Raw genomic sequence first — 54,879 nt, 5'->3', positions numbered from 1 at the left:
CGGTTACGCCGCACAGCCCGCTGTTGTAGAGCTTGAAGCCGTTGTCCGGGGTTACGCCGTGGGCGCTGAGGTCGCGACCGAGCTTCAGGTAGTCATCGCGCTCGAAGACGTCTTTCCAGTCGTATTCGAAACGATCCATCACTGATTGCCCAGGGGTGATGTCCTGGAACAGGCGGTTCGGGTCACTGGTGAACAGGGTGTCGGTGTCGACGAACAAGGTCTTTTCGGCCAGTTGCAGGCCGGCGGCAATCGCACAGGCCTTGCGCCGGTGGTGATAGCCGTTGTCGCCTTGCCAGCGGGCCAGGGTCGGCTCGTCGAGCAGCACGGTGTCGACCGGCCAGCCTTCGTAGTCCTGCGGCCGGTCAGTGAGAATCCTGATCGCCGGACGTTTGCCGGTCTTGGCCTGAGACAGGGCGGTCAGGATGCTGAACTTGGCTTCGCGCCGGTAAACATCCTGGTTACCGTAAATCAGGTAGAGCAGTTGATGACGGGTCTTCTTGACGGGTGTTGCCAGGGAATCAATACAACTCATCCGGAACAAAATCCTTTAAAACAGGCGGCTGCCGGTCTGGCAGTGCTTAAAACGGAGCCGGGCATTCGAAGCGCAAGCGCTCGCCGGACTGTGGGTGGGTAAAGCTGAGCATGCTCGCGTGCAGGCACAGGCGCGGCCAGGCGGCGAGGGCTTGCTCATGAGCATAGAGCCCGTCACCGAGCAGCGGGTGACCGATGGACAGCATGTGCACGCGCAACTGGTGCGAGCGGCCGGTGATCGGCGTCAGTTCGACGCGGCACCAGTCGCCGCAACGTTCCAGCACGCGCCAGAAGGTCAGGGCGTGTTTACCGAATTCGTGGTCGACCACGTGGCGTGGCTTGGTTGGTGGATCGTAGCGCAGGGGCAGGTCGATGCTGCCGCTGTCCAGTTCCGGCTGACCCCAGCACAGGGCGGTGTAGGCCTTTTCGGTTTCGCGGTCGTGAAATTGGCGCGACAGTTCGCGGTGGGTGTCCGCGTCGCGAGCCAGCAGAATGATGCCGGAGGTTTCCCAGTCCAGACGATGGACGATACGCGCTTCCGGGTAGCCGTTTTCCTGCAGGCGAGTGATCAGGCAGTCCTTGTTGTCGTCGGCCCGGCCGGGCACCGAGAGCAACAGGGTCGGTTTGTTCACCACCAGTACGGCGGCGTCCTGATGGATGATGTGGATGTTGGACAGCGGCATTAAAACAGCCTCGTAACAAATGCCAACGGCGGCTCAGGGCCCCTCCGGTGTCGGAAGGGCCCTGAGCCGCCGTCGTTCCTGCCGGATCGACTCAGCGATCTGGCAGGGTGATGTTGAGTTCCAGAATCGAGCAACTGCCCTGGCTCTCCAGTGCAACATGTACGTCGTCGTTGCCGATATTGACGTACTTGCGGATCACGTCCACCAGTTCCTTCTGCAAGGCTGGCAGGTAATCCGGCGTGCTGCGCTGGCCGCGCTCATGCGCCACGATGATCTGTAGACGCTCTTTCGCTACCGAGGCAGTGCTTGGCTTTTTGTTGGCACGAAAGAAGTCAAAAAGGTTCATTACCTACCTCCAAACAGGCGCTCGAAGAATCCCTTCTTCTCGACATCGAGGAACCGGTGTGCTTTGTCTTTGCCCAGCAGGCGGTCGACGGTGTCGCTGTAGGCCTGGCCGGCATCGCTCTGGTCGTCGAGGATGACCGGGACGCCCTGGTTGGAAGCCTTGAGCACCGCCTGGGATTCCGGGATCACGCCCAGCAGGGTCACCGAGAGGATTTCCTTGACGTCTTCGACGCCGAGCATTTCGCCCTTTTCAACGCGCTCCGGGTGGTAGCGGGTGATCAGCAGGTGTTCCTTGATCGGGTCTTCGCCACGTTCGGCGCGACGGGACTTGCTGGCCAGCAGGCCGAGCATGCGGTCCGAGTCACGTACCGAGGAGACTTCCGGGTTGGTCACGACGATCGCTTCGTCAGCGAAGTACATGGCCAGGTGGGCGCCTTTCTCGATGCCCGCCGGGGAGTCGCAGACCACGAACTCGAATTGTTCCTTGAGCTCCATCAGGACTTTTTCCACGCCTTCGACGGTCAGCGCGTCTTTGTCGCGGGTCTGGCTGGCGGCCAGTACATAGAGGTTTTCCAGGCGCTTGTCTTTGATCAGGGCCTGTTGCAGGTTGGCTTCGCCGTTCACGACGTTGACGAAGTCATACACCACGCGGCGCTCGCAACCCATGATCAGGTCAAGGTTACGCAAGCCCACGTCGAAGTCGACGATCACTGTTTTGTGGCCGCGCAGAGCGAGGCCGGTACCGATAGCGGCGCTGGTGGTGGTCTTACCCACACCACCCTTGCCGGATGTAACCACGAGAATCTTGGCCAAGGTGTTTCACCCCTAAGGAAGAAGGACTGTTCAGCCCCTGAAAAACATCTCTTGAAAACTACTGCAGTCGGACAGCCTTGGCTGGAATTTGGCTTTTGGCCTTTTTCCTACTTCGTTTGAGCCGTTTTCGCTACGTTTTAGAGATGCTTGGAAAATGCGGCAGTATCCGTTAAAGCCGAATGATGTTCAACACGTCGCCCGATAGGCTGACCTGTACACCCGAACCCCACATCGGATCGCGACGCAGGTCTTCGGAAACCTTGTAATGGCCTGCGATGGAGATCAGTTCAGCGCTCAATTGCTGACAGAAAATCCGCGCCTTGGTGTCGCCCTTGACCCCGGCCAGCGCACGACCGCGCATCGGGCCGTATACATGGATGTTGCCATCGGCGAGAAGTTCCGCCCCCGGGCTGACCGAGGAAACCACCACCAGATCGCCACCCTGGGCATAGATCTGTTGGCCACCACGTACTGGCGTGGTGATGACGCGGGTCTGTTTGACGGTCGGCTCCGGCGGTTTTTCCGGCTTCTTCGGGGCGACAGGCTCGGCGGTTTCCAGCGGCCGCTCACGGGCGCCGGACGGCGGCAGCACCGGGATGTCGATGGCGATGGCGGCGGCGATGTCTTCGATGCGGCTGGCGCGGATCGCCAGGGTGCGCAGACCGTGCTGGCGGCACACGCGCATCAGGCCCGGCAGATCAACGGCGCCTTCGCTCGGCGGCAACTTGTCCAGCGCCAGAACCAGCGGCGCGTTGCTGAAGAAATTCGGTGCCTGGGCGACTTTGGCGGCCAATTGCCGATCGAGGCTGTCCAGGTCGTTGCGGGACAGTTCCAGCACCGTAATGGCGAGCATGCTGCCCTTCAGCTGGAACACGGGATCTTGGTCTGGCGATTCGGTTTGGCTCATGTCGGCATACAACGGCTTGTCACTAAAAGTGCCGAGACTTATAACGAGAACGCCCGCCAGCCGCAAGCCGGGTCGAACGATGTAGAATGCGCGGCCACTGTATTTACGGAAGCTTTAATGGATCGCCCGCGTTTTCGAAAAGCATTTCTTGCTCCCCGCTTCTGGCCGCTCTGGTGCGGCCTGGGGCTGTTGTGGCTGATCGTGCAGCTGCCGTATCCGGCATTGCTGGCCATCGGTCGCTTTCTCGGTGCCTTGATGTATCGCTTTGCCGGCGACCGGCGGCGCATCGCCAAGCGCAATCTGGAACTGTGTTTCCCGGAAAAATCCGCCGCCGAACGCAAACGGCTGCTCAAAGAGAACTTTGCCTCCACCGGCATCGCCTTCTTTGAAATGGCGATGAGCTGGTGGTGGTCGCGTCAGCGTCTGGCGAAACTGGCCCACGTCGAAGGCCTGGAGCATCTGCAACAGGCCCAGCGCGAAGGCAAGGGCGTGATTCTGATGGCGGTGCATTTCACCACCCTGGAAATCGGCGCAGCGCTGCTCGGCCAGCAGCACACCATCGACGGCATGTACCGCGAGCACAAGAACCCGTTGTTCGACTTCATCCAGCGTCAGGGCCGCGAGCGGCACAACCTCGATTCGCTGGCAGTGGAGCGTGACGACGTGCGCGGGATGCTCAAGTTACTGCGTTCCGGGCGCGCGATCTGGTACGCACCGGATCAGGACTACGGCGCCAAGCAAAGCATCTTCGTGCCGTTGTTCGGCATTCAGGCCGCGACCGTGACGGCCACCAGCAAGTTCGCGCGGCTGGGCAAGGCGCTGGTGGTGCCGTTCACCCAGGAACGTCTGGCTGACGGCAGTGGCTATCGTCTGGTGATCCATCCGCCGCTGGAAGGTTTCCCGGGCGAGACCGAAGAAGCCGACTGCATCCGCATCAACCAGTGGGTAGAAGGCGTGTTGCGCGATTGCCCCGAGCAATACTTGTGGGCGCACCGTCGCTTCAAGAGCCGTCCACCGGGTGAGCCGAAGCTGTACGCCAAACGCGGTTGAACAATCCCTTCCTATAAGCACCACGGAGCGTTGCGATGAGCCCAGCTGAACCGGTCACAGGTTTGATTCTTTCCGGCGGCGGGGCTCGGGCGGCGTATCAGGTGGGGGTGCTGGCGGCGATTGCCGAACTGCTGCCGCTGGGCGCGGACAATCCGTTCCCGGTGATCGTCGGTACGTCGGCCGGGGCGATCAACGCGGTCAGTCTGGCCAGCGGCGCCACGGACTTTCGTGCCGCCATCGAACGCCTGACCTTGTTCTGGCAAGGCTTTCGCAGCCATCGCGTGCTGCGCAGCGACTGGCCGGGGGTGATCCGCCAGGCCAGCCGTTTCGTCAGCCATAGTCTGCTGGGCATGGGCCGGCAATTGCCGGTGGCGCTGCTCAACAGCTCGCCGTTGCGCCATCTGCTCAATGAAAAACTGCACATGCCCGGCATTGCCGAGTCCATCGCCCGCAAGCAGTTGCATGCGGTGGCGGTGACTGCATTCGGCTACGAATCCGGGCAAGCGGTGACCTTCTATCAGGGCGGCGGCACCATCGACTCATGGTTGCGTCATCGGCGCATCGGCGTGCCGACGCAATTGACCGTGGAGCACTTGCTCGCCAGTTCAGCGATTCCGCTGTTGTTCGCGCCGGTGAAAATCGGCGAGGAGTATTTCGGCGATGGCGCTGTGCGGCAGTCGGCGCCGATCAGTCCGGCCTTGCATCTGGGGGCGAGCCGGGTGCTGGTGGTGGGCGTCAGCGGCAACCCGCGCGGGTTCGACCCGGCACAACCGCTGGAGCGCACTTACACCGGTCAACAGCCGACACTGGCGCAGATCGGCGGCCACATGCTCAACAGTACGTTCATTGACAGCCTGGAAAGCGATATCGAGCTGCTTCAGCGTCTGAACCAGTTCAGCCATCTGATGCCCGACGGAACGCCAACGCGTGCCTTGGGTGTGGCGCCAGTGGAAGTGCTGGTGATCTCGCCGAGTCAGCCAATCGATGAAATCGCGGCGCGGCATCGTCAGGAATTGCCGGCGGCGTTGCGGCTGTTCTTGCGCGGGCCGGGGGCGACCAAGACGAGCGGGGCAGGGGTGTTGAGCTACTTGCTGTTCGAGGCGGGGTATTGCAGTGAACTGATCGACCTGGGGCGGCGCGATGCACTGGCCAAGCGCGATGAGCTGTGCCGGTTTCTCGGAATCGGCGAGGCGGTGGTTCCGGCCTGAAACAGATGGCGCCCTGGCGGGCGCCATCCGCAGCACTATCAGAAGTGGAACTTCACCAGGAAGCTGGTCACGTTCTGATTGGTGGTGAAGGCACGGGTGTCATCGATCCCGTACTTGTCTTTCCAGTAGTCGTATTCAACACCGACGTACAACTGCTTCTCGCCGAAATTCAGCGCCTTGCCCAAGTCGTATTTGACCTGTGGGTTGAAGTGCAGGTTGGCGTGGTATTCGCCTTTGTTGTTGACGTCGTTGTCGACCACCCAGTCCATGTAGCCGTCGATCAGCACGTTCGAGTCGCCGACCGGAATGGTGTAGGACCAGACCGGCGTGATCTGCCAGACGTTGTCACCCGGACGCGAGCCTTCGGTGTGACGCTGGTAGAAGTTCAGCTGGAAGTAGTCGAAGCCCGGAATCGCCAGGTCGAAGCCTGGACCGATCAGGTAAGACTCGACGTCACCTTCACCGAACTCGTAGGTCATCGCCAGCAGCACGTCTTTGATCGGGCCGAATTCAATCTTCTGGTCGAGCACCTTGCCCAGCGAGATGCGTGGCTGGAACTCACCGTAATAGGTGTTGTTGCCGACGCCGCCGTCTGGCTTGCCGTTGTAGAAGATCTTGTCGATGAACAGGAAGTTGTCCCCATACTTCCACGCATCGGCGTGCTCGAAGGTGACCGTCTGCTGGATGGCCGGGTTGACCTTGAAGTCCTTGCCGTAAAGGTAGGTCAGGCTGTTGTTCTGCCATTGCAGCAGGCCGTCGGCCATTGCCTGGCCCCCGGCCAGCATGGTTCCCGCAAGCATCAGGCTGGTGCTCATACGTTTCATTCGGTTGCTCCCAAAGTAGGTGTTCCACGTTTATTTTTTTGAGTCGGCGCTCTGGTGTGGCGCCTTTTTTCGTTGCTGCAAAAGTCATCCATCCGGTCAGCTTTAGTGCTGTTAGCAAGAGCTGAGCCAAGGCTTTTCGAAAAGCAAAAAAACGCCCGTCGGCTGCAGAAAAACAGTCGACTGAGCGTGTTTTCGGGATGCCTCGGTACTGACCGGGGCCGGGATAAGTTGGCCCGTTGGTCAGGAATTAAATCCGGGCTTTTTTTTAGACCGAATTCAGGAGGCCGCGGAGAATACTGACTCAACGGCCAGGCCTCAAGTGCCCCGCAACAGAGCACCGACGACAGGTAGGGGGCACGGTTGCGGGTCATCTTAGAAGTGCACCTTCACCAGCAGGCTGGCGGTGTTCTGATTGGTGTCGAGGTTGTGGCTGCTTTCGACCCCGTATTTGTTCTTCCAGTAGCTGTATTCGGTGCCGACATACAGCTGCTTCTGGCTCCAGCCGAGGGCTTTGCCCAGGTCATATTTGATCTGCGGATTGATGTGCAGGTTGGCGTGATAGGTGCCGCGCGAGTTTTCGTCGTTGTCGACGACCCAGTCGAGGTAGCCATCGATCAGCACATCGGAATTGCCCACGGGAATGCTGTAGGACCAGCCCGGGGTGATCTGCCAGACACCATCGCCGGGGCGCGGGCCTTCGGTCTGGCGGCGGAAGATGTTCAGGGTGACGTAGTTGAAGCCCGGCACTTTCAGGTCGAAACCGGGGCCGATCAGATAGGCCTCGCTTTCGCCTTCGCCGTACTCGTAGGACATCGCCAGCAGCACGTCCTTGATCGGGCCGAATTCGAGCTTGCGATCGAAGATCTTGCCGAACGAGAAGCGCGGGGTGAATTCGCCGTAGAAGGTATGCGGGCCTTTGTTGCGGTCTTCCTGGCCGTTGTAGAAGATCTTGTCGACGAACAGGAAGTTGTCGCCGTACTTCCACTTGTCGGCGTGCTCGAACGTCACCGTCTGCTGGATCGACGGGTTGATCGCGAAATTCTTGCCGTACAGGTAGCTCAGGCTGTTGGTCTGCCACAGCAATAAATCGCCGGCCATGGCTTGTGATGCGGCCAGCAGGCCGCCGCTCAACAACACGTTGGTTTGAGTCCGGATCATCTGTTGCTCCCTCTTGTTTTTATTGTTTGAGGCAAAGCTGTCGCGAGGGGGCTGGCGTTGGCGAGCCCCTCTTTTACTCTTCGGATCAGTGCGGGTGTGCGTGACAGTCGTTGATGGCCGCGCGTTCGGCGCCCCCGAGGATGTTGAACAACAGGTTCAGTGTCAGCGCGCTGAGGGTGGCCATGGCGATGCCGCTGTGGGTGATCGGGCTCATCCACAATGGCAGGTGGGCGAAGAACTCCGGACGCACCACCGGGATCAGGCCCATGCCGATACTTACCGCTACAAGCAACTGATTGCGCCGGTCGCCGATGTCGGCCTCTTGCAGGATCTTGATCCCGGTCGCCGCCACCATGCCGAACATCGCAATCGCTGCGCCGCCGAGTACCGCCGGTGGAATCGATGCCACCAGGAACGCGGCTTTCGGCAACAGGCTCAGGACGATCAGCAAACCGCCGGCAACGATGGTCACCGAGCGGCAGCGTACGCCGGTCATCTGCACCAGGCCGATGTTCTGCGCGAAGGAGGAGTGGGTGAAGGTGTTGAAGAAACCGGCAACGAACGATGCGCCGGCATCACACAGCAAGCCGCGACGCAGCATGCGTGGGCAGACGTCCTGGCCGGTGATCTTGCCCAGTGCGAGGAACATCCCGGTGGACTCGACGAAGATGATCACCACCACCAGACACATCGACAGGATCGGCGCCAGTTCGAACTTCGGCATGCCGAAATGCAGCGGGGTGACGAATTGAACCCATGGCGCATTGGCCATGCCGCTCAGATCGACCATGCCGATGGCGCCGCAGAGCACGTAGCCCAGGCACATGCCGATCAGCACCGAAATGTTGACCCAGAAACCGCGCATGAAGCGGTGGATCAACAGAATGGTGGCCAGCACCAAAGCGGCAATGGCCAGATAAATCGGTGAACCGAATTGTGCGGCGCCAGCGCCGCCACCGGCCCAGTTCACGGCCACGGGGAACAACGATAAACCGATCGAGGTGATGACCGTGCCGGTCACGAGAGGAGGGAAGAAGCGCACGACCTTGGACATGAATGGCGCGATGATCATGCCGAAGAACCCGGCGGCGATGGTGGCGCCGAAGATCCCCTGCAGACCGATGCCTGGCATGCCGGCCATGGCGACCATGCTGCCGACGGCGGCGAAACTGGCGCCCATCATCACCGGCATGCGAATGCCCATCGGGCCGATGCCCAGGGATTGCACGATGGTGGCGATGCCGGCGACCAGCAGGTCGGCGTTGATCAGGAAGGCGATTTCTTCACGACTCAGGCCAGCGGCCTGTCCGATGATCAGCGGTACCGCGATGGCGCCGCCGTACATCAGCAGAACATGTTGCAAACCGACCAGGATCAGTTGCAAAAGGGGCAAACGCTGAATGGCGGGTGCGTCGGGGATGCGCGCTTTGGACAGCTCGGACATGCAACACCTCGGATCTTTTTTATTCTTGTGATTGAACAGCTGCCGGGTTGCTCACAGCTGTCCTTTTGCATCAGGTAAACCGCGTTGCGGCTAATCGCAGGCAAGCCAGCTCCCACAGGATTGTGTGAATTCCTGTGTGAGCGGGCTTGCCCGCGATGCTTTTATTGCTTAGTTGGTCTGGGCTCCCTGCGCGATCCATGCACCGATCAGGTCACGTTCCTGCTGGGTCATCTGTGTGATGTTGCCCAGTGGCATGATCTGCGTGGTGATGGCTTGCGCCTGGATCCGCGCCGCGTTCTGGCGGATCTGCTCGGGGGTGTCGAACATCACACCGGCCGGTGCCGCGCTGAACAGCGGGCTGGTCGGTTTGGCCGAATGGCAGACCGCGCAGCGTTCCTGGATCACGTTGTGTACCTTGTCGAACGCAGGGCCGGCGTTGGACGCCTGAGCCGGAGCGGCGGCCGGTGCAGCAGGTGCGGCCGGTTGTGCCGCTTCAGCCGGTTTCGCGCCACCACCCAGCGCCGTTTCCGGCAGCGGCTGGTACTCGATTTTCGCTGGAGCCTTGGCCACTTCCGGTGCAGTCGGCATCGGCGCAGGGCCGGTGACGTAAGCCAGGGTGATCATGCCCACCGCTGCCACCGGCAGAGTCCAGGCAAACTTGTGGCTGTCGTGACGGGTGTTGAAGTAGTGACGCACCAACACCGCCAACACTGCGATCCCGGCCAGGATCAACCAGTTGTACTGGCTGCCGTAAGTGCTCGGGAAGTGGTTGCTGATCATGATGAACAGCACCGGCAGGGTGAAGTAGTTGTTGTGACGGGAACGCAGCAGGCCTTTGGCTGGCAGCGCCGGATCCGGCGTGCGGTTCTCGGCGATCGCTGCAACCAGTGCACGTTGCGCCGGCATGATGATACGGAACACGTTGCCGACCATGATGGTGCCGATGATCGCGCCGACGTGCAGGTACGCACCACGACCGCTGAACACCTTGCTGAAGCCATACGCCGCGCCGATGATCAGCACGAACAGGATGAAGCCGAGCAGGGCAGGTTTCTTGCCGAGTGGCGAATCGCAGAGGAAGTCGTAGATGAACCAGCCGGCGATCAGCGAACCGATGCCGATGGCTACGCCTTCAGGGCCGGTCAGGCCGCTGCCGGGTGCCACGAGGTAGAGCACGGGGTTGGAGTAGAACACCACGCACAGCAGCGCGATCCCCGACATCCAGGTGAAGTAGGCTTCCCATTTGAACCAGTGCAGGTTCTCCGGCATCGACGGAGGGGCCAGTTTGTATTTTTCCAGGTGATAGATACCGCCGCCGTGGATCGCCCACAGATCACCGGCAAGACCGGTTTTCGGGTTGACGCGGTTGAGGTTGTTCTCCAGCCAGACGAAGTAGAACGACGCGCCGATCCAGGCCACGCCAGTGATCATGTGAACCCAGCGCACGCTCAGGTTCAGCCATTCCAACAGATGTGCTTCCACAGTCTTTACCTCTCGCCCGTCACTCTTGTTGTCGAGTGATCGGACCTTCTCTTATTGGTGGGGGGCGAGGATCAAACGCTCATCCTCTTTGAAAAAATGCTCATCGCAGTTATTGCCTGTGCCACTGCGATCAACCACCAGGAAGTCATCCCGCTTTTCGATCGTCAGCACCGGGTGGTGCCAGACGCCGCGATGGTAATTGATGCCCTGCCTGCCGTTGGTGACGAAGGCGCGGACCAAGCCTGATACAGGTTCATCGCCAAGTGGCGCGACCACGATCAGAAAGGGGTTGCCGAGCAGCGGAATGAAAGCCTGGCTGCCCAGCGGATGGCGTTCCAGCATGCTGACGGTCAGCGGCATGTCCTGCGCGTCGGCGCGGAAGATGCTGATGATCGCGTTGTCCTCAGGCGTAGCGGTTTCGACCGTCGCCAGTTTGTGGAAGCGCATGGTCGAACCGTTGTTGATCATGAAGTGATCGCTGCCGTCGGTTTCGATCACGTCACCGAAAGGGGCGAAGGCTTCTTTGGTCAGCGGTTCAATCGTCAGTGTGCGCATGCTGTTCTTCTTTTCGTTGAGTGATCGTTCCCACGCTCCGCGTGGGAATGCAGCCCGTGACGCTCCGCGTCACATCCAGAGTGGACGCAGAGCGTCCAGTGATGCGTTCCCACGCAGACGGTTCGACGCCTCGACGTGGGAACGATCATTACGGTGTTACTTCGCGACCTTGCCCAGTACGCGCAGGCGGCTCACACCACCATCCGGGAACACGTTCAGACGGATGTGGGTGATCGGGCCCAGCGCCTTGATCTGCTCGACGAAGGTATGTTCGGCGTGCATTTCCAGCTTCTGGCTCGGCAGCAGTTCGCGCCAGAACAGCGACTGGGTTTCGATCTGGCTGTCGGTGCCGCCCTTGACGAACGCGCCCTGGATCGAGCAGGTGTCCGGGTAGTTGCCTTTGAAGTGCAGGGTGTCGACGATGATTTTCTCGATCTCGCCCGGGTGGCCCAGTGCGACGATCACCCAGTCATTGCCTGGCGTGCGACGACGTGCGGTTTCCCAACCGTCGCCCATGTTGATGCCACGGCCCGGGTTGAGGATGTTGCTCATGCGGCCGAAGTGTTCGTCGGAGCAGGCGAGGGCGCGGCCACCGTTCAGGGCTGCTGCCAGGTCCACTTGCTCGTTGTCGCCGACAGCCGACCAGTCGCGATGCGGAACACCGTACACGCGCAGACGGGCCACGCCGCCATCCGGGTAGATGTTGAAGCGCAGGTGGCTGAACGCCTTGTCGTTGCTGATTTCGTGGTAGTGGTGGCTGTTGCCCTGCAGCTCGACGGCCGACAGCACTTCGGTCCACTGGGTGTTTTCGTCCGGCTCGCCCGACGCCAGGAAGCACGCTTCCAGAGAGGCCGATGGCGGGAAGTTGCCGGTGAAGAATGAAGTGTCGATGTCCACGCCTTTGATCGAACCCGGTACGCCCAGGCGGATCACCGCGCTGTCGTAGCCTTCGAAGCGCTTGCGGCGCGATTCCCAGCCGTCCATCCACTTGCCGTTGTCGTCGAACACGCCCTCCTTCCACACGGCCGGGGTCGGCTGAAACAGACGATTGGCGTCTGCGAACCAGTCATCGGTGACCGAGATGATTTTGGTGCCCAGACGGGCATCGGCCAGGTTGACGAACTTCTCGAAAGGTACGGCGTAAGCTTTCATTCTTCTTGTCTGCCTTTAAATAAGTGGCTTGGGATGCTTGCGAGGCCCTGGGCGTTCTCCGCGTCTGACACGCTCGGGCCATGCTCGCTAAAGAGTCAGTAAACGGAACAGGGCGATCTTGTTGATCTCCGCCAGCGCGCATTTGAACTCGGTGTCGACCGGGTTGTGAATGCGCGTTCCGAACGCCGCGAGGATCTGATGCCGGTTGCTGCCTTTTACCGCCATGATGAAGGGAAACTTGAACTTGGCCTTGTAGGCGTCGTTCAGCTCGGTGAAGCGAGAAAACTCTTCGGCCGTGCATTGGTGAATACCGGCGCCAGCCTGTTCATTAGTGCTGGCTTCGGTCAACTGGCCCTGGACGGCAGCTTTGCCGGCCAGGTCCGGGTGGGCGTTGATCAGTGCCAGTTGACTGGCGTGATCGGCGCTCAACAGGATGTCGCTCATGCGCTGGTGCAGGGTTTCGATCTGATCGATCGATGGGTCCTGGCCCAGGTCGAAGGCCTTTTCGGCCACCCATGGCGAATGTTCGTAGATGTCGGCGAAGGCTTTGACGAAGGCGTCGCGGCTCAGGGTCGACGGTTTCAGGCTTTGAAAGGTGCTCATTTGGCAGCCCCTTGGTACGGGTGGGTTTCGTGCCAGTGACGCGCGATGTCGACGCGACGGCTGAACCACACCTGTTCATGACTTTTGGCGTATTCGATAAAGCGCTTGAGCGACGCCAGACGCGCCGGACGGCCCACCAGACGGCAGTGCAAGCCGATAGACAGCATTTTCGGTGCTTCAGCGCCTTCGGCGTAGAGCACGTCGAAGGCGTCTTTGAGGTATTCGAAGAAGTCGTCGCCCTTGTTGAAACCCTGGACCTGGGTGAAGCGCATGTCGTTGGTGTCCAGGGTGTACGGGATCACCAGGTGCGGCTTGCCGGTCGGGTTGTTCGGTTCCCAGTAGGGCAGGTCGTCGTCGTAGGTGTCGCAGTCGTAGAGGAAACCGCCTTCTTCCATCACCAGACGACGGGTGTTCGGGCCGGTGCGACCGGTGTACCAGCCCAGTGGGCGCTCGCCGGTGAGTTCGGTGAGGATGCGGATCGCTTCGAGCATGTGCTCACGTTCCTGCGCCTCGTCCATGTACTGGTAGTCGATCCAGCGGTAGCCGTGGCTGCAGATCTCGTGGCCGGCCTCGACCATCGCGCGGATCACGTCCGGGTGGCGCTGGGCGGCCATGGCCACGGCGAAGATGGTCAGCGGAATGTCGAATTCCTTGAACAGTTTCAGGATCCGCCAGACGCCGGCACGGCTGCCATACTCGTAAAGCGATTCCATGCTCATGTTGCGCGCGCCTTGCAGAGGCTGGGCCGCGACCATTTCCGAGAGGAAGGCTTCCGATTCTTTGTCGCCGTGCAGAATGTTGCGCTCGCCGCCTTCTTCGTAATTGAGTACGAACGACAGTGCGATGCGGGCATTGCCCGGCCAGTGTGGGTGAGGAGGGTTACTGCCGTAACCGATCAGGTCGCGTGGGTAGTCAGCGCTCACTGCAGTCTTCCTTCTTATTCGTTGACAGGTTGTGTAACGGCCTGCACAGGCTGGCGTCACAGCGATGGGCTGATTGTATACAACTTTATTCTCAATTTGTAAGCCTGAATTTTCGCATTTTTCACCGGCTGTCATCTTTTACTGCTAATGGCGTGAGCCTGCAAGAAACCTGCCTGACCAGTCAGCTAATGGACTGGGGGTTCAATGAATGCATGGTGCAAGGGCAGATCACCGGGAAATCGGGGGATGGCAGGGGTGAGAGGAAAAATGTCGTTTTTATTGTGTACAATTTTTTTGAAAAGTGTCTTAATCAATCGCTCGCCGCAGCTTTTCGTGCTCCGAAACGGTGCGGTCTCCTTTTCAACTGACTTCGGGAGGCGCGAAGTCTGACTGCTCCACGCAGGCAGGCGCGCAGAATCAATGGGACGTTTGACAACACACGTTTTGGACGCTGCACACGGTTGCCCGGGCAGCTCGATCAAGGTTGAGCTGTACCGCGTTGAAGGTTCGCACCTGGAATTGGTCGCCAGTGCGCTTACCAACAGCGATGGCCGGGTCGATGCGCCGCTGCTGCAAGGCGATGACTACCGTACCGGTGTCTATCAGGTTCAGTTCCACGCCGGCGATTACTACCGCGCCCGTGGCGTCCAGTTGCCGGAACCGGCATTCCTGGACGTGGTGGTGCTGCGGTTCGGCATCTCTGCCGAACAGGATCACTACCACGTACCGTTGCTGATCTCGCCTTACAGCTATTCCACGTACCGGGGCAGCTGACCCCCAAGCAGCTGCCCCCACCGGGAAGCGACTGCGCATATAGCTTCTTTGGTCTTTCGCCCGCTCACACTGCGGGCTTTTTTTCGTCCCTCGTTCAGTCGGTTGCAATCACAGCCTTGCGTGTCCGTCGCGCACGATAAACACCGTATCGTCAGCGTTTGTCAGCGTCTGCGGCCCACCCCTGAGCCAGACGACCTTGTTGGTGGCGTTTGCTGCAATGACCGCCGCTGCCGCAGGTGCACCCACCTGAATGTGCAGGCGCAGGCTGGCGCTGTTCTGATCGACATTCAGGGTCTGGTTGATCTTGCGACCCCGGATGCGATGCAGGCTGATGAAAAACACGTAGTCATGCCCGGTGCGTTTGAACACCAGCGCCGGAAAAGAGTTGGACGGGCTGGGATCGAACACGGCGTAGCCGTTACGGGTCAGCAGCGTCGCCATGAAACGTTTGAGATCCACCGCCGATTGAGTGTTGGTCGAATACAGCCATTCCTGACGAAACAATGCCGGATCGAAATCCAGCCGCTGCAACGGCCCACCCGGTGTCGGTGTCGGCAGTTCGATGATACGGATCGTTCCACCACCCGACGTCGGCAGAATCGGCAGCATCAGCAGTGGGTCTGCCAATTGCGGGCGTGGATGGGGATTTCCGGTTTTCCAGTCGTTGAAGGTTTGTCGCAGCAGGGTCAGTCCCGAGCCGGTGGCGGTGTTGGCGCCATTCGCCAGTACAAACTGATGGAGGGCGACGTTCTCCAGCGAAGTTGCTGATAACTCCGGAAAGTATTGGCTGACGTAGTTCGTCAATGGGCGTTCGAACGGTAACGTCGGATCGATTTGCCAGTGCTGGGCCGGTGGAACCTGAATGGCGCCTCGCGGTTGTTGCAGTGGGTCCAGTCTGAGCGTGCGGTCCAGCAGGTCGAAGTCGTAGATCAGATGATTCGGGTTCTTGATGTAGACGATCGGATCGTTCGCGTTGCCGCGTGGAATGACTTTGTACTGAATCCCGTCGACGCGAATGTCTCCCGGGGTAGTGTGTTGCGGGTCGATGCCCCAACTGTTCCACGCCGTCTCCTCAAGGCGAGGGCGTTTTGACGGGACGGCTGACGGTTCATCGTCAGGCACTCGGTGGCGTGAAATGAATAATTGTGAGGTGTCGGCGTCCGGCGCATTTTCCGTCAGGACCGGACGCCACATCAGCGTCCCCTCAACCCGTTCCAGCAACGGCCCGGACGCGAGGAGTTCGTTCGAAAGCCGGGCTCTCAATCCATCCTGTGCATCCGGTCCGATCAGCACCGTTCCGCCCTCGACGAGATCGACATAGGCATGGCGTCCCGCTGAACGAATGCCGTTCAGCAGGTCGGGAGGCGGCAGTCGGTTGACCAGTCCGGGTGCGAGAAAATAACTGCCGATCGGTCTTTGTACGGTGCTGTCCCGGACGTGCGTCTCGGCAGGGAGGTCGTAGATTTCGATCATCTGCCGGCGGCTCACGGAGGGCTCAGGCAACTGCCAGGCCGGGTGGGTCAGGGTCGGATCGATCAAGGTGTCGGGCATCAGGCGCGGGGGTGTTGGAGTGTCCGGCGTGGTGTCCCGTACGACAGGCGTGGTATCCGGTGTATCTGTTTTCGGTCGGGTGGGGCGTTTGGGGCTCATTGATTGTTTGGCTCTGTCAGGCAATCGATTATCTGGAGGGCACTGCCTCCGTGCGCCAGACGAGGCGCACGATGCACAGAAATGATCGTCAAGCCGGGGGTTTGACAGGTGGTACATATGTATAGCGGGGGCAGATGGACACGATCGGGCAATCGATCATCGGAAGACGGGGCGTTGGAGAAGCGTCTGCCACCCTCGCAGGGCGGTTCGAGGGTGGCAGTCAGTTGCAAATCTGGGCAGTCAGGACGCGATATTTCAGTGACCGCTCAGCAGCGATGCCGCGCCTGCGCCGCTAAACAGACCGGCGCTGATCCGGTTGAACCAGCTCTGACCCTTGCCGCTGCGCAGGTAACGCGCTGCACCGTGGGCACCGAGGCCGTAGGTCAACTTGCACAGCAGATCGAGCAGCGTCCAGGTGGCGATCATTACCAGCAGTTGCGGCAGGAACGGTTGTTCAGCGCTGAGGAATTGCGGCAGAAACGCGGCGAAAAACAAAATGTCTTTCGGATTGCTCGCGCCCAGCACGAAGGCCCGGCTGAACAATGCGCGAAATTTCGGAACCGGTGCCGCTTGCGGAACCTCGGCGCCGGTCGATGGCTGGCGTGATTGCTGCCAGCTCTGCCAGGCGAGGTAGAACAGGTAGATCGCGCCGATGATTTTCAGGGCGCTGAACAGTTTTTCGGACGCCAGCAGCAGGGCACCCAGCCCCAACGCCGAGGCACTGAGCAGGCAGATCGAGGCGAATACGCCACCGAGAAATGCCGGGTATGAACGGCGCAAACCGTAATTCAGACTGTTGCTGATCATCAGCAATGACAGTGGCCCCGGAATCAGGATCACCACCAGCGCAGCGCCGCTGAACAGCAGCCAGGTTTCCAGACTCATCACTTTCTCCTTTTTATCGTTATCAAGAATGTGCAAAAGCCCCACCCGCAAGGGTGAGGCTGATTTGACGCTTGAACCGCGTGACGCTTACAAGAAGATGAACTTGGCGATGAAGATCGCGCAGAGCACCCACAGGCTGACGGAGATCTCTTTGTATTTACCGGTGCCGGCCTTCAGCGCGACATAGGTAATGAAGCCCAGCGCGATGCCGTCGGCGACCGAGAAGGTCAACGGCATCATGATCGCGGTGACGATGGCCGGAATGCTGTCGGTCGCTTCGTCCCATTCGATGTGCGCCATGCCGCCCATCATCAGCATCGCTACATAAATCAGCGCGCCAGCGGTGGCGTAGGCGGGAATCATGCCGGCCAGCGGTGCAAAGAACATCGCAGCTATAAATAGCACACCGACGGTGACTGCGGTAAGACCAGTCCGACCACCAGCCGCTACACCGGCGGCACTTTCCACGTAGCTGGTGACCGGCGGAACGCCGACGACTGCACCGAATACGCTGGAGGCGGAGTCGGCTTTCATGGCGCGGGAGAGGTTTTCGATGCGGCCGTCAGCGCCCACCAGATTGGCGCGCTGGGCAACACCCATCAAGGTGCCGGCGGTGTCGAACATGTGCACGAAAAGGAAGGCGAGCACGACACTGATCATGCTGACGTTGAACACGCCGGCAACGTTCATGGCCATGAAGGTCGGCGCCAGGCTTGGCGGGGCGGACATGATGCCCTCGTAGTGCACCAGACCGATGCCCCAGCCAGCCAGGGTCACGGTGATGATGCTGATGAGGATCGCGCCGAACACCTTGTGGTAGCTGAGGATCGCGATCATCAGGAAGCAGATGGCGGCGAGCAGCGGGCCCGGTTCACGCAACGAGCCCAGCTTGATCAGCGTGGCCGGGCTGTCGACGACGATGCCGGCGGTTTTCAGGCCGATCAGCCCGAGAAACAGACCCACGCCGGCACCCATCGCAAAGCGCAGGCTGACCGGAATGCTGTTGAGCAGCCATTCGCGAATCCGCGAAAAGGTCAGGATCATGAACAGCACACCCGAGACGAACACCGCACCCAGCGCGGTTTCCCAGTTGTAGCCCATGGTGCCGACCACGGTGTAGGTGAAGAACGCGTTGAGGCCCATGCCCGGCGCCAGGCCCACCGGCCAGTTGGCGTACAGACCCATCAGCAGGCAGCCCAGCGCGGCGGCGATGCAGGTGGCGACGAAGGCCGCACCATGATCGATCCCGGCATCGGCCATGATGTTCGGGTTGACGAAGATGATGTAGGCCATGGTGATGAAGGTTGTCAGACCGGCGATCAGCTCGGTCTTCACCGTGGTGCCATGCAAGCTGAGTTTAAAGAGGCGCTCAAGCAGGCCATTGCGTAACGGCGGCGAGAGTTCCAGCGTCGATGCTTCGGATTTGCGGCTTTCCACAGCGAGTACTCCTCAAGAGTTTTATTGTTATTTCCAGGACCGGACCCTATGAGGGGGTGGCAGCGGTCCTTTGAGGCATACGCGAATTTGTTGACCATGCGGTCAGGAACTCGCACGCTGTGGATTATGCTTTTGTATACAAATAAAGCAAATAATGTTTTTGGTTTTGTCGACGAAAGTTTTGAGGATCGGGCTATATCACTCGGCCGCGCGGTTTTTCCCCAACGCCAGATTCACCGCCAGCCAGCCGTTGACCGCCGTTTCGCCCGCTTCGGCAAACACCCGCTCCAGCAATTTCACCTGCTCGCGGCGCAATGCCTGTTCAAATTTGGCGCCTTCGACGGTCAACGTCAGAAGCCGTTTACGTTTGTCTTCTTCGGACGCCACGCTGTCCACCAGGTGCATTTCCTGCAACTGACGCAACGGCATGTTCAACGCCTGCTTGCTCACACCGAGCAGCGCGAGCAACTCCTTGACGCTCAGGTTCGGGTAGCGGGCGATGAAAAACACGATGCGCTGATGCACGCGGGACAGGCCGCGACGCTCAAGCATTTCGTCAGCCTTGGCGGTGAACGCCTGATAACCGAAGAAGAACGCTTCCATGGCTTGCTGTTGGCTGGTGCAGTTTTTAAGGTCAAGCATATTGACGCTTCCGATCAGGTTGTCGTAATTTCAGTCAACAAGTTTGACTCATTTTTCTCATGCCTCGCTAGCGGTGACTTCCATGGCTTTTTCCGAACGTGTCTCGCGTCTCAAAAGTTCTCTGATCCGTGAAATCCTGGCTGCAGCTCAGCGCCCGGAAGTCATGTCTTTCGCCGGCGGTTTGCCGGCTGAAGCGATGCTGCCGAAGCTCGAGTGGGCCGACATGCCGCTGTCTCTCGGCCAGTACGGCATGAGCGAAGGTGAACCGGCGTTGCGCGAAGCCCTGGCGGCAGAGGCGAGGGCGCTGGGACTTGCCTGTGAAGCCAGCCAGGTGCTGGTGGTCAGCGGCTCCCAGCAAACCCTCGATCTGGCGGCCAAGCTGTACATCGACAAGGGCACCGAAATCCTGCTCGAAGCGCCGACCTATCTGGCGGCCTTGCAGATCTTCCAGCTGTTCGGCGCCGATTGCCTGGCCGTGCCGCTGGAGGCCGATGGCCCGAACGTTGCGCAGTTGCGTCAACGTCTGGAACAGCACCGCCCGGCATTCATCTACCTGATCCCGACTTTCCAGAACCCGTCCGCCGTACGCTACAGCGAAGCCAAGCGCGAAGCAGTCGCGGCACTGCTCGACGAATTCGGCGTGACCCTGATCGAAGACGAACCCTACCGCGAACTGACTTTCGACGGTGGCAGCGCTCAACCGATTGCCGGGCGCCTGAAGAAATCCAGCTGGATCTACACCGGCACCGTTTCGAAAACCCTGTTGCCCGGCCTTCGCGTCGGTTACCTGATTGCGAGCCCGGATCTGTTCCCGCACCTGCTAAAACTCAAACAATCGGCGGATCTGCACACCAACCGCATCGGTCAGTGGCAGGCGTTGCAGTGGATCGGCAGCGAGAAATATCAACAGCACTTGAGTGAATTGCGCGGCTTCTACCGTCAGCGTCGCGATGTGTTTCAGTCGGCGCTGGAAACTCACTTCGCTGATCTGGCGGACTGGAACACGCCGCAGGGCGGGCTGTTTTTCTGGCTGACGCTGAAGCAGCCGCTGGACACACGTACGTTGCTGAACACCGCTCTGGCCAACGATGTGGCGTTCATGCCGGGCGAGCCGTTTTTCCCCGACCCGGATCGCAACCACGGTCATCTGCGCCTGAACTTCAGCCACATCGACCCCGCCCGGCTGGACGAAGGCCTCAAGCGTCTGGCAGCGGTGGTGCGCCAGGCGCAGGCCGCACAGGCGGCTTAAAAAAACCGGCCATCAGGCCGGTTTTTTTTTGATTCAGACTGCGGCGAACCGCTTGTTCAGATATTCGATGATGGTGTTGGACTCATACATCCAGGTGGTCTGGCCATTCTCTTCGATGCGCAGGCACGGCACTTTGATCTTGCCGCCCTGTTCCAGCAGGGTCTGGCGATCCTGCTCGTTGTTCTTCGCATCCTTCAGGGCCACCGGCACATTCAGGCGACGCAGGCTGCGGCGGGTCTTCACGCAGAACGGGCAGGCGTGGAACTGATACAGGGTCAGGTCTTTCGCGGCGGTATCCACCTGAGCCTGGGCCGCGGCGGGGCGCTGTTTCTTGCCCGGACGGGTCAGGAAATCAACGAAGATGATCAGTTGGCCGAGGCCGACACGAAGCGCTTTGACGAACACGTTACAAGCCTCACAGGGACATTGAAGAAGGCGCGCAGCTTACCCGATTTTTCACGGACGAAAAAAAACCGGCGATCAACGCCGGTTTTTTTCTGTCACGCATTACTTGATCAGACTGAGAAACTCGCTGCGGGTCGCCGCGTTTTCACGGAACTCACCGAGCATCACCGAAGTGATCATCGACGAATTCTGTTTCTCCACACCGCGCATCATCATGCACATGTGCTTGGCCTCGATCACCACGGCCACGCCCAGCGCGCCGGTGACCTGCTGGACCGCATCGGCGATCTGGCGGCTGAGGTTTTCCTGGATCTGCAGGCGGCGGGCGTACATATCGACGATCCGCGCGACCTTCGACAGGCCCAGCACTTTGCCGCTCGGGATGTACGCGACGTGGGCCTTGCCGATGAACGGCAGCAGGTGGTGTTCGCACAACGAGTAGAGCTCGATGTCCTTGACCAGCACCATTTCGCTGTTGTCGGAGCTGAACAGGGCACCGTTGGTGACCTCTTCGAGCGTCTGTTCATAACCGCGGCAGAGGTACTGCATGGCTTTGGCGGCACGCTTTGGCGTGTCGAGCAGGCCCTCGCGGGACACGTCCTCGCCCAGTTGGCCGAGAATCGCGGTGTAATTCTGTTCCAGGGACATGAAACTACCTGTGGGGATTTTCGCAAAGGGCAAGGGTACGGTGGCGGACACGACCCTGCAAGTTCGGTGTGACGGGATTATTCGTCGCGGCCTTCCATCATGGTGCGTTTGAGCATCACGTAAACCGCGCCGGCGCCGCCGTGTTTCGCCTGGCACGAGCAGAAACCGAGCACTTGCGCATGCTGACGCAGCCAGGTGTTGACGTGGCTCTTGATCATCGGCCGCTTGCCGTCCAGCCGCACGGCCTTGCCGTGGGTGACGCGCACGCAGCGGATTTCGAATTTGGTCGCTTCGGCGAGAAACGCCCAGAGGGTTTCCCGAGCCTTTTCGACGCTCATGCCGTGCAGGTCGAGGCTGCCTTCGAACGGGATCTGCCCGACCTTGAGCTTGCGCATCTGGCTTTCCTGCACACCGTCGCGGGCCCACATCAGTTCGTCTTCCGGCCCGACGTCGATCACGAACTGATCGGACAGACCATCAACAGTGGTGGTTTCGGTACGGATGGTCGCGGACTGGCGCAGCTTGGCGATCTGTGCACGGTCAGCCTTGGGTTTGCCGGTGTCGGCGCGGTCGTGCTTGATCGGCTTGACGCCTTGGATCGCACTTTTGAACAGGGAAAAATCGTCGTCTTGCATATCAGCCTCCGCGAAGGGCGGCCAGTTTACCCAAACAGACACAAAACGGCCCGGCAAAAAGCCAGGCCGTCGATTCAGTCGTGTTTTTTCATCAGGTGCGGGGACATGTTCAGTTCCCGCGATTGCCGTGCGCGACGCCGGCAACGACGCCACAGGGCCACGCCGAAATACAGGAACAACAGGCCGACCGCCAGAATGATCGCCGAGCCCATCGGGGTTGCGTTCAAGTCGCCGAGTGCCGGCGGGTGCCCCAGCAGGCTGGCGGCCCCGGCCAGTGCCAGCAGTACGCCGAACATCGCCAGGATGGCGGCGATCGCTGCGCCGAAACGAAAACGCCAGTTGCTTTGGCCTTTGGGCCGCAAGCGGCGTGCGTCAAATCCATCGGATAACTTCATTCCGACCTTCCTCAATGGGTATCGGCCCTTCGACCGGGAGTTGACCGGGTTGTTCCTGAGGCTAGGGTAATTGAAGCAAATGCGAGGTTTTTGCAGATGAGCGGCGGGCTGAGCCGCTCATTTACGCTCGATCAGATCAGATCCTGGGTCAGCGCGAGGGTGGCGAAGTTGTCGGCCATGATCGCCATTTCCGCCTCCTGAACCTGTTCGGCGCTGAGCACGCGTCCCTTGAACGGCAGGTCGCGGGTGGCGCAGGCATCTTCGACCAGGGTGCAACGGAAACCCAGGTTCTTCGCCGCGCGCACGGTGGTGCTGACGCTGGAGTGGCTCATGAAACCGCAGACGATCAGGTCCAGCGAACCGATGGTTTGCAGGCGATCGTAGAGTTCTGTGCCGTGGAAAGCGCTCGGCAGCAGTTTGCCGATGATGGTTTCATCGCCCTGGGGTTCCAGGCCGGGGATGAATTCGCCGCGTTCGCCTTGCGGGTCGAACAGGCCGCCGACGGTGCCGAGGTGGCGCACGTGCACGATCGGACGGCCGGCTGCGCGGGCGGCGGCAACCAGTTGTTTGATGTTCGCGACAGCCGCGTCCATGCCGCTCAGGGCCAGCGGGCCGCTGAGGTACTCTTTCTGGGCATCGATGATGACCACGGTGGCATGGCTCAACGTGGCCGCTGCGTAACCGCGACCGCTGAGTTGAAACATCGTTTTTGGAACGGACATTCTGGGGCTCCTTGGGGTGGGGCTTTTGCGACATTGTCCTCTGGCTGAGCGGTTCTGTGAATCGCTACCATCGTAGGCACCGTCGTTACTGGCCTGCAGCCTCGTCAAGTTACACGTTCTGTTCAATAGCTGATAAAGAATTCGGAACACTCCTACCGTCGCCCCGGGATTTTTCCTGCGTCGTCGTGGCGCGTTTTGGCTGGTAGAATCGCCAGTCGTTTTTTCTGGAGTTCTGCCCCGTGATCACTTCCCGACTTCGTACCCTGCGCGACCACATCCGTTGGGCCGTCAGCCGCTTCCATGGGGAGGATCTGTTTTTCGGCCATGGCACCGACAATGCCTGGGACGAAGCCCGGCAACTCGTGCTCGGCGCTTTGCACCTGCCATGGGAAATCAACGACAGCTATCTGGACTGCGCGCTGGAAGACGACGAACTGGTCAACCTGCAACGCCTGCTCAAGCGCCGCATCGAAGAACGCATTCCAACCGCTTACCTGCTGGGCGAGGCGTGGTTCTGCGGCATGTCGTTCATCGTCGATGAGCGCGTGCTGATCCCGCGTTCGCCGATTGGCGAGCTGATCGAAAACCGTTTTGCACCGTGGATCGGCGACGAGCCGGCGCGGATTCTCGACCTGTGCACCGGCTCCGGCTGCATCGGCATCGCGTGTGCCTACGAGTTCCAGAATGCCGAAGTGGTGCTGGCGGACCTGTCGTTCGAAGCACTCGAAGTGGCGAACCAGAACATCGAGCGCCACGGCGTCGACGAGCGCGTGTTCACCGTGCAGGGCGATGGTTTTGACGGATTGCCGGGTCAACGTTTCGACCTGATCGTGTCGAACCCGCCCTACGTCGACGCGGAAGATTTCGCCGACATGCCGGACGAATACCAGCACGAGCCAGAACTGGGCCTGGCCTGCGGCGATGACGGTTTGAACCTGGTGCGACGGATGCTCGCCGAAGCAGCCGATCACCTGACCGAGAAGGGTTTGCTGATCGTCGAGGTGGGCAACAGCCAGGTACACGTCGAAGCGTTGTACCCGGAAGTCGATTTCGCCTGGCTGGAATTCCAGCGCGGCGGGCATGGCGTGTTCATGCTGACCGCCGAACAATGCCGCGATCATCAGGCCCTGTTCGCTTCCCGCGTCTGACCTGAACCGATCGTTCCCACCTCGGTGGGAACGATCATTGGCTTAGCGGTGCGTGGCAATCCAGATCAGCAAGCCGGCCTGGAACACTGCAAACGCCACCAGACACGTAATGGTGAAGCGCAAACCCGCGTCTTCACGCTTGAACTTGCTGACCTTGTCTTCCTGCTTTTTCAGCTTCACTTCCTGCTCGGCCAGGTTCTGCTCGGCCTGCTGCAACATCTGCGCAGCTTCGAGAATCTCGACGATCTGCAGCTTTTCGCTGTTCCAGTCGCCCAGCAAGTCACCGACCTGGACTTCCTTGACGCTGCCCTTCAAATGCTGGGCGTCGGCGTAAACCACATCAAAGCCATGCACGCGCAGAAAGTGATCGCGGCGCAGGCGCGTGTCTTCGTTCAGCGCGTCCTTGTTGTTCAAGTCCATGCCGTCGACGGTGTAGGTAGGCCAGCGTTTTTTCGCCCAGTTGATGCCCTGGGCGGCCATGAAACGGCCGATGCCACGGTTCAGCGGTTCGATCTGCAAACCGCTGTCCGGACCGAAGTGCACGCGTTTGGTCTTGTGGTCGACCCACACGTCGAGCTGATTCTGTTCTTTGCGCACGCGCTGTGCGGGCAGTTTGATCGACATGCGCATCAGGCTGTGTTCTTTGCTGTTGCGTTCGGCGTAACCGAATTCGACAAAGCGCAACGGCCGCCCGCCGGTGTTGCGGTCGGTCTGCAACGGCGCCAGGCGGAGCATCTTGTGGTGCTCGACGTGGACATCCGCCCATGGCAGCTCGACCGCTGGCGGTGCGTCTTTTTCAGCGGTGGTGTCGGGTGAAGTCTGGGTATCAGTCATAACGGCGAGATCCTGTCCAAGCTGCTTGCCGCCAGCCAGTACGCTGGCGACAAAGGCTTATCGGCCGTTTTCTACAGGACTAGAGGGCAAAAAGAGCTTAACGGGTGCGAAGTCCGTCAATAAATTCGAGGATGCGTGTCCCCAATTCCGCCGCCAGAGGCAGATTCGGGTCCTTGTAGGAGGCCATTTGCCGCTTCACGTCGTTGGGCACGATGCGCATCACGTGGTTCATGCCCTCGATCAACGCCAGTGTCGCGTCGGGTTTTGCCGCCTTGAGCAGCTTGGCGTCATCGACCTGAACCTGAATGTCGTTGCTGCCCTGGACGATCAAGGCCGGCATTTTCAGTTGAGCGAAAGCGGCGGACGGATCCTGACGGAACAACGAAATCAGATACGGCTGAACGCTAGGGCGAAATATTGGCTGCAAGGGCGCCGGGACATTGTCGTCGGTGTGGCCGGCCTTGAGGCTGTCGAGCAACTCGTTGCTGCGCTGCATCAGTGGCGGGGGTAGGCTGCGGGCCAGTTGCCGGCGCAACACCTGATCGATCGGCCGGGCGGTGCCGGACAGCGAAATGACCGCAGCGGCGTCGACTTTCGGTGCGGCCAGGCTGGCAATCAGTGCGCCCTCGCTGTGACCGAGCAGGATCAACGGGCCGAAGCGCGGATCAGCCTTGAGCTTCTGGCCCCAGGCCACGGCGTCCGCCACATAGGCTTCCACTGACAGATTGCGCTCATCCGGCGTCGCGGCCAGGCTCGCGGCCACCCCGCGTTTGTCAAAGCGCACGCTGGCGATATTGTGCTTGGCCAGCACCCAGGCCAGTCGCTTGAGGCTGTCGTTGCGCCCGCCGTCCGGGTTGTTTCCATCACGATCCGTAGGACCCGAGCCAGAAAGAATGAGGACAACCGGCACGGGATTGTCAGACTTTGGCAGCAACAGCGAGCCGAAAAGTTCTCCGCTGCCGGTGTCCAAAGTCACCGGGCGTTGCAGGACGGTCGCCTGGACAAAGCCAGTAAACAGGGTAAGGCTCAAGATCAAAACTCGCAGCATCATCACGCCATCATTTGCAAAGGTGCCGGTTGGACTCACCAACACCGCCAAGGTTCGAGGATGAACTACTCGGTTAGCCTGCGTATACTGGCGCGCATCATGAATTTGGGTTTGATTTCACGGAGCGTCCTGCATGTCCGGCAATACCTACGGCAAGCTGTTCACTGTCACCACCGCGGGCGAAAGCCATGGTCCGGCGTTGGTCGCCATTGTCGACGGCTGCCCGCCGGGCCTGGAGATTTCCCTTGAGGACCTGCAGCGCGACCTCGATCGCCGCAAGCCGGGCACCAGCCGCCACACCACCCAGCGTCAGGAGGCCGACGAAGTCGAAATCTTGTCCGGCGTGTTCGAGGGCCGCACCACCGGCTGCTCCATCGGTCTACTGATCCGCAACACCGACCAGAAGTCCAAGGACTACTCGGCGATCAAGGATCTGTTCCGTCCGGCCCACGCCGACTACACCTACCACCATAAATACGGCGAGCGCGATTACCGCGGCGGCGGTCGCAGCTCTGCGCGGGAAACCGCCATGCGCGTGGCGGCCGGTGCGATTGCCAAGAAATACCTGGCGACGCAGGGCATCGTCATTCGCGGCTACATGAGCCAGCTCGGCCCGATCGAAATCCCGTTCAAGACCTGGGAATCGGTCGAGCAGAACGCCTTCTTCAGCCCGGACCCGGACAAGGTTCCGGAACTGGAAGCCTACATGGACCAGTTGCGCCGCGATCAGGACTCGGTCGGGGCCAAGATCACCGTGGTCGCCGAAGGTGTGATGCCGGGTCTGGGCGAGCCGATCTTCGACCGTCTCGACGCCGAACTGGCCCATGCGCTGATGAGCATCAACGCGGTCAAAGGCGTGGAAATCGGTGCCGGTTTCGCCTCGGTCGCCCAGCGAGGCACCGAGCATCGCGATGAAATGACCCCGGAAGGTTTTCTCAGCAACAACGCCGGCGGCATCCTCGGCGGTATCTCGTCCGGTCAGCCGATCGTGGCGCACCTGGCCTTGAAGCCGACGTCGAGCATCACCACGCCGGGCCGTTCGATCGACATTCATGGCAACCCAGCGGAAGTGATCACCAAGGGTCGTCACGATCCGTGCGTCGGCATCCGCGCCACGCCGATTGCCGAGGCGATGATGGCCATCGTGCTGATGGATCACCTGCTGCGTCACCGTGGTCAGAACGCCGACGTGCGCGTGAACACCCCGGTGCTGGGCCAGCTCTGATGGGTCAACTCACAGCCGCCGCGGTCTGACCGTGGCGGCGCTCCCGTACTGGCGGCTGTCCAGTTTCTATCTGTTCTATTTCGCCTTGCTGGGTTCGACGGCGCCGTTTCTGGCGCTGTACTTCGATCACCTCGGCTTCAGTGCCGCACGCATCGGCGAGCTGGTAGCGATCCCGATGCTGATGCGCTGTGTGGCGCCGAACATCTGGGGCTGGCTCGGCGACTACACCGGCAGACGCCTGGCCATCGTGCGCTTCGGCGCGGTGTGTACGCTGCTGACCTTCTCGCTGATTTTCGTCAGCAAGACCTACGCCTGGCTGGCGATGGTCATGGCGTTGCATGCGTTCTTCTGGCACGCGGTGTTGCCGCAGTTCGAAGTCATCACCCTCGCGCATCTGCAGGGCCAGACCTCCCGCTACAGCCAGATTCGGCTGTGGGGTTCCATCGGTTTCATCATCACTGTGGTCGCGCTCGGTCGGTTGTTCGAGTGGCTCAGCCTCGACATCTACCCGGCGGCGCTGGTGTTGATCATGGCCGGCATCGTGCTCAGCAGTCTGTGGGTGCCGAACGCGCAGCCGCCTCAGGGCAATCGGCCGACGGGCGAAGGCTTTCTCAAGCAGTTGCGCAATCCCGGAGTGCTGGCGTTCTACGGTTGCGTGGCGCTGATGCAGATGAGCCACGGGCCTTATTACACCTTTCTGACCTTGCACCTCGAGCGATTGGGTTACAGCCGTGGTGTGATCGGCATGCTTTGGGCGGTTGGCGTGGTGGCGGAAGTGCTGATGTTCATGGCGATGAGCCGGATCCTCGCGCGTTTTTCCCTGCGTCGTGTGCTGATGGCGAGTTTTCTGCTGGCGGCGCTGCGCTGGTTGCTGCTAGGTTCGTTCGCCGAATTCCTCTGGGTGCTGCTGTTTGCCCAGGTGCTGCATGCCGCGACATTCGGCAGCTTTCATGCCGCTGCCATCCAGTTCGTGCAACGTAGCTTCGGTGCTCGTCAGCAAGGGCAGGGCCAGGCGTTGTACGCGGCACTGGCCGGAACCGGCGGTGCGCTGGGCGCGTTGTATTCCGGCTACAGCTGGAATGCCCTCGGCGCGACATTGACCTTTAGTATTGCCAGTCTCGCGGCGCTCGCTGCTGCCGTTATCATTGCCACACGTATGCAAGAGGACAGGCCATGAGCCTTACGCGTGAACAGCTTGCCCAGCAAATCGTCGACGCTGGGCGTTTTCTTTACGGTCGCGGCTGGTCGCCGGCCACCAGCAGCAACTACTCGACGCGCCTGTCGCCGAGCGAAGCGCTGCTGACCGTGTCCGGCAAGCACAAGGGCCAGTTGGGTCTGGACGATGTGCTCGCCACCGATTTGTCTGGCAACAGCCTGGAACCGGGGAAAAAACCGTCCGCCGAAACCCTGCTGCACACCCAGCTCTACAGCTGGCGCCCGGAGATCGGTGCCGTGCTGCACACCCACTCGGTGAACGCCACGGTGCTGTCGCGCCTGACGCCGCAAGACTTCATCGAGTTCGAAGACTACGAACTGCAAAAAGCCTTCAGTGGTATTTCGACCCACGAATCCCGGGTGCGGGTGCCGATCTTCGACAACGATCAGGACATTGCGCGCCTCGCCGCCAAGGTGCAGCCTTGGCTCGACGCCCATCCCGATTGTGTCGGTTATCTGATTCGCGGTCACGGCCTCTATACCTGGGGCGCGCAGATGAGCGACGCGTTGCGCCAGATCGAGGCCTTTGAATTTCTGTTTGAATGCGAGTTGAAGACCCGCAGCGTCATGAACCGCCAAGGCTGACTTCACCAGAACCAGCCCATTTGCCTGATGAATGCAGTGCCCGACCGGTCTCGAAGAACCGGACGGCAAGGCCGATACCGAGGAATTGCCCCCATGAGCAGCCTGTCCGTCTATCACGTTTCCAGCCCTGAAATTCCGAACAAGGTGCTGACCCATTTCGAAGACATCGCCTCGACCCTGGCCGAGCAGGGCGTGCGCTTCGACCGCTGGCAAGCCGCCGCGAAGATTCAGCCCGGTGCCAGCCAGGAAGAAGTGATCGGCGCCTACCAAGAGCAGATCGACAAGCTGATGACCGAACGCGGTTACATCACCGTCGATGTGATCAGCCTCAACAGCGATCACCCGCAAAAAGCCGAATTCCGTGCCAAATTCCTTGAAGAACATCGCCATGGCGAAGACGAAGTACGCTTTTTCGTCGCCGGCCGTGGCCTGTTTACCCTGCACATCGACGATTACGTCTACGCCGTCCTGTGCGAGAAGAACGACCTGATTTCGGTGCCAGCCGGTACCAAGCACTGGTTCGACATGGGCGAGAACCCGCATTTCGTGGCGATCCGTCTGTTCAACAACCCTGAAGGCTGGGTTGCCAATTTCACCGGCGAAGACATCGCCGGCCGCTTCCCGCGTCTGGAGGACTGAGCCGATGTCGATCAAGGTCATCCTCACCGATATCGAAGGCACCACCAGCGCGGTGAGTTTTGTGTTCGACGTGTTGTTCCCGTATGCGGCGAAACACCTGCCTGACTTCGTTCGTCAGAACGCCGCACGTGCGGACGTTGCTGAGCAACTGGACGCCGTACGTCGCGACAGCAACGAGCCGCAGGCTGACGTTGAGCGAGTGGTAGAAATTCTGCTGAGCTGGATCGCCGAAGACCGCAAAGCCACTCCGCTGAAAGCGTTGCAAGGCATGGTCTGGGAGCAGGGCTATCAGGCCGGGCAGTTGAAGGGGCATGTTTACCCGGACGCCGTTGAAGCGCTCCAGCGCTGGCATCAGGCCGGGTATCAACTGTTCGTTTACTCGTCCGGTTCGATTCAAGCGCAGAAGCTGATTTTCGGCTGCTCGGAAGCCGGGGACCTGACGCCGCTGTTCAGCGGCTACTTCGACACCACGTCGGGCCCGAAGCGCGAAGCGCAGTCGTACAGCAATATCCAGCAGGCCATCGGGGTCGAATCGCAGGAAATCCTGTTCCTCTCCGATATCGTGCAGGAACTCGACGCCGCCCAGGCCGCCGGCCTGCAAACCTGCGGGCTGGCCCGTGAAGGCGGAGAACTGGAAGGCCATGTGACCGTCGACAGCTTTACCGGGATCGAACCGGAAGCCTTCTGAGTCCACCCAATCGACGCGCAAAAAAAAACAGGCCGTGAAGCGAAAGCTCCACGGCCTGTTTGTTCATGTGGTGTTTACATCGAGTGATAGGTCGGCAGAGCAAAACGCTGCTGGCTTTGCAGCATGCCGATCTGCGGCAGCTCGCTGGCCTGTTCGGCGAGGTCACGACGGATTGCGCTGATCGCCCACGACAATTGGTCGCCGGCATGCAGTTGCTGATAGGTGAGCGCACGTTTGAACACTTTGCCGTCGGCACTCTTCAGCGTCAGCAGGATCCCGCCATCGGGACGCGGTTGGGTGGTGACGTTGAAGTTGGAGAACAGGGAGGTAAATTTTTCTTGGATCAGGCTCATGTCTTTCAGCTCCGTATGCACTTGAATGGCAAGCATGCAGAGGGAGTTGCAGTGATTGTGCCAGTATTCTGTTTTTATAATATCTTTATAAATCAACAACTTATAAATTATGCAAATTCAAGTCGTCGTGCAATCTGCATGAATGGCCATCGTGCATCCTGCATTTTGCGGGATCGCTGTCGATCCGATGGAACCATTCCATCCGGCTGCAATCGCGTTTCGCCTTGTAGCGTTGGCGGATACAAAACATTGCAAAAACCGCGTGTACAGCCCGAGAAGCCCTGACGTATTTTCGGCCTCGACCCTCGCTCAAGAAGCGCTGGTTGCCTTACCCGATTGCCCGACAATAAAAAATCCGGCCTGCACGCCAAGGTCGAACGGGAGCTGCCATGAGCCACGCGCCTAGCGACACGATTACCTGGAGCATGATGCTCCGCAAACTGCCGATGATTGCCAAAGCCATCCCTCGGGTGGTGAAAGGCATGAAGGTGGCCAACGTCAAGGATCCGACCCAAACCTGTGGCCTGGGCTGGACCTTCGAGCAAGCGACCCTGCGCAATCCCGAGGGCCCCGCGCTGCTGTCGGGTGAGGTGGTGCTGAGTTATTCACAGGTCAACCAGTGGGCCAACCGCATTGCCCACTACCTGATCGGGCAGGGCATCGGGAAGGGCGATGTGGTGGCGGTGTTCATCGAAAACCGCCCGGAACTGCTGGTGACGATTCTGGCGCTGGCCAAGGTCGGCGCCGTCAGCGCGCTGCTCAACACTTCGCAGACTCGCGACACGCTGATCCACAGCATCAATCTGGTGGCGCCGGTGGCGATTGTCGTCGGTGAAGAATTGCTGCCAGCCTTCACCGCGGTGCGCGAGCAAGTGACGATTGCGCCGGCCCGCACCTGGTTCGTGGCAGATCAGGACACCTTCAGCCAGCCGGGCATCGCCCCGGAGGGTTACACCAATCTGATCAGCGCCAGCGCCGATGCGGCAAGCGACAACCCGGCCAGCAGCCGGCAGATTTTCTTCGATGACCCGTGCTTCTACATCTACACCTCCGGCACCACCGGTTTGCCCAAGGCTGGCGTGTTCAAGCACGGACGCTGGATGCGCAGTTCGGCGAGCTTCGGCATGATCGCCCTCGACATGCGCCCGGACGACATCGTCTATTGCACCTTGCCGCTGTACCACGCCACCGGGCTTTGTGTGTGCTGGGGCTCGGCGGTCAATGGCGCGTCGGGTTTTGCGATTCGCCGCAAGTTCAGCGCCCGGCAGTTCTGGAGCGATGTGCGCCGCTACCGCGCAACCACCATCGGCTACGTCGGTGAATTGTGCCGTTATCTGGTGGATCAGCCGGTCAGCAGCGATGACAGTCGCCATGACGTGCGCAAGATGATCGGCAACGGTTTGCGGCCCGGTGCCTGGGCCGAGTTCAAGACCCGGTTTGCGGTGGATCACATCTGCGAACTGTACGCGGCGAGCGACGGCAATATCGGCTTCACCAACATCCTCAATTTCGACAACACCATCGGATTCTCGCTGATGGCCTGGGAACTGGTCGCCTACGATCAGGACAGCGGCGAACCGATTCGTGGTGCTGACGGGTTCATGCGCAAGGTCGGCCGGGGTGAGCGGGGCCTGTTGCTGGCGCGGATCGACGACAAGGCGCCGCTGGATGGCTACACCGATCCGCAGAAAACCGCGAAAGTCGTGCTGCAGGACGTATTCACCAAGGGCGACCGCTTCTTCAACACCGGCGATCTGCTGCGCAACATCGGTTTCGGTCATGCGCAGTTTGTCGATCGCCTCGGCGACACCTACCGCTGGAAGGGCGAAAACGTCTCGACCACCGAGGTCGAGAACCTGCTGCTCCAGCATCCGCACATTTCCGAAGCCGTGGCCTATGGCGTGGAAATCCCCGACACCAACGGTCGCGCCGGCATGGCAGCGATCACGCCGGCCGAGTCTCTGGCCACGCTGGACTTCACCGAGCTGCTGGCCTTCGCCCGCCAGCGCATGCCGGCCTATGCGGTGCCGTTGTTCCTGCGGGTCAAAGTGAAAATGGAAACCACCGGCACCTTCAAATACCAGAAGACGCGCCTGAAAAACGAAGGCTTCGATCCCGGCCAGACGGGCGATGACCCGATCTATGCCTGGCTGCCGGGCACCGAAACCTACGTGCAGGTCACGGATGAAATCCTCGCGGACATCCGGGAAGGCAAGTTCCGTTATTGATATTGGCTATCGGCTGTCTTGGAAAAAAGGGGATGACAGCTATCGCCGCGCTCGGGAAACTATCGGCTTTCCGATTGACCGAAAGTGGAGTTGCCCCATGTCCGACCAAAGCCGCCAGATGACCCCCGAAGAAGCTGCCGAATTCACCGAGCAGGTATTCAACAAGGCGCGCGACGGCGATGCGGCGATGCTGGATCGCCTGATCACGGCCGGTCTGCCGGTCAACCTGACCAACAGCAAGGGCGACACCCTGTTGATGCTCGCCAGTTACTACGGTCACGTAGATGCGGTGCAAGTGCTGCTCAAGCACAAGGCCGACCCGGAACAACGCAATGGCAACGGCCAGAGCCCGATTGCCGGTGCGGCATTCAAGGGTGACCTGGCCGTGGTCAAGGCATTGGTGGCCGGTGGGGCGCAGATTGAAGGCGCTTCCTTCGACGGCCGCACGGCGCTGATGATGGCGGCAATGTTCAACCGGGTTGAAATCGTCGAGTTCCTGATCGACCAGGGCGCCGACCCGAAAGCCAAGGACGCCAACGGCATCACCGCGCTGGACGCGGCCCGCACCATGGGCGCTGTGGACACCACCGCGCAGCTGGAAAAACTGCTGGGCTGAACCGCCGGGCCGGAACCCGCTCTGTGGCGAAGGCGAGAATGCGCTATCCTTCGCGCCCTCAAAATTCTCTTCGCCACAGGATCCGTCCCCATGAAAGCCGCACTCGCCGAACTCATCAGCAAAATCAGCTCCGGCTGCATGGGCGACGACGAGATTCAGAAGGTCGCCGATGAGGCCGCGCAGGCCTACGCCGATGCCGACGCTTTTCTGACCGCCAATCCGGACATCAACTACGACGACACTTTCCCGATTCCTTTGGGCGAGTGGGTGGTGGTTGGCAGTCTGCCGGAGACCGTGCTGTTCCAGGCCGACACCTACGTTGACCTGTTCGCGCAGATCGTGGCTTCGTTCGGCCCGGGCGTCGAGTTCAATCTCAAGCCCAAGCAACTGGCCAAGACCGAAGCGCTGACCGCGCTCAACCGCATCCAGGTGCAGATGAGCAGCATGAACAAGGAAAACGGCGGCTACACGCTGATGAACTTCAGCCAGTTACTCGACGACGAACTGCAAGTGGTGCTGGTCTACGGCAACGACGTGCCGCGAGTGCTGGAACTGTGTGCCGAAGTCGGCATCGCCGCTGCGCCGTCGCTGGAAGCCTTGAAGGTCGCCGTTCACGTCTGAGCGCAATAAAAGGGAACCCTGCGCGCGACCGTCTATCCTAAAAGTGCATGCCACTATTCTGGAGCGACACCATGGGTTCCACGTTCAACGGCCTGATCGGCCTGATCATTCTTGCCCTCGACATCTGGGCGATCATCAACGTGCTGAAAAGCGGTGCCGAGACCGGGATGAAAATCCTCTGGGTGCTGTTGATCATCTTCCTGCCGGTGCTGGGCCTGATCATCTGGGCGATTGCCGGGCCGCGGGGCAATGTGCGGATCTGACCGTTCGCGCCAATGGATTGTGCCGGGCCGATGAAGTGAGGTTCGACCTGTCATCTTCGGCAACGTAGAATGCGCGCCTTTCCCGGGCAATCGAACCTGACGATTGGCGCCCGCGCATTCATCGGAGCACTTCACCATGACCGTCACCAAGACCAGCGAATACCTGGAAACCCTCTACGAAGGCTACGGCCAGCGTTTTCGCATGGAAAAACTGCTGCACGAAGTGCGCACCGAACACCAGCACCTGGTGATCTTCCAGAACCCGCGCATGGGCCGGGTGATGGCGCTGGACGGCGTGATCCAGACCACCGAAGCCGATGAATTCATCTACCACGAAATGCTCACTCACGTGCCGATCCTCGCCCACGGCACCGCCAAGCGCGTACTGATCATCGGCGGCGGCGACGGCGGCATGCTGCGCGAAGTGACCAAGCACGCCAGCGTCGAACACATCACCATGGTCGAAATCGACGGCACCGTGGTCGACATGTGCAAGGAATTCCTGCCGAACCACTCCAAGGGCGCCTACGACGATCCACGCCTGAACCTGGTGATCGACGACGGCATGCGCTTCGTCGCAACCACCACTGAAAAATTCGACGTGATCATTTCCGACTCCACCGACCCGATCGGCCCGGGCGAAGTGTTGTTCTCGGAAAACTTCTACCAGGCCTGCCACCGCTGCCTGAACGAGGGCGGCATCCTCGTGACCCAGAACGGCACGCCGTTCATGCAGATCGAAGAAGTGAAAACCACCGCCGGTCGCCTGCGCAGCCTGTTCCCGGACTGGCACTTCTATCAGGCGGCCGTGCCGACCTACATCGGCGGTTCGATGACCTTCGCCTGGGGCTCGACCAACCCGGCCTACCGCAAGCTGAGCCGTGAAACCCTGCAACAGCGTTTCATCGGCAGCGGCATCGTCACCCGTTACTACAACCCGGAAATCCACATCGGCGCCTTCGCCTTGCCGCAATACGTGCTGCAAGCGGTGAACAAGCCAAGCAACGACTGATCACTCAGCCGTCATCACTGCGGGAGCGAGCGGCTTCGTTCCCGCAGATGAAATGTTTTTCATGTTTCATCGGTGTAAAGCTTTTGAACGATCAATCCTGACAAAAGTCGAGATAGATATGAGCCCATTTGCGGGTTTGTTCGAGGAGGCACCAATGCAAAAGTGGAAAGTCACTTTCGTGGATGATCACGGTGAAATTGTCGATGAAATCTTCGAGCGTGCGGAATGCCCCAGCGACGATGAGGCCGCTCGACTGATCAAGGAACGACTCCTTCCTGTCGCCGCCGCACTGGATCTGAACGATCTGGAAGGGCGCACCTCCGATGCAGGCGCCAAAAGCCTGAAAACCCAGAACAGCATCGAAATCCGCAGCATCACTCCCATCTGAAAATCTTCTTCTCCGTAACGCACCAGGCCTTGGCAGCGGCTCTATCTTGGGGCTACTCTGCAAGCGAGATCAGCGAACGGATCGCTAAGGTCTGGTCTTGTCAGCTACATGCTTGTTTCCCGCCGGCAACACGGTTGCCGTAGCGCTTGAGCCGTTCGGCCAGGTGCAGGGAATACGGAAAGTCTATCCATCTATGCGAGGGGGACGTTCATGAGCACAGCCTATCAAGAAGACATCAGCAGCAACGTGCTGCGCCGCATGAAAGAAGGCGGTTTCGATTTTTCCCGATTCCATCCCATCGAGTTCTACGCCATTTTCCCGGACGAGGAGCGGGCGCGCAGGGCGGCAGGCAAGTTTCGCGGTGAATCCATCAATGCCCAGGTCAGCGCGCGCGACGACGGCGCGTGGTCCCTGGAATTGAGCAAGGTGATGTACGCAACCTACGACGACATTGGCGATTTCGAACAGGGCTTTTCGGCGGTGGTCGAGCCCTTGGGCGGCATCATCGAAGGCTGGGGCGTGAAGCAGGAGGTGCGCAACCGCCATCGTTTGAACTGATAACCCTCGCAACACGTCGAGCAACGGCTGACCTTCGGGTCGGCCGTTGTCGTTTCTGCACCCCGAACATCGCCCGGCAAAACCCTGAAACAAGAATCCGGCGCAAAAAAAAGCCACCGGGAGAGGTGGCTGAAAGGGAAGACCGGAAGGAGAGGAAACCGGTCAGGGTTACGGCCGGTAGGGCTGCCAGGGCAAGCCGGATCAGTTGGGCTGCGCACGTCGTCGGGGACGTTTCGCAGCGGATGTGCGGATTATCCGCAGGCGGCGCCGGGCAGTGAAATCAACTCTGACTATGCTGGTGATAGGCGACTGCACTGCGTCGCAATGAGGCGGGGGCGATCAGGTTGGGGCATTTGCCGCACAGGAATGGTGCGGTGTCTGTGGCGTGAATATCCAACCGATTGAAATCAAAGCGTTTATGCCGATGGCACGGGCCTTGCGAAGGCCTGTATGTCCGGGGTGACAAGGAGTACGGCATGATCCGCACCTATTTTGATGAAATGTACGATGCCGGCGGCCAGGTCCGCCCGCATTACCGGGAGTTTGCCCGCTGGCTGGCCGATACGCCTGACGAGCTGTTGGCCCAGCGGCGACGCGAGGCCGATCTGCTGTTCCATCGTGCCGGGATCACTTTCACGCTCTACGGGGACGAGCAAGGGACAGAACGCCTGATTCCCTTCGACACCATTCCGCGCAGTATTCCCGCCAGCGAGTGGCGGATCGTCGAGCGCGGCTGCATCCAGCGCGTCAAGGCGTTGAACATGTTCCTCGCCGACCTCTATCACGAGCAGCGCATCATCAAGGCCGGGATCATTCCCGCCGAACAGGTGCTGGCCAACGAGCAATACCAGTTGGCGATGCAGGGGCTGGATCTGCACCGCGATATCTATTCGCACATCTCCGGCGTCGATCTGGTGCGCGACGGCGACGGCACGTATTACGTGCTCGAGGACAACCTGCGCACGCCCAGCGGCGTGAGCTACATGCTCGAAGACCGCAAGATGATGATGCGCCTGTTCCCCGAGCTGTTCGCGGCCCAGCGCATCGCCCCGATCGACCATTACCCGAACCTGCTGCTCGACACCCTGAAAAGCTCAAGCCCCATCGACGACCCAAGTGTCGTGGTGCTGACACCGGGACGGTTCAACAGCGCGTTTTTCGAGCATGCGTTTCTGGCCCGGGAAATGGGCGTCGAGCTGGTCGAAGGTGCCGATCTGTTCGTGCGCGACGACAAGGTCTTCATGCGCACCACCGACGGCCCGAAAGCGGTAGACGTGATCTACCGCCGCCTCGACGACGCGTTTCTTGATCCATTGGCCTTCCGCCCGGATTCGATGCTGGGCGTACCGGGACTGCTGTCGTCGTATCGCTCCGGCAACGTGGTGCTGGCCAATGCGATCGGCACCGGCGTGGCGGACGACAAATCGGTGTATCCGTTCGTCACCGAAATGATCCGTTTCTACCTCGATGAAGAGCCGATCCTGAAGAACGTGCCGACCTGGCAATGCCGCAATCCGTCTGAACTTTCCCATGTACTGGCCAATCTTCCGGATCTGGTGGTCAAGGAAACCCAGGGCTCCGGCGGTTACGGAATGCTCGTGGGGCCGGCGGCGACGACGGCGGAAATCGATGCGTTCCGCGAGCGGATCAAGGCCAAGCCCCACGCGTACATCGCGCAACCGACGCTGTCGCTGTCGACCTGTCCGACCTTTGTCGAAAACGGCATTGCGCCGCGCCATATCGACCTGCGCCCGTTCGTATTGTCCGGCCGCGAAACCCGGGTTGTGCCCGGCGGTTTGACCCGTGTCGCCCTGCGTGAAGGCTCTCTGGTGGTGAATTCATCCCAGGGCGGCGGAACCAAGGACACCTGGGTGGTCGAGGATTGAAGGAAGCCTGCCATGTTAAGTAGAACTGCCTCGGATCTGTACTGGATGTCGCGTTACCTGGAGCGGGCGGAAAACCTCGCACGGATGCTCGACGTCAGCTATTCGCTGTCGCTGATGCCGCAGGACGGCCGTGGCGACGGTTTGCACGAACTGGCGATGCCGTTGCTGATCACCGGCACGCTGGACGATTACCTGGAACGCCACGGCGAACTGCATGCCGAGCGATTGCTGCACTTCTTCGCGCTCGACGCGGCCAACCCCGCGAGCATCTACAGCTGCCTCGGCGCGGCACGAGCCAGCGCCCATGCGGTGCGCGGGCGGATCACCGCCGACATGTGGGAGAACATCAACGCCACCTGGCTGGAGATCCGCGGGATCGCCAATCAAGGCCTCAGCCGCTACGGCATGAGCCGGTTCTGCGAGTGGATCAAGGAACGTTCGCACCTGTTCCGCGGGGCGTCCTACGGCACCATCATGCGCAACGATGCGTTTCGTTTCATCCGGTTGGGCACGTTCATCGAGCGGGCCGACAACACTTTGCGCCTGCTAGACGCCCGCTATGAAATGGCCGGCGATCAGGCCGAAGCGGTCAGCGACGGCACCGCCCACGCCTATTACCAATGGAGTGCCTTGTTGCGGGCCTTGTCCTCGTTCGAGGCCTACACCGAGATCTATCGCGACGCGCCCGGCGCCCGGCATGTGGCCGAGCTGCTGTTGCTGCGCGCCGACGTGCCGCGCTCGCTGCGGGCCTGCACCGAGGAGATCGACCAGATCCTGGCGCAGTTGCCAGGGGCCAACGGTCGTCCTGCGCAACGACTGGCGGCGGAGATGGACGCACGCCTGCGCTACACCGGCATCCACGAAATCCTTGAGGAAGGGCTGCACGCCTGGCTCACCGAGTTCATCCCGCTGGTGCGCCAGTTGGGCAACGCCATTCACAGTTCCTACCTGGAGGCCGCATGAGACTTTCCATCAGCCACGAGACCACCTATCACTACGAAGATCAGGTGCGGGCGAGCATCCAGTACCTGCGCCTCACCCCGCACGACAGCGAGCGTCAGCATGTGCTGAGCTGGCAGCTCGACCTGCCGCGTCCGGTACGGGCCCAGCTCGATCCGTTCGGCAACATCCTGCATGTGCTGACCATGGACGAACCCCACGAGGCGATCATCATCGGCGCCCGTGGGCAGGTCGATATCGACGAGTTGCGCGAAGCGGAGCATGAAAGCCAGTCGGCGCTGCCGTTCCTGCGCTTCACCCGGTTGACCGAGGCGGACGAGGCGCTGCGGGCGTTTGCCGAGAAGTCCTGCAAGCAACGACGCGACCGCAACGCGCTGATCGACCTGATGCACGGCTTGAACCAGCACATGACCTACACGCCGGGTTCCACCGAAGTCGACACCAGCGCTGCCGAGGCGTTTGCCGGGCGGGCGGGTGTTTGCCAGGACCACGCCCACGCGTTTCTGGCCTGCGCGCGCAGTCTCGGGGTGCCGTCGCGGTATGTGTCGGGCTATCTGTACAGCGAGGATTGCGAGCATCTGGCCAGTCACGCCTGGGCCGAGGCCTGGATCGATGACGCCTGGTACAGCTTTGACGTGACCAATGAACTGGCGCGGCCGGAGCGACACCTGAAATTGGCGGTGGGCCTGGATTACCTCGACGCCTGCCCGGTGCGGGGCATGCGTCGGGGCGGCGGGTCAGAGCAGATGCACGCGAAAGTGCTGGTGTCGCCGACACCTGCGCCAATCATCTCTGTGCAGCAGCAGTAAACGGCATAGTTGGCTTACTTGGCGGGCGCAACCTTGCGCCCGGCCATGTGCTGTAAGTACCTCACCAGTTTCTGCAGATCCGCCTCCGGTAATACCTCGGCGGAAAACCCTGGCATCTTCGCTTGCGGCCACTGGCGCAAACTCTGCGGATCGCGGATGTAGCGCTTGAGGAAGTCCGCGCCGAAATATTCGGTCGGGTTGTACGGAATATTCAGGTCCGGCCCGAACTGCGCATCCCCCGCGCCATTCAGGCGATGGCAGGCCAGACAGTTCTTCTGGAACAGCGCAAATCCCTGATTCACCGGGTCGTCGGCCTTCAATGCAGTATCCGGCAACAGGGCAGGGAAGCGCTCGGCCACCGGCGCCATGCGTTTGATGCTCGCCACTTCGAACGGCCATTGTTCCGGGCTGATATGGCCGGCCTGCGGATCGGTCCACACCAGATAGAACGGCCCGGCGCTGTGCTTGCCTTCCGACAGCGGCGGCCATGGGTGAGCCGGGTCTTCGATGGCCAGCCAGGCGCGGGAACCTTTGGTGTTCAGCAGCGGCGCGGCAGACAGTTCGGCGGCAAAGCCATCCAGTGCTACGGCTTGCAGGTGATCGTCCGGTTTGATGCCGGTCAGCAATGCGGCTACGGGAACGGCGCGATAGGTCATGTCCTTCTTGTAGGACACATCATTCTTGATCGTGAGGGTTTGTACCTGAGGATGCTTGAGCAATTCCTCGGTCTGCCAGTTGCGGCTGTTCGCGCCCAGCTCCAGATTCAGCTGTGCGGCAGACAGGGGCAAGCTCAGCAGCATGGCCCCAAACAGAATGAGCGTTTTCAATTGATCGCCGTCCATGTCGTGGAAGTGCGCAAAGGTTGGCACAGCCACGCTGGCCCGGGTAGCGGGCCAGTCACATTTTCAGTGGCGATGAGCAATACCTGCCGCTTGAATCAGCCGATGACCTTGGTCAGATTCGGCAAAATCAACAACAGCGTCGTGGCGAAAAGAATGAGCCCTGCTTGACGAACTTTCGGTTGTTTGAACATGGCTTGACCGCCTTTTTTGTTATTTCCTGATGCCTGCCTGCATATCCATGATGGCAAGCGCTGCACTTCCTGTTGAAGAACGCCTGCCTCGGCAAAACCCGACGACAACGACGTACATGTTCACCTTAGGGCCCGCGTCACGCTTGGCTTAGATCCATTTCATATGTATTTGCTGCTGAACGCGATTAAAAAGGCATGAGGCCCATTGCCAGCTTCTTTGCCGCCCTTTTGCTAGACAGCTCGCTGACCTGAACCGGTTAACCTGGTCGGGAATGACCGTCCGTCTGAGCGTGCGCGTCAACGTCATTGAGCGCTGTGGTCATTGAATCCGTGATCGTCCCGGCCAAGAGTGGAGGCACGAATTTCACTCACCGCACAGGTTCGAGGACGTCATGACCCAAGCTTTGATTTTCGACGCGTTACGCACGCCCCGTGGCCGGGGCAAGGCCGACGGTTCCCTGCACAGCGTCAAACCGGTGAACCTGGTGGCCGGGCTGCTGACCGCGCTGCAGGCGCGCACGGCGCTGGACACCAGCCAGGTTGATGACGTGGTGCTGGGTTGTGTCACGCCGATTGGCGATCAGGGCTCGGACATCGCCAAGACCGCCGTGCAGGTGGCCGATTGGGACGTCAGTGTCGCCGGCGTGCAGATCAACCGGTTCTGCGCCTCGGGGCTGGAAGCGGTGAACCTGGGGGCGATGAAAGTGCGCTCCGGCTTCGAAGACCTGGTGGTGGTCGGTGGTGTCGAATCCATGTCCCGCGTGCCGATGGGCAGTGATGGCGGCGCCTGGGCGCTGGACCCGCAGACCAACCTGCACAGCCATTTCACCCCTCAAGGCGTCGGCGCCGACCTGATCGCCACCCTTGAAGGCTTCAGCCGTCAGGACGTCGATGCCTACGCGCTGCACTCGCAACAGAAGGCCGCCCGGGCCCGGGCAGACGGTTCGTTCAACAAGTCGTTGGTGCCGGTGCAGGACCAGAACGGCATCATCCTGCTCGATCATGATGAGTTCATTCGCGCCGAGTCGACCCTCGAAGGCCTGGGCAAGCTCAAACCGAGCTTCGAAATGATCGGCCAGATGGGTTTCGATGCCACGGCGCTGCGTGTCTACAGTCATGTCGAGCGCATCAACCATGTGCACACACCGGGCAACAGCTCGGGGATCGTCGACGGCGCGGCGCTGATGCTGATCGGCTCCGAGGCCAAGGGCCGGGCGCTCGGTCTGCAACCTCGGGCGCGGATTGTCGCCACGGCGGTCACCAGTACCGACCCGACCATCATGCTCACCGGCCCGGCGCCGGCCACCCGCAAGGCACTGGCCAAGGCCGGGCTGCGGGTCGAGGACATCGATCTGTTCGAGGTCAACGAGGCGTTCGCTTCGGTGGTGCTGAAATTCATCAAGGACATGGCCGTCGACCCGGACAAGGTCAACGTCAATGGCGGCTCGATTGCGATGGGTCATCCGCTGGGCGCCACCGGTTGCGCGATTCTCGGCACCTTGCTCGATGAACTGGAAGCCCGGCGCCTGCGCTATGGCCTCGCGACGCTGTGCGTCGGCGGCGGCATGGGTATCGCCACCATCATCGAACGCCTCTGACCCCAAGGAATCTTGTCATGACCCAAGCCATTCGTTACGAAAAAGGCCAGGACGGCATCGTCCTCCTGACCATCGACATGCCGGGCCAGAGCGCCAACACCATGAACGCGGTGTACCGCGAGGCCATGGCCGAAAGCGTCGCCCGACTGCTCGCGGAAAAAGATGACATCGCCGGGGTGATCATCACTTCGGCCAAAAAGACCTTCTTCGCCGGCGGCGACCTGAATGAACTGATCAAGGTCGGCAAGCCCGAAGCCAAGGCTTTCTACGACATGGTGCTGACCCTCAAGGGCCAATTGCGCACCCTGGAAACCCTCGGCAAACCGGTGGTCGCGGCGATCAACGGCGCGGCGCTCGGCGGCGGCTGGGAAATCTGCCTGGCCTGCCACCATCGTGTGGCGCTGGACGATGCGTCGGTGCAACTCGGCCTGCCGGAAGTGACCCTTGGCCTGTTGCCGGGCGGTGGTGGCGTGGTGCGCATGGTGCGCATGCTCGGTATCGAAAAAGCCCTGCCGTATCTGCTCGAAGGCAAGAAAGTCCGTCCGCAACAGGCGTTGCAGGCGGGTTTGATCGATGAGCTGGCGGCGGATCGCGATGAGCTGCTGGCCAAGGCCCGGGCCTGGGTTCTGGCCAACCCTGCGGCCGTGCAGCGTTGGGATGTGAAGGGTTATCAGATTCCCGGCGGCACACCGTCGAACCCGAAAGTCGCGCAAATGCTGGCGATTGCGCCGTCGATCCTGCGCAGCAAAACCCAGGGCACGCTGCCGGCGCCGGAAAAGATCCTCTGCGCGGCGGTGGAAGGCGCGCAGGTGGATTTCGAGACCGCACACCTGATCGAGACCCGCTACTTCACCGAGCTGACCACCGGCCAGATCTCGAAAAACCTGATCGGCACGTTCTGGTTCCAGCTCAACGAGATCAATGCCGGCGGTTCGCGTCCGCAGGGCTTTGTGCCTTATGTGACGAAACGCGTGGGCGTCCTCGGGGCGGGCATGATGGGCGCCGGCATCGCCTATGTCAGCGCCTCGGCCGGGATCGACGTGGTGCTCAAGGACATCAACCTTGCTGCCGCCGAAAAGGGCAAGGCGCATTCGGCGGCGCTGCTGGACAAGAAAGTCGCTCGCGGGCAAATGTCTGCGCAGCAGCGAGAAGCGGTGCTGGCGCGTATCCAGACCACTGAAAGCGATGCCGATCTGGCGGGTTGCGATCTGATCATCGAAGCGGTGTTCGAGGATCGTCAACTCAAGGCCAAGGTTTCGGCGTCGGCGCAGCACGTAGTCGGCGCCGACGCGGTGATCGCCTCCAATACTTCGACCTTGCCCATCACCGGCCTGGCGGCTGCGGTGCCGGATCAGAGCAAGTTCATCGGCCTGCACTTCTTCAGCCCGGTGGAAAAAATGCCGCTGGTGGAAATCATCAAAGGCGCGCAAACCAGCGACGAAACCCTCGCACGCGGTTTCGATTTCGTACTGCAAATCAAGAAAACGCCGATCGTGGTCAACGACAGTCGCGGCTTCTTCACCTCGCGGGTGTTTGGCACCTTCACCAACGAAGGCATTGCCATGCTCGGCGAAGGCGTCAGTGCGCCGATGATCGAGACCGAAGCACGCAAGGCCGGGATGCCCATCGGGCCTCTGGCGATCTCTGACGAAGTTTCCCTCAGCCTGATGAGTCATATCCGTCAGCAAACGGCCAAAGACCTGCAAGCCGAAGGGAAACCGCTGATTGAGCACCCGGCATTCGCCGTGATTGACTTGCTGCTCAACGAATACAAGCGGCCGGGCAAGGCGGCGGGCGGCGGTTTTTACGAGTACCCGACGGGAGGCCAGAAACACCTGTGGCCTGAGCTGAAATCCCGTTTCGAGACAGCCGACGGGCAGATTTCGCCGAAGGATGTGCGTGACCGGCTGCTGTTTGTACAGGCCATCGAAACCGTGCGCTGTGTGGAGGAGGGCGTGCTGACTTCGACGGCGGACGCCAATGTCGGCTCGATCTTCGGCATCGGTTTCGCGGCCTGGACGGGCGGTGCGTTGCAGTTCATCAATCAATATGGCGTGAAGGACTTTGTCGCGCGGGCCCAGTACCTGGCTGAACAATACGGCGAACGTTTCGCGCCGCCAGCGCTGCTGCTGGAAAAGGCTGCGAAGGGCGAGTTGTTCTAACGGGGTAGGGACGCATTTCGGGGCTTGCCTTGCCGGGTGGTTTCAAGGCAGGCTCTGGGGTGTGCATTATTCCCATCACGTGTCAGGTATTTTTTATGTCGCTACGCATCTGCATTCTGGAAACCGACATCCTGCGTCCGGAACTGGTCGATCAATATCAGGGTTACGGGCAGATGTTCCAGCGCCTGTTCTCGCAACAGCCGATCGCCGCCGAGTTCACGGTGTACAACGTGATGCAGGGTGATTATCCGAGTGATGACCTGACGTTCGATGCGTACCTGGTCACTGGTAGCAAGGCCGATTCGTTCGGCACCGACCCGTGGATCCAGACCCTCAAGCAGTACCTGCTGACCCGCTATGAGCGTGGCGACAAACTGCTCGGCGTGTGCTTCGGCCATCAACTGCTGGCGCTGCTGCTGGGCGGCAAGAGCGAGCGCGCGACCCAGGGTTGGGGCGTCGGCATTCACAACTACAAACTGGCGGCCAAGGCACCGTGGATGAGCCCGGTGCGCGAAGAGCTGACGCTGCTGATCAGCCACCAGGATCAGGTCACGGCACTGCCGGAGAACGCCACAGTGATCGCCTCCAGCGATTTCTGCCCGTTCGCCGCGTACCACATCAACGATCAGGTGCTGTGCTTCCAGGGGCATCCGGAATTCATTCACGATTACTCGCGGGCACTGCTGGAACTTCGCCAGGAAGCACTGGGCGAGCAGATCTACAGCAAGGGCGTGGCCAGCCTTGAAAACGATCACCACGGCGCCACGGTGGCGGAATGGATGATGCGTTTCGTGGCGCACAAACCGAACGCTGCTTGAAACCAAACGCCCCCGTGCCGTACACGGGGGCGTTTTTTTAACCTACAGCCAGCCCGATTTCTTGAAGCTCGCCCACAGTCCCACGCAGCCCACCGTGATAAAGCTCAGTACGGCGAAATAGCCGTAGTGCCAGCTCAGCTCCGGCATGTTCTGGAAGTTCATCCCGTAGATCCCGGCGACCGCCGTCGGGAACGCCAGAATCGCCGCCCACGCCGCAAACTTGCGCTGCACCACGCTTTGGCGGGACGCCTCCAGCAACACACCGATCTCGATGGTCTGGCTCGCAATGTCGGCCAGGGTGGTCAGGTCCTCCATCTGCCGCGTGACATGGATCTGCACATCGCGGAAGTAAGGACGCATATTCTTGTCGATGAAGGGGAAGCTGAGCTTCTGCAATTCTTCGCCGATTTCCACCATCGGCGCCGCGTATCGACGCAAACGCAGCACGTCGCGGCGCAGGCCATGAAGCTTCTGGATGTCGTGCTCATTCAGCGCGCTACACAACACGTTGCGCTCCAGTTCATCGATCTCGGCGTGGATTGCTTCACCCACCGGCTGATAGTTTTCGATCACAAAATCCAGCAACGCATACAGTACGAAATCTTCCCCGTGCTCCAGCAACAGCGGCCGCGCCTCACAGCGCTGACGGACATGGGCGTAGGACGCCGAATGGCCATTGCGGGCAGTGATGATGTAGCCCTTGCCGGCGAAGATGTGGGTTTCGATGAACTGCAGGATGCCGTGCTCGCGCACGGGTGAGTAGGTGACGATGAACAGGGCGTCGCCGAAGGTTTCCAGTTTTGGACGACTGTGTTTTTCCAGGGCGTCTTCGATGGCCAGTTCGTGCAGGTTGAACTGGCGTTGCAGGTTGGACAGCTCCTGGGCATTCGGCTCTTCGAGGCCGATCCAGACGAAGTGCCCGGTCTTGGCGGCCCAGGCGGCGCCTTCGTCGAGGGAAATATTGGTGACTTTCTTACCGGCGCTGTAAACCGCAGCAGCAACAACTCGACCCATGGTGGTGGTTCACTTCTTATTGGCAGATGGCAGGGGAGACATGGCTTCAGCTTAGCCGTGTCGCTGCTTGAGAGTCAGTGAAATCTGCACAGTTCACCGGGCAAAAGAAAACCCGCACAGGGCGGGTTTCTTTTTCACGCAGCTTGAAGCTGCCGATCCATCGCATCGATGCACTCGCGCATCTGCTCTCGGCACTGGCTGATGAGCATGGGCATGTCGTCCATGGTCAGGCCGGCGGTAGGAATTGCCGGCAGCGAACGGATGAGAATTTTCCCGCTGCGCCAGCGGTTCAGACGCATGTGCTTGATGTAGCTGCTGACACACACTGGAACGATTGGTACACCCGCGGCGATTGCCATCTGGAACGCGCCTTTCTTGAACGGCAGCAGTTCTTCACCCAGGTTGCGCGTGCCTTCCGGGAATACCCAGATCGACGTGTCTTTGTGCTGCAAGGTGTCGGTGGTCGTCAGCATCGACTGGCGCGCCTTGTGCGCGTTGCCACGATCGATCAACACGTTGCCCGCCAGCCAGAACAACTGCCCGAACAACGGCACCCATTTCAGACTCTTTTTGCCAATGCACACCGTCCGTCGCGGCACCACATTGCCGAACACGAACAGGTCGTAGTTGGACTGATGGTTGGCGATGATCACGCAGCTGTCAGGCTTGTTCATCAGCTGACCGACGTCGGCCTTCACTCGCAGGCGCAGGATGCACATGGCCGGCAGTGCGTACAGTCGGGCGCACAGACGACTGTTGTCCGGATTGAATGGCCGGCACAGCCCGAGGATCACTCCGAGCACACCTGCCAGAATAAAGTGCAGGCCCATCAATAACATACGAAACACGAACAGCATTTTCAGGCCCCACCGGGACAAAAGGTGGCGCAGTGTACGGATGTGCACTGTTTTCGGCAATTGCCGCTATAGAGTCAGGAGATGGGCGATGTTTAAGCGCATGTTTCCGACTTGTCGGTCAGAGGCGTCCTAGAGCAGCTGCGGAGTTTTGAAACGTGCGTGCAAGAAAAAGCCCGACACGACGGTCGGGCTTTTCTATAAAGGAGCGAAGCGGGTTCAGCCCAAGTGTTCCTGATCCTGAATGATCGCGTTGTCCAGGGTTTCCAGCAGCGCTTTGCGCACTTTCAATTTGGTGTTCTTGTGCGCGCTCATGTTGATCTTCTTCAACTGACGCGCAGCGGCGAGGGCGGCACCTTGCAGCTCCTCGGCCGAAACAACCTTGTCGAGGAAACCGGCATCCACAGCACTTTGCGGATCAAACATTTCGCCGTTGATCACCGAGCGATGAAACGCCGAGCGACGCAGACGATCACGGGCCAGCTCGATGCCGGCGTGGTGCATGGTCATGCCGATCTGCACTTCGTTCAGACCAATGCTGAACGGACCGTCGACACCGATCCGGTAATCGGCGGACAACAGAATGAACGCGCCTTTGGCCACGGCATGACCCGGGCAGGCAACGATCACCGGGAACGGGTGCGACAGCAGGCGACGGGCCAGAGTTGAACCGGCGGTCACCAGCGACACGGCTTCTTTAGGGCCGGCGGTCATCACCTTCAAGTCGTAGCCGCCGGAGAGAATGCCCGGCTGGCCAGTAATGATCACAATGGCGCGATCCGCCACCGCCTGATCCAGCGCCGCGTTGAAGGCTGCGATCACGTCCGGGGAAATGGCGTTGACCTTGCCGTTGCTCAGGGTAAGAGTCGCGATACCGTCTTCGAGGTGGTAGGCAATCAGGTCGCTCATGGCGCTATTCCTTATAAGAAAGATGGGCAGACGTTACCCACCGTCGCCGGTCAGGTAAAGCACTGTGACTGACCCGCCGGTCACCCTCGACCGGCTGAGGCACCGCAGCGTGCCCCACGGCAAACGCCTCCGCACCTATATAGAAGGGCCGCACCCACCCGAGATTGGCCGGATCGCCATGGCCCATCGACAGCAGAAACGACTTTTTCTCTTAACCGCATGAAAATTCTGAAAAAAAGTTTGCCATCAGAAAAGCTTTCGACTACATTAGCGCGCCTCGACAGACAGAACATGTTTGAAGAGATACGGTGAAGTGTCCGAGTGGCTTAAGGAGCACGCCTGGAAAGTGTGTATACAGGAAACTGTATCGAGAGTTCGAATCTCTCCTTCACCGCCACATTCAGTAAACACAAACCCCTGATTTTCCTAGAGAAAGTCGGGGGTTTGTGGTTTTTGGTGTCTGAAAAAAGGCGATAGGGGACCAGCATGGGACTGCGCTCTATTTCGCTGAGTAAAAAGCAGGCACGGCTTTTGAGTTTCCAATGAATGTGGGTGAAATTCCCGCGTATCGTCAGTTCCCTTTGGTTACGTTTCTGCGCGATAGTGGCATTTTGTTATCGCTCTCAGGAAAAGCTACTTGCCTGGAAGGTCATTGGCAGTTCAACGCAGGGAAGCGCAGTGAAGACAATTGTCACGATGGTTCTGTTTTTGGGGTTGTGCGGCTGCGGCTCCGACTCTCGCAGTTCTGCGCCGACACTCTGGACAGACGGCATCATGCTCGAGCAGAAGAAGGTTGTCGTAGATGATCAGCACGCCAAAGTGATCATGCAGGCATCAGGCGATACGGCCAATCCGGTAGATTTTGAAGTGATCCGAGGTAATGACCCGGACAGGCGTCCCGATCATTTGGGGACGGTAGTCAAACCGTTTCGCAATAAAGTCGGCGAATGGTTCAGTCGTCTAGACAGCGCGGTCTCCAAGCGTTTCCCCCAATTGGAAATGCAGGCCGATCCTGGCCAGGTTCTGCAAGTGGGCGGCTCGTCGACGGTCAGTAGTCAGGTTCCGGCACCGGGTTATCGGACTCTTTATAACGAAGACTATGTATTCAACCCGTCGAAGAACAAGTATGAGAAAAAGCTAACCGCCAATCCGACCGTCCCGTCGTCTTACTCCTGTGGGCCGATCACAAGCGCCTTTATTCCCGAGAAACAAAAGGTCTATCTGGCGGAGTTTGTCTTCGTGGATGGGGGGGACGGTTGTGAACTGCAGCTCTATGACATCACGCAACCCGAACTGCGTATCCCCGTCGTTGCCATCAAAAGCACGCAGCCCTCGTCCGCAAGATCGTTCAGCTCCCAATAGGTTCATGTAAACAAAGCCCCTGGTTTCGCAAGAAGCCAGGGGCTTTGTGCATTCTGGTGTCCGGATTCTTTTGGTCACAGAGACGGGTTCGGCTTCATTTTGCCGGGGCGGTACAATCGCGGTTTTATCTGTATGTAAAAGGACGACTTCCATGATCATTTCCACTACCCACTCCATCGAAGGCCGGCAGATCACGGCGTATCTGGACATTGTCAGTGCCGAGTCGGTGCAGGGCGTGAATGTGATTCGCGATATGTTCGCCGGGATGCGGGACTTTTTTGGCGGGCGTTCGCAGACGCTGGAGCGGGCGTTGAAGGAGGCGCGTGTTCAGGCGACTGACGAGATCAAGGAGCGGGCGCGGGCCTTGCAGGCGGATGCGGTGGTCGGGGTGGATTTCGAGATCAGCATGCCGGCGGGGAAGGGCGGTATGGTTGTGGTGTTCGCGACCGGCACGGCCGTCAAGCTGCGTTGACCGTTGGTTTACTGTGTGAGCCCATTCAACGGAATGGGCTCGTTGCTGACAATCAGCCCTGCGGTTTGAGCAGGATGGTGCCTTTCGAGTCGTAGGTCAGCGGGGTGTCGATCGCGACGAGTGGAGTGCCGGTGGACTGGCCAGGCTGAACCGGGTCTGGATAGTAGATGACGCCAGGTTTGCCAGGCTGTACAGGACTAGGTCCGTCCAGCGGCTTGATGACGATCTCACCCGAGGCAAGCTTCTCCTTGAATTTTTCCGCCCCGGTTTTACCGGCGGCGATCTGCTCGTCCGTGAGCTTTACAACAGGCATCGGTGGGAATCCTTTGATTTCCATGTTCTCTCCTTGAGATTCATTGCGTAGGAAAAAGGGCAACGGCCAGTCGCCGAGAATCTTTAGCGGTGTAGGACCAATGGCTCATCAAGGTGTTTAAGTTTTGTAGGCCGCTCGTCGGGCTTTGGGCAATCTGAACCACAAGTCCAGGAATGACCGGCTAGTCTCAAAAACCTTGGAGGTCGATATTTTTTCAGGCAAAAGGGTCTTGCCGGTATCGACCCGCTTTTGAAAGGGGTGAAGAGATGACTGATCCGTACATCGAAGACGACGGGGCTGAATTTCCATTCAACAATTGCGTGCGCTGTGGCCAGACCGAGTATCAGGCGGGCTTTGGCGAAGATCCGGTGCAGACCGGCAAGATCAAGTCGACAGCACCCAAGGGGCCGAAAGCGAAATTTCTGCCCAAGGTGACGACACGTTCCAGGAAGTAATCCGGATGCCAAAGAACCCCGCCAATGAGCGGGGTTTTATCCGTGTTTTTCAGAAAGAAACGTCCTACAGAAATTGCGGATTCGTCTGGTTTCTTTCACAAACTTTTCACACCGGTCTACGTAGGGTGAAGCCATCCGTTAGAAAGCAAGTCTCCAGCCCGTCTCCCCAGCGGGCTTTTTTTTGCCTGCCATAAAACCTTTTCCATAATCGCTGTCCAATCGGCGCCAAGTGCGTTGCGACGCTGGACTTTACCGCGGCAACAGCATTCAATCTGCGCCCTTTTTTCTTCCTTCTGTTGAGGTTTTCGTCATGCGTTTAACTCTGCCTGCTCTGGTTCTGGGGCTTCTGGTTGCTCAAGGTGCAATGGCTGGCGACGGTACCGCCGCACTGGGTGGCGGCCTGGGTGGCGCGTTGGGTAATGTGGTCGGCCAGAAAATGGGCGGCAGCACCGGTGCAGCGATTGGTGCTGGTGTAGCGGGCGCGGCCGGCAGTGCATTGGCTGCGAAGAAAGGTGCTCGTACCAAAGCGGCCATTGGCGGCGGTGTCGGCGCGGCGGGTGGTTCGGTAATCGGTAACAGCCTGGGTGGCAAGACTGGCGCAACCATCGGTGCCGGCCTGGGTGGCGCAGCTGGCGGCGCGGTGGGCAGCAATCTGTCCAAGGGTCACAAGCGTCACTGATTGCGAATGCATGTCTGAAAAGGCCCGGCTTGATGCCGGGCCTTTTCGTTGCTGAACGTTTTCCCTGAATGCACCTCCAATCTCACATAGCCCCTCTCCGGGCATACCGTCCCGATCCGGGACCTGTGAGGTCTGTATGCGCTCGACTTTAACTGCAGCTGCGTTGGTTATTGGACTGCTCGTGGCTCAAGGCGCCATGGCTGCCGGCGATGGTTCCGCGGCTGTCGGTGGTGGGCTGGGCGGTGTGCTGGGTAATGTGGTCGGCGGTCAGCTCGGCGGCAGCACCGGTGCGGCGGTTGGTGCTGGCGTGGGCGGTGCGGCCGGCAGTGCTGTCGGGGCGAACAAGCGCAATCGTACGGAAGCCGCGATTGGCGGTGGTCTCGGCGCCGCTGGCGGCTCAGTGCTCGGCAACAGCCTCGGAGGCTCCACCGGTTCGGCTATCGGCGCAGGATTGGGTGGCGCGGCGGGTGGCGCGGTCGGCAACAACCTGGGTGACGATGGTGGTAGATCGCACTCTGGGGGCGGCCATAAGCACAAGTACAAACACAAGAATCGTCATCATTGAGTGATCGCTTCTACATAAACCCGGCTTGATGCCGGGTTTTTTGTGCCTGCGTGTCAGGCGCAGGAACGATTAGCGACCATACTTTTCGAACGTCGTATACGAATGCGATTGACGAGGTGCGCCATGACTCCCGAAACCGAAGGCAAGGAAGAGAAAGGCCCGAGCGGGTTGCCGTTTATCAATGATCCGGGGAATGAAGATCCGGGGTCGTTGATGGATGATGCGACGGTTCCGCTTTGGGAGGGTGAGGGGGAGGAGTTTGAGTATGAGGATTTTGATGATGATGAGTGATGGGCTTTGAATGCGTGATTTCAAGCTTTGAGTGGGCCTTTGTTACAGGCCCTTTGAGAATGGAGGTCTGGAAAGTTTCTCTCCTATTATTGAGTCGCAACCCAGTGATTTTGGAGGTCGATGGGGAGCTTTTAAACAGCATCACCTGATGATTTTATTTTTTCGTTCAGCTTGCTCTTGATGTGCAGTAGCCATGTTTCGCCAGACACCCAATCATTCCAATAGCAGTAGTAGCAACTGAGTTCGGACAGTAAATAGCTTCTGAGAGCTGACTCATTCTTTCCCCAGTTAATCAGCGTTTGCAGGTCGTTCCTGATTAATATCAACTCTGTTTCACCTGCCTCATCAAGAAAATTTGTCAATACAAGGTCGGCACTATCGTGCTCCATCATCCAGTCCTGATGGAAATACGCCCCAAAAAAGTCGTGTAGCTCGGGAAGGTCTTTGTTCATAACTCTGGAAACCCGGTTAGTAAGAAATATCCCAAAGGTAATTGGGCATCCCGTTTTAGCACCAAAAGTAATTTTGTTGCAGGCAAGGAGTGAGGGTGTCCATTGGGCATGCTTACACCCACCGGTATCTGCAACTGATGTGTGATAGTTGTTTTTCCTTTGTTGCTAGCCAAGAAGTCTCTTATTTTCACTGAGTTCGCCGATATAGCTTCCGATACAGCAGCCTCTGCAGTTGCTCGATCACGAAAGGTTGATGCTGCCGGAATGTTCGGCTCGGCGAGCAATCTTTGAGCTAGCTGAGTATCTGTTCTACCCACATGTTTGATAATGAGATGGCCTCCTTGTGCTTCATGAGTCGCCAAACCCCCGCCAGGAACAATCTCACTGTAAGGCCCATCGGCTGTCTTCGATCCCGGGCACGGATTGCAAGTTAACCCCAACGGATCCACCCACCCCGTCGGATTCGGCACGTACCGGTACTGATTCAACCCACCCGCCAGCTTCACCGGATCCGGCGTCAGGTACCGCCCCAGCTCCGGGTCGTAATACCGGTGCCGGTTGTAATGCAGCCCGCTTTCCGCATCGAAGTACTGCCCCTGAAAGCGCAGCGGCTGGTCGAGGTAGTCCTCAGTTGCCAGTTCCAGCGAAGTGACCTTGCCGTAGGCGCTGTATTTGGCTGACCAGACGATCTCGCCGCTGTAGTCGGTCAGTTCCTGCGGTGTGCCGAGGTGGTCGAGCTGGTAGTAGAACGGGCAGGCGCGCTTCGGGCCTTTGCCGTCGAGCAGGGCCAGCGGACGGAAGGTGCCGGGTTCGTAGATGAAGCTGCGGTGCTGGGTCGGGCTGCTTTCGGCGATCAGGTGGTCGCCTTGCCAGAAGAACTCGGTGCTCTGGCCGTCGACGGTTTTGCGGATGCGGCGGCCGAAGGCGTCGTATTGATAGGTCGCGGTTTTGCCATCCGGACGGGTGAGGCCGATCAGGCGGTGCTGGCTGTCGTAGCGGTATTCGGTGACGAGTTGTTGTGCGCGGCCGCGGCGTTCGCGGATCAGGTTGCCGAAGGCGTCGTAGTCGTAATGACGGTCGCCTTGCATCAGCAGGCGATTGCCTTTGATGTGTGTGGGGCCCGGACGATCCTGCATCAGCAGGTTGCCGGCCGGGTCGTGGGCGAAGTTTTCCGGCAGGTCATCACGGGTGTGGCGCACGCTGGCCAGACGGTCGAGTGCGTCGTAGTAGTAACGGCGTTGACCGTGACGGCTGTCGGCGATAGACGCCAGGTTGCCGTTGACCGCGTAGCTGTAGTGACGCAGGTACAGTGCTCGGTCATGTTGATGAACCGAATGCACTCGCAAACGACCCTGTTCGTCGTAGGCATATTCGCTGAGCAGCAGCCCCTGCTGGCGTTGCTGTTCACGACCGGACTGATAGACGTGGCGGGTGAGCAAGGCGCCGTTGAGGTCGATCGCGGTCAGCGCGCCGCCCTTGGCGTAGTGGTAATCGAGTTTGCTGTTGTCCGGCAGACGCATGCGGCTGAGCTGGCCGCAGGCGTCGTAGGTGTAACGCAAGGTGCCCCAGCCCTGATGTTCGCGGACCAGCCGGTCCTGCAGGTCGTATTCGAAGGCCAGCGGGTGATTTTGGCCGTCATCCACACCGACCAGCCGACCGAGGCGGTCGTAGCGGTATTCAACCGTGCTGGCATCGGGCAGGGTCTT

General features: G+C 60.0%; 61 protein-coding genes and 1 tRNA gene (1 of these 62 only partly in view). 30 read left to right on the top strand and 32 right to left on the bottom strand.

The window, feature by feature from the left end; genetic code table 11:
- The 5 genes from AC07VV_RS29940 to minC all read right to left on the bottom strand — a co-directional run.
- Positions 1–532: the start of a hypothetical protein gene (locus tag AC07VV_RS29940; protein ID WP_495038293.1), read on the bottom strand. The gene continues 569 nt to the left of window position 1, outside the view; only the first 532 of its 1,101 coding nucleotides appear in the window; its start codon is at positions 530–532; its stop codon lies off the left edge, out of view.
- Between the two features lie 46 nt (positions 533–578).
- Positions 579–1,214, bottom strand: coding sequence for an RluA family pseudouridine synthase (locus AC07VV_RS29935; RefSeq protein WP_085732336.1), 636 nt, complete (start codon positions 1,212–1,214; stop codon positions 579–581).
- A 91-nt stretch (positions 1,215–1,305) separates the two neighbouring features.
- Positions 1,306–1,560, bottom strand: a complete 255-nt coding sequence (gene minE, locus AC07VV_RS29930; RefSeq protein WP_003223146.1) for a cell division topological specificity factor MinE — start codon at positions 1,558–1,560, stop codon at positions 1,306–1,308.
- Positions 1,560–2,372 carry a septum site-determining protein MinD gene (gene minD / locus AC07VV_RS29925; protein WP_096822931.1) on the bottom strand — a complete coding sequence of 271 codons (813 nt, stop codon included), beginning with the start codon at positions 2,370–2,372 and terminating at the stop codon, positions 1,560–1,562. Before minD ends, minE begins: the two co-directional genes overlap by 1 nt.
- Positions 2,373–2,541: 169 nt before the next feature.
- Entirely contained in the window at positions 2,542–3,279 is a 738-nt protein-coding gene (gene minC / locus AC07VV_RS29920; RefSeq protein WP_096822970.1) for a septum site-determining protein MinC, read from the bottom strand.
- A gap of 117 nt (positions 3,280–3,396) precedes the next feature.
- Between minC and AC07VV_RS29915 the strand changes: the two genes are divergently transcribed.
- Together AC07VV_RS29915 and AC07VV_RS29910 are read left to right on the top strand one after the other, a co-directional pair.
- A complete protein-coding gene (locus tag AC07VV_RS29915; protein WP_495038292.1) occupies positions 3,397–4,329 on the top strand; it encodes a lipid A biosynthesis lauroyl acyltransferase in 933 nt (310 codons plus the stop codon).
- Between the two features lie 35 nt (positions 4,330–4,364).
- A complete protein-coding gene (locus AC07VV_RS29910) occupies positions 4,365–5,537 on the top strand; it encodes a patatin-like phospholipase family protein (protein WP_495038291.1) in 1,173 nt (390 codons plus the stop codon).
- 38 nt (positions 5,538–5,575) lie between these two features.
- On the opposite strand, the gene AC07VV_RS29905 is transcribed toward AC07VV_RS29910, so the two are convergent.
- The 8 genes from AC07VV_RS29905 to puuE form a co-directional block, all read right to left on the bottom strand.
- The gene (locus tag AC07VV_RS29905; protein WP_495038290.1) at positions 5,576–6,361 is read right to left on the bottom strand and encodes an outer membrane protein OmpK; all 786 of its coding nucleotides are present in this window, start codon (positions 6,359–6,361) and stop codon (positions 5,576–5,578) included.
- Positions 6,362–6,733: 372 nt separating this feature from the next.
- Positions 6,734–7,519: an outer membrane protein OmpK gene (locus AC07VV_RS29900; protein WP_495038289.1), complete on the bottom strand. Its 786-nt coding sequence runs from the start codon at positions 7,517–7,519 to the stop codon at positions 6,734–6,736.
- Between the two features lie 85 nt (positions 7,520–7,604).
- Positions 7,605–8,963, bottom strand: a complete 1,359-nt coding sequence (locus tag AC07VV_RS29895) for a nucleobase:cation symporter-2 family protein (RefSeq protein WP_495038288.1) — start codon at positions 8,961–8,963, stop codon at positions 7,605–7,607.
- Positions 8,964–9,131: 168 nt separating this feature from the next.
- Positions 9,132–10,445, bottom strand: coding sequence for a urate hydroxylase PuuD (locus AC07VV_RS29890; protein ID WP_134825964.1), 1,314 nt, complete (start codon positions 10,443–10,445; stop codon positions 9,132–9,134).
- A gap of 51 nt (positions 10,446–10,496) precedes the next feature.
- Positions 10,497–11,000 (bottom strand): ureidoglycolate lyase, encoded by a 504-nt coding sequence (locus AC07VV_RS29885; protein WP_007960046.1) that lies wholly within the window; start codon positions 10,998–11,000, stop codon positions 10,497–10,499.
- Between the two features lie 156 nt (positions 11,001–11,156).
- A complete protein-coding gene (gene alc / locus AC07VV_RS29880; RefSeq protein ID WP_096822937.1) occupies positions 11,157–12,152 on the bottom strand; it encodes an allantoicase in 996 nt (331 codons plus the stop codon).
- An 87-nt stretch (positions 12,153–12,239) separates the two neighbouring features.
- Positions 12,240–12,755: a 2-oxo-4-hydroxy-4-carboxy-5-ureidoimidazoline decarboxylase gene (gene uraD, locus AC07VV_RS29875; protein ID WP_495038287.1), complete on the bottom strand. Its 516-nt coding sequence runs from the start codon at positions 12,753–12,755 to the stop codon at positions 12,240–12,242.
- Entirely contained in the window at positions 12,752–13,678 is a 927-nt protein-coding gene (gene puuE / locus AC07VV_RS29870) for an allantoinase PuuE (protein WP_007960032.1), read from the bottom strand. The genes uraD and puuE overlap by 4 nt, the downstream gene beginning before the upstream one ends.
- Positions 13,679–14,098: 420 nt before the next feature.
- On the opposite strand from puuE, the gene uraH reads away from it, so the two are divergent.
- On the top strand, positions 14,099–14,452 hold the full coding sequence (gene uraH, locus AC07VV_RS29865; protein ID WP_011333195.1) for a hydroxyisourate hydrolase: 354 nt from the start codon (positions 14,099–14,101) through the stop codon (positions 14,450–14,452).
- 108 nt (positions 14,453–14,560) lie between these two features.
- Here the strand turns inward: uraH and AC07VV_RS29860 are convergent, their stop codons facing one another.
- From AC07VV_RS29860 to AC07VV_RS29845, 4 genes are all read right to left on the bottom strand, one after another.
- Positions 14,561–15,991 (bottom strand): hypothetical protein, encoded by a 1,431-nt coding sequence (locus tag AC07VV_RS29860; protein WP_495038286.1) that lies wholly within the window; start codon positions 15,989–15,991, stop codon positions 14,561–14,563.
- A gap of 366 nt (positions 15,992–16,357) precedes the next feature.
- A complete protein-coding gene (locus tag AC07VV_RS29855; protein ID WP_495038285.1) occupies positions 16,358–16,987 on the bottom strand; it encodes a LysE family translocator in 630 nt (209 codons plus the stop codon).
- An 87-nt stretch (positions 16,988–17,074) separates the two neighbouring features.
- On the bottom strand, positions 17,075–18,424 hold the full coding sequence (locus AC07VV_RS29850; RefSeq protein WP_085710637.1) for an NCS2 family permease: 1,350 nt from the start codon (positions 18,422–18,424) through the stop codon (positions 17,075–17,077).
- A gap of 198 nt (positions 18,425–18,622) precedes the next feature.
- A complete protein-coding gene (locus tag AC07VV_RS29845; protein ID WP_495038284.1) occupies positions 18,623–19,066 on the bottom strand; it encodes a MarR family transcriptional regulator in 444 nt (147 codons plus the stop codon).
- An 82-nt stretch (positions 19,067–19,148) separates the two neighbouring features.
- Between AC07VV_RS29845 and AC07VV_RS29840 the strand changes: the two genes are divergently transcribed.
- Positions 19,149–20,315 carry an aminotransferase-like domain-containing protein gene (locus AC07VV_RS29840; RefSeq protein ID WP_495038283.1) on the top strand — a complete coding sequence of 389 codons (1,167 nt, stop codon included), beginning with the start codon at positions 19,149–19,151 and terminating at the stop codon, positions 20,313–20,315.
- Between the two features lie 33 nt (positions 20,316–20,348).
- Here AC07VV_RS29840 and AC07VV_RS29835 read toward each other — a convergent pair whose 3' ends face one another.
- From AC07VV_RS29835 to AC07VV_RS29815, 5 genes are all read right to left on the bottom strand, one after another.
- Positions 20,349–20,720 (bottom strand): glutathione S-transferase N-terminal domain-containing protein, encoded by a 372-nt coding sequence (locus AC07VV_RS29835; RefSeq protein ID WP_096822943.1) that lies wholly within the window; start codon positions 20,718–20,720, stop codon positions 20,349–20,351.
- A 102-nt stretch (positions 20,721–20,822) separates the two neighbouring features.
- Positions 20,823–21,368, bottom strand: a complete 546-nt coding sequence (gene folE, locus AC07VV_RS29830) for a GTP cyclohydrolase I FolE (protein ID WP_003204506.1) — start codon at positions 21,366–21,368, stop codon at positions 20,823–20,825.
- Between the two features lie 77 nt (positions 21,369–21,445).
- The gene (locus AC07VV_RS29825; RefSeq protein WP_085732349.1) at positions 21,446–22,003 is read right to left on the bottom strand and encodes a Smr/MutS family protein; all 558 of its coding nucleotides are present in this window, start codon (positions 22,001–22,003) and stop codon (positions 21,446–21,448) included.
- Positions 22,004–22,077: 74 nt separating this feature from the next.
- Positions 22,078–22,398, bottom strand: a complete 321-nt coding sequence (locus tag AC07VV_RS29820) for a hypothetical protein (protein ID WP_495038282.1) — start codon at positions 22,396–22,398, stop codon at positions 22,078–22,080.
- Positions 22,399–22,529: 131 nt separating this feature from the next.
- Positions 22,530–23,120, bottom strand: coding sequence for a cysteine hydrolase family protein (locus AC07VV_RS29815; protein ID WP_011333204.1), 591 nt, complete (start codon positions 23,118–23,120; stop codon positions 22,530–22,532).
- A 239-nt stretch (positions 23,121–23,359) separates the two neighbouring features.
- On the opposite strand from AC07VV_RS29815, the gene prmB reads away from it, so the two are divergent.
- On the top strand, positions 23,360–24,268 hold the full coding sequence (gene prmB, locus AC07VV_RS29810; RefSeq protein ID WP_495038281.1) for a 50S ribosomal protein L3 N(5)-glutamine methyltransferase: 909 nt from the start codon (positions 23,360–23,362) through the stop codon (positions 24,266–24,268).
- A 42-nt stretch (positions 24,269–24,310) separates the two neighbouring features.
- Here prmB and AC07VV_RS29805 read toward each other — a convergent pair whose 3' ends face one another.
- Both AC07VV_RS29805 and AC07VV_RS29800 read right to left on the bottom strand, forming a co-directional pair.
- Positions 24,311–25,102: a hypothetical protein gene (locus AC07VV_RS29805; protein ID WP_096822947.1), complete on the bottom strand. Its 792-nt coding sequence runs from the start codon at positions 25,100–25,102 to the stop codon at positions 24,311–24,313.
- Between the two features lie 97 nt (positions 25,103–25,199).
- Positions 25,200–26,153, bottom strand: a complete 954-nt coding sequence (locus tag AC07VV_RS29800; RefSeq protein WP_495038280.1) for an alpha/beta hydrolase — start codon at positions 26,151–26,153, stop codon at positions 25,200–25,202.
- Positions 26,154–26,283: 130 nt separating this feature from the next.
- On the opposite strand from AC07VV_RS29800, the gene aroC reads away from it, so the two are divergent.
- The 5 genes from aroC to mtnC all read left to right on the top strand — a co-directional run bounded on the left by aroC (position 26,284) and on the right by mtnC (position 30,502).
- Complete coding sequence (aroC, locus tag AC07VV_RS29795; protein WP_085732355.1) at positions 26,284–27,375, top strand: chorismate synthase; 1,092 nt, start codon at positions 26,284–26,286, stop codon at positions 27,373–27,375.
- Positions 27,376–27,406: 31 nt separating this feature from the next.
- Complete coding sequence (locus tag AC07VV_RS29790; protein WP_273539028.1) at positions 27,407–28,552, top strand: MFS transporter; 1,146 nt, start codon at positions 27,407–27,409, stop codon at positions 28,550–28,552.
- Positions 28,549–29,175, top strand: coding sequence for a methylthioribulose 1-phosphate dehydratase (locus AC07VV_RS29785; RefSeq protein WP_007959997.1), 627 nt, complete (start codon positions 28,549–28,551; stop codon positions 29,173–29,175). Before AC07VV_RS29790 ends, AC07VV_RS29785 begins: the two co-directional genes overlap by 4 nt.
- A gap of 93 nt (positions 29,176–29,268) precedes the next feature.
- Positions 29,269–29,814: a 1,2-dihydroxy-3-keto-5-methylthiopentene dioxygenase gene (locus tag AC07VV_RS29780; protein ID WP_495038279.1), complete on the top strand. Its 546-nt coding sequence runs from the start codon at positions 29,269–29,271 to the stop codon at positions 29,812–29,814.
- Between the two features lie 4 nt (positions 29,815–29,818).
- The gene (gene mtnC / locus AC07VV_RS29775; RefSeq protein WP_495038278.1) at positions 29,819–30,502 is read left to right on the top strand and encodes an acireductone synthase; all 684 of its coding nucleotides are present in this window, start codon (positions 29,819–29,821) and stop codon (positions 30,500–30,502) included.
- A gap of 74 nt (positions 30,503–30,576) precedes the next feature.
- Here mtnC and AC07VV_RS29770 read toward each other — a convergent pair whose 3' ends face one another.
- Positions 30,577–30,855 (bottom strand): DUF3509 domain-containing protein, encoded by a 279-nt coding sequence (locus tag AC07VV_RS29770; RefSeq protein ID WP_096822971.1) that lies wholly within the window; start codon positions 30,853–30,855, stop codon positions 30,577–30,579.
- Positions 30,856–31,244: 389 nt separating this feature from the next.
- On the opposite strand from AC07VV_RS29770, the gene AC07VV_RS29765 reads away from it, so the two are divergent.
- The 10 genes from AC07VV_RS29765 to AC07VV_RS29720 all read left to right on the top strand — a co-directional run bounded on the left by AC07VV_RS29765 (position 31,245) and on the right by AC07VV_RS29720 (position 40,196).
- Positions 31,245–33,083 (top strand): long-chain-acyl-CoA synthetase, encoded by a 1,839-nt coding sequence (locus AC07VV_RS29765; protein ID WP_495038277.1) that lies wholly within the window; start codon positions 31,245–31,247, stop codon positions 33,081–33,083.
- Positions 33,084–33,180: 97 nt separating this feature from the next.
- Positions 33,181–33,699 carry an ankyrin repeat domain-containing protein gene (locus AC07VV_RS29760; RefSeq protein ID WP_096822953.1) on the top strand — a complete coding sequence of 173 codons (519 nt, stop codon included), beginning with the start codon at positions 33,181–33,183 and terminating at the stop codon, positions 33,697–33,699.
- A gap of 90 nt (positions 33,700–33,789) precedes the next feature.
- Positions 33,790–34,320: a hypothetical protein gene (locus AC07VV_RS29755; RefSeq protein ID WP_096822954.1), complete on the top strand. Its 531-nt coding sequence runs from the start codon at positions 33,790–33,792 to the stop codon at positions 34,318–34,320.
- Between the two features lie 71 nt (positions 34,321–34,391).
- Entirely contained in the window at positions 34,392–34,583 is a 192-nt protein-coding gene (locus AC07VV_RS29750) for a PLDc N-terminal domain-containing protein (RefSeq protein WP_102622501.1), read from the top strand.
- Between the two features lie 136 nt (positions 34,584–34,719).
- Positions 34,720–35,595 carry a polyamine aminopropyltransferase gene (speE, locus tag AC07VV_RS29745; RefSeq protein ID WP_085690505.1) on the top strand — a complete coding sequence of 292 codons (876 nt, stop codon included), beginning with the start codon at positions 34,720–34,722 and terminating at the stop codon, positions 35,593–35,595.
- Positions 35,596–35,749: 154 nt separating this feature from the next.
- Positions 35,750–35,983, top strand: a complete 234-nt coding sequence (locus AC07VV_RS29740; protein WP_096822956.1) for a hypothetical protein — start codon at positions 35,750–35,752, stop codon at positions 35,981–35,983.
- A 210-nt stretch (positions 35,984–36,193) separates the two neighbouring features.
- Positions 36,194–36,541, top strand: coding sequence for a ribonuclease E inhibitor RraB (locus tag AC07VV_RS29735; RefSeq protein WP_007960698.1), 348 nt, complete (start codon positions 36,194–36,196; stop codon positions 36,539–36,541).
- 476 nt (positions 36,542–37,017) lie between these two features.
- Positions 37,018–38,427: a circularly permuted type 2 ATP-grasp protein gene (locus AC07VV_RS29730; RefSeq protein WP_025113343.1), complete on the top strand. Its 1,410-nt coding sequence runs from the start codon at positions 37,018–37,020 to the stop codon at positions 38,425–38,427.
- 12 nt (positions 38,428–38,439) lie between these two features.
- Entirely contained in the window at positions 38,440–39,390 is a 951-nt protein-coding gene (locus tag AC07VV_RS29725; protein ID WP_096822958.1) for an alpha-E domain-containing protein, read from the top strand.
- Entirely contained in the window at positions 39,387–40,196 is an 810-nt protein-coding gene (locus AC07VV_RS29720; protein ID WP_495038276.1) for a transglutaminase family protein, read from the top strand. Before AC07VV_RS29725 ends, AC07VV_RS29720 begins: the two co-directional genes overlap by 4 nt.
- Before the next feature lie 14 nt (positions 40,197–40,210).
- Here AC07VV_RS29720 and AC07VV_RS29715 read toward each other — a convergent pair whose 3' ends face one another.
- Positions 40,211–41,038 (bottom strand): c-type cytochrome, encoded by an 828-nt coding sequence (locus AC07VV_RS29715; protein ID WP_495038302.1) that lies wholly within the window; start codon positions 41,036–41,038, stop codon positions 40,211–40,213.
- 583 nt (positions 41,039–41,621) lie between these two features.
- On the opposite strand from AC07VV_RS29715, the gene AC07VV_RS29710 reads away from it, so the two are divergent.
- From AC07VV_RS29710 to AC07VV_RS29700, 3 genes are all read left to right on the top strand, one after another.
- On the top strand, positions 41,622–42,827 hold the full coding sequence (locus AC07VV_RS29710; protein ID WP_495038275.1) for an acetyl-CoA C-acetyltransferase: 1,206 nt from the start codon (positions 41,622–41,624) through the stop codon (positions 42,825–42,827).
- A 17-nt stretch (positions 42,828–42,844) separates the two neighbouring features.
- Positions 42,845–44,989 (top strand): 3-hydroxyacyl-CoA dehydrogenase NAD-binding domain-containing protein, encoded by a 2,145-nt coding sequence (locus tag AC07VV_RS29705; protein WP_495038274.1) that lies wholly within the window; start codon positions 42,845–42,847, stop codon positions 44,987–44,989.
- A 95-nt stretch (positions 44,990–45,084) separates the two neighbouring features.
- On the top strand, positions 45,085–45,807 hold the full coding sequence (locus tag AC07VV_RS29700) for an amidotransferase (protein ID WP_102622497.1): 723 nt from the start codon (positions 45,085–45,087) through the stop codon (positions 45,805–45,807).
- Positions 45,808–45,849: 42 nt separating this feature from the next.
- Here the strand turns inward: AC07VV_RS29700 and AC07VV_RS29695 are convergent, their stop codons facing one another.
- The 3 genes from AC07VV_RS29695 to AC07VV_RS29685 form a co-directional block, all read right to left on the bottom strand.
- Positions 45,850–46,821 (bottom strand): magnesium and cobalt transport protein CorA, encoded by a 972-nt coding sequence (locus AC07VV_RS29695; protein ID WP_495038273.1) that lies wholly within the window; start codon positions 46,819–46,821, stop codon positions 45,850–45,852.
- A gap of 134 nt (positions 46,822–46,955) precedes the next feature.
- Complete coding sequence (locus AC07VV_RS29690; RefSeq protein ID WP_495038272.1) at positions 46,956–47,678, bottom strand: 1-acylglycerol-3-phosphate O-acyltransferase; 723 nt, start codon at positions 47,676–47,678, stop codon at positions 46,956–46,958.
- A 216-nt stretch (positions 47,679–47,894) separates the two neighbouring features.
- The gene (locus tag AC07VV_RS29685; protein ID WP_495038271.1) at positions 47,895–48,584 is read right to left on the bottom strand and encodes a crotonase/enoyl-CoA hydratase family protein; all 690 of its coding nucleotides are present in this window, start codon (positions 48,582–48,584) and stop codon (positions 47,895–47,897) included.
- A 307-nt stretch (positions 48,585–48,891) separates the two neighbouring features.
- On the opposite strand from AC07VV_RS29685, the gene AC07VV_RS29680 reads away from it, so the two are divergent.
- The 3 genes from AC07VV_RS29680 to AC07VV_RS29670 all read left to right on the top strand — a co-directional run bounded on the left by AC07VV_RS29680 (position 48,892) and on the right by AC07VV_RS29670 (position 50,418).
- A tRNA-Ser gene (locus AC07VV_RS29680) sits at positions 48,892–48,981 on the top strand.
- Positions 48,982–49,136: 155 nt separating this feature from the next.
- The gene (locus AC07VV_RS29675) at positions 49,137–49,946 is read left to right on the top strand and encodes a hypothetical protein (RefSeq protein ID WP_495038270.1); all 810 of its coding nucleotides are present in this window, start codon (positions 49,137–49,139) and stop codon (positions 49,944–49,946) included.
- A gap of 151 nt (positions 49,947–50,097) precedes the next feature.
- Entirely contained in the window at positions 50,098–50,418 is a 321-nt protein-coding gene (locus tag AC07VV_RS29670) for a YbjQ family protein (RefSeq protein WP_007959944.1), read from the top strand.
- Positions 50,419–50,470: 52 nt separating this feature from the next.
- On the opposite strand, the gene AC07VV_RS29665 is transcribed toward AC07VV_RS29670, so the two are convergent.
- Positions 50,471–50,755, bottom strand: coding sequence for a hypothetical protein (locus tag AC07VV_RS29665; protein ID WP_495038269.1), 285 nt, complete (start codon positions 50,753–50,755; stop codon positions 50,471–50,473).
- 242 nt (positions 50,756–50,997) lie between these two features.
- Between AC07VV_RS29665 and AC07VV_RS29660 the strand changes: the two genes are divergently transcribed.
- From AC07VV_RS29660 to AC07VV_RS29645, 4 genes are all read left to right on the top strand, one after another.
- Positions 50,998–51,186: a hypothetical protein gene (locus tag AC07VV_RS29660; protein WP_085701198.1), complete on the top strand. Its 189-nt coding sequence runs from the start codon at positions 50,998–51,000 to the stop codon at positions 51,184–51,186.
- A 310-nt stretch (positions 51,187–51,496) separates the two neighbouring features.
- Positions 51,497–51,865: a glycine zipper domain-containing protein gene (locus tag AC07VV_RS29655; protein WP_039769955.1), complete on the top strand. Its 369-nt coding sequence runs from the start codon at positions 51,497–51,499 to the stop codon at positions 51,863–51,865.
- Positions 51,866–52,001: 136 nt separating this feature from the next.
- Positions 52,002–52,430: a glycine zipper domain-containing protein gene (locus tag AC07VV_RS29650; protein ID WP_495038268.1), complete on the top strand. Its 429-nt coding sequence runs from the start codon at positions 52,002–52,004 to the stop codon at positions 52,428–52,430.
- A gap of 123 nt (positions 52,431–52,553) precedes the next feature.
- A complete protein-coding gene (locus AC07VV_RS29645) occupies positions 52,554–52,721 on the top strand; it encodes a hypothetical protein (RefSeq protein ID WP_495038267.1) in 168 nt (55 codons plus the stop codon).
- A 131-nt stretch (positions 52,722–52,852) separates the two neighbouring features.
- Here the strand turns inward: AC07VV_RS29645 and AC07VV_RS29640 are convergent, their stop codons facing one another.
- Both AC07VV_RS29640 and AC07VV_RS29635 read right to left on the bottom strand, forming a co-directional pair.
- The gene (locus tag AC07VV_RS29640; RefSeq protein WP_096822968.1) at positions 52,853–53,173 is read right to left on the bottom strand and encodes a contact-dependent growth inhibition system immunity protein; all 321 of its coding nucleotides are present in this window, start codon (positions 53,171–53,173) and stop codon (positions 52,853–52,855) included.
- The coding region (locus tag AC07VV_RS29635; RefSeq protein WP_495038266.1) for an RHS repeat-associated core domain-containing protein at positions 53,170–54,879 on the bottom strand (1,710 nt) is incomplete at its 5' end. The genes AC07VV_RS29635 and AC07VV_RS29640, both read right to left, overlap by 4 nt.

This window comes from Pseudomonas sp. GW821-FHT02C04 (assembly GCF_059421845.1).
Note: the sequence above shows the minus strand (reverse complement) of the source record. Positions and strands in the feature narration are given on the sequence as shown.

What these genes read in the sequence shown, in the direction of transcription:
- AC07VV_RS29650 (WP_495038268.1), top strand. Translation starts at nt 52,002, where the DNA reads ATGCGCTCGACTTTAACTGCAGCTGCGTTGGTTATTGGACTGCTCGTG.
- AC07VV_RS29740 (WP_096822956.1), top strand. Translation starts at nt 35,750, where the DNA reads ATGCAAAAGTGGAAAGTCACTTTCGTGGATGATCACGGTGAAATTGTC.
- AC07VV_RS29695 (WP_495038273.1), bottom strand. Translation starts at nt 46,821, where the DNA reads ATGGGTCGAGTTGTTGCTGCTGCGGTTTACAGCGCCGGTAAGAAAGTC.
- AC07VV_RS29705 (WP_495038274.1), top strand. Translation starts at nt 42,845, where the DNA reads ATGACCCAAGCCATTCGTTACGAAAAAGGCCAGGACGGCATCGTCCTC.
- AC07VV_RS29715 (WP_495038302.1), bottom strand. Translation starts at nt 41,038, where the DNA reads ATGGACGGCGATCAATTGAAAACGCTCATTCTGTTTGGGGCCATGCTG.
- aroC (WP_085732355.1), top strand. Translation starts at nt 26,284, where the DNA reads ATGTCCGGCAATACCTACGGCAAGCTGTTCACTGTCACCACCGCGGGC.
- AC07VV_RS29710 (WP_495038275.1), top strand. Translation starts at nt 41,622, where the DNA reads ATGACCCAAGCTTTGATTTTCGACGCGTTACGCACGCCCCGTGGCCGG.
- alc (WP_096822937.1), bottom strand. Translation starts at nt 12,152, where the DNA reads ATGAAAGCTTACGCCGTACCTTTCGAGAAGTTCGTCAACCTGGCCGAT.
- AC07VV_RS29780 (WP_495038279.1), top strand. Translation starts at nt 29,269, where the DNA reads ATGAGCAGCCTGTCCGTCTATCACGTTTCCAGCCCTGAAATTCCGAAC.
- mtnC (WP_495038278.1), top strand. Translation starts at nt 29,819, where the DNA reads ATGTCGATCAAGGTCATCCTCACCGATATCGAAGGCACCACCAGCGCG.
- minE (WP_003223146.1), bottom strand. Translation starts at nt 1,560, where the DNA reads ATGAACCTTTTTGACTTCTTTCGTGCCAACAAAAAGCCAAGCACTGCC.
- AC07VV_RS29910 (WP_495038291.1), top strand. Translation starts at nt 4,365, where the DNA reads ATGAGCCCAGCTGAACCGGTCACAGGTTTGATTCTTTCCGGCGGCGGG.
- AC07VV_RS29730 (WP_025113343.1), top strand. Translation starts at nt 37,018, where the DNA reads ATGATCCGCACCTATTTTGATGAAATGTACGATGCCGGCGGCCAGGTC.
- AC07VV_RS29820 (WP_495038282.1), bottom strand. Translation starts at nt 22,398, where the DNA reads ATGAAGTTATCCGATGGATTTGACGCACGCCGCTTGCGGCCCAAAGGC.
- uraH (WP_011333195.1), top strand. Translation starts at nt 14,099, where the DNA reads ATGGGACGTTTGACAACACACGTTTTGGACGCTGCACACGGTTGCCCG.
- AC07VV_RS29760 (WP_096822953.1), top strand. Translation starts at nt 33,181, where the DNA reads ATGTCCGACCAAAGCCGCCAGATGACCCCCGAAGAAGCTGCCGAATTC.
- folE (WP_003204506.1), bottom strand. Translation starts at nt 21,368, where the DNA reads ATGTCCCTGGAACAGAATTACACCGCGATTCTCGGCCAACTGGGCGAG.
- AC07VV_RS29685 (WP_495038271.1), bottom strand. Translation starts at nt 48,584, where the DNA reads ATGAGCGACCTGATTGCCTACCACCTCGAAGACGGTATCGCGACTCTT.
- AC07VV_RS29660 (WP_085701198.1), top strand. Translation starts at nt 50,998, where the DNA reads ATGACTGATCCGTACATCGAAGACGACGGGGCTGAATTTCCATTCAAC.
- AC07VV_RS29905 (WP_495038290.1), bottom strand. Translation starts at nt 6,361, where the DNA reads ATGAAACGTATGAGCACCAGCCTGATGCTTGCGGGAACCATGCTGGCC.
- AC07VV_RS29755 (WP_096822954.1), top strand. Translation starts at nt 33,790, where the DNA reads ATGAAAGCCGCACTCGCCGAACTCATCAGCAAAATCAGCTCCGGCTGC.
- AC07VV_RS29765 (WP_495038277.1), top strand. Translation starts at nt 31,245, where the DNA reads ATGAGCCACGCGCCTAGCGACACGATTACCTGGAGCATGATGCTCCGC.
- AC07VV_RS29900 (WP_495038289.1), bottom strand. Translation starts at nt 7,519, where the DNA reads ATGATCCGGACTCAAACCAACGTGTTGTTGAGCGGCGGCCTGCTGGCC.
- AC07VV_RS29935 (WP_085732336.1), bottom strand. Translation starts at nt 1,214, where the DNA reads ATGCCGCTGTCCAACATCCACATCATCCATCAGGACGCCGCCGTACTG.
- AC07VV_RS29725 (WP_096822958.1), top strand. Translation starts at nt 38,440, where the DNA reads ATGTTAAGTAGAACTGCCTCGGATCTGTACTGGATGTCGCGTTACCTG.
- AC07VV_RS29800 (WP_495038280.1), bottom strand. Translation starts at nt 26,153, where the DNA reads ATGATGCTGCGAGTTTTGATCTTGAGCCTTACCCTGTTTACTGGCTTT.
- AC07VV_RS29805 (WP_096822947.1), bottom strand. Translation starts at nt 25,102, where the DNA reads ATGACTGATACCCAGACTTCACCCGACACCACCGCTGAAAAAGACGCA.
- AC07VV_RS29840 (WP_495038283.1), top strand. Translation starts at nt 19,149, where the DNA reads ATGGCTTTTTCCGAACGTGTCTCGCGTCTCAAAAGTTCTCTGATCCGT.
- AC07VV_RS29895 (WP_495038288.1), bottom strand. Translation starts at nt 8,963, where the DNA reads ATGTCCGAGCTGTCCAAAGCGCGCATCCCCGACGCACCCGCCATTCAG.
- AC07VV_RS29665 (WP_495038269.1), bottom strand. Translation starts at nt 50,755, where the DNA reads ATGGAAATCAAAGGATTCCCACCGATGCCTGTTGTAAAGCTCACGGAC.
- AC07VV_RS29915 (WP_495038292.1), top strand. Translation starts at nt 3,397, where the DNA reads ATGGATCGCCCGCGTTTTCGAAAAGCATTTCTTGCTCCCCGCTTCTGG.
- AC07VV_RS29770 (WP_096822971.1), bottom strand. Translation starts at nt 30,855, where the DNA reads ATGAGCCTGATCCAAGAAAAATTTACCTCCCTGTTCTCCAACTTCAAC.
- AC07VV_RS29785 (WP_007959997.1), top strand. Translation starts at nt 28,549, where the DNA reads ATGAGCCTTACGCGTGAACAGCTTGCCCAGCAAATCGTCGACGCTGGG.
- AC07VV_RS29700 (WP_102622497.1), top strand. Translation starts at nt 45,085, where the DNA reads ATGTCGCTACGCATCTGCATTCTGGAAACCGACATCCTGCGTCCGGAA.
- AC07VV_RS29735 (WP_007960698.1), top strand. Translation starts at nt 36,194, where the DNA reads ATGAGCACAGCCTATCAAGAAGACATCAGCAGCAACGTGCTGCGCCGC.
- AC07VV_RS29845 (WP_495038284.1), bottom strand. Translation starts at nt 19,066, where the DNA reads ATGCTTGACCTTAAAAACTGCACCAGCCAACAGCAAGCCATGGAAGCG.
- AC07VV_RS29750 (WP_102622501.1), top strand. Translation starts at nt 34,392, where the DNA reads ATGGGTTCCACGTTCAACGGCCTGATCGGCCTGATCATTCTTGCCCTC.
- speE (WP_085690505.1), top strand. Translation starts at nt 34,720, where the DNA reads ATGACCGTCACCAAGACCAGCGAATACCTGGAAACCCTCTACGAAGGC.
- uraD (WP_495038287.1), bottom strand. Translation starts at nt 12,755, where the DNA reads ATGAGCACCTTTCAAAGCCTGAAACCGTCGACCCTGAGCCGCGACGCC.
- AC07VV_RS29640 (WP_096822968.1), bottom strand. Translation starts at nt 53,173, where the DNA reads ATGAACAAAGACCTTCCCGAGCTACACGACTTTTTTGGGGCGTATTTC.
- AC07VV_RS29670 (WP_007959944.1), top strand. Translation starts at nt 50,098, where the DNA reads ATGATCATTTCCACTACCCACTCCATCGAAGGCCGGCAGATCACGGCG.
- AC07VV_RS29655 (WP_039769955.1), top strand. Translation starts at nt 51,497, where the DNA reads ATGCGTTTAACTCTGCCTGCTCTGGTTCTGGGGCTTCTGGTTGCTCAA.
- AC07VV_RS29885 (WP_007960046.1), bottom strand. Translation starts at nt 11,000, where the DNA reads ATGCGCACACTGACGATTGAACCGCTGACCAAAGAAGCCTTCGCCCCT.
- AC07VV_RS29720 (WP_495038276.1), top strand. Translation starts at nt 39,387, where the DNA reads ATGAGACTTTCCATCAGCCACGAGACCACCTATCACTACGAAGATCAG.
- AC07VV_RS29690 (WP_495038272.1), bottom strand. Translation starts at nt 47,678, where the DNA reads ATGCTGTTCGTGTTTCGTATGTTATTGATGGGCCTGCACTTTATTCTG.
- AC07VV_RS29815 (WP_011333204.1), bottom strand. Translation starts at nt 23,120, where the DNA reads ATGTCCGTTCCAAAAACGATGTTTCAACTCAGCGGTCGCGGTTACGCA.
- AC07VV_RS29825 (WP_085732349.1), bottom strand. Translation starts at nt 22,003, where the DNA reads ATGCAAGACGACGATTTTTCCCTGTTCAAAAGTGCGATCCAAGGCGTC.
- AC07VV_RS29645 (WP_495038267.1), top strand. Translation starts at nt 52,554, where the DNA reads ATGACTCCCGAAACCGAAGGCAAGGAAGAGAAAGGCCCGAGCGGGTTG.
- AC07VV_RS29855 (WP_495038285.1), bottom strand. Translation starts at nt 16,987, where the DNA reads ATGAGTCTGGAAACCTGGCTGCTGTTCAGCGGCGCTGCGCTGGTGGTG.
- minC (WP_096822970.1), bottom strand. Translation starts at nt 3,279, where the DNA reads ATGAGCCAAACCGAATCGCCAGACCAAGATCCCGTGTTCCAGCTGAAG.